This is a genomic window from Azonexus sp., from assembly GCF_041909095.1.
Taxonomy (GTDB): domain Bacteria; phylum Pseudomonadota; class Gammaproteobacteria; order Burkholderiales; family Rhodocyclaceae; genus Azonexus.
In genome coordinates, this window is record NZ_JAYREB010000010.1 from 3,708 (window position 1) to 60,268 (window position 56,561).

Genomic DNA, 56,561 nt, shown 5'->3' on the forward strand with positions numbered 1-56,561 from the left:
GCAGGACAAGGGAGCGCTGACCACAGCGCGCGACGAGCAGAGCAAGCGCGCCCAGCAACTGGCGCAGGAAGTGGAGCAGCTCAAGCAAGGCAAGGCACAGCTGGAGCAGGACAAGGGAGCGCTGACCACAGCGCGCGACGAGCAGAGCAAGCGCGCCCAGCAACTGGCGCAGGAAGTGGAGCAGCTCAAGCAAGGCAAGGCACAGCTGGAGCAGGACAAGGGAGCGCTGACCACAGCGCGCGACGAGCAGAGCAAGCGCGCCCAGCAACTGGCGCAGGAAGTGGAGCAGCTCAAGCAAGGCAAGGCACAGCTGGAGCAGGACAAGGGAGCGCTGACCACAGCGCGCGACGAGCAGAGCAAGCGCGCCCAGCAACTGGTGCAGGAAGTGGAACAACTCAAACAAAGAAACACAACTTTGGAAAAGGAAAAAAACGAATTTGCTCGAAAAAAAGAGGAGCTTGCTAGTTCGGTTGCTCAACTTGAAAATAAACTAAATGTTGCTAGTGACAAATACAAATTAGAGTTGAAAAACTCCGATGATCTAAGGACAAAACAAAAATTGTTGGAAGAGGAGTTGGTTAAGGCGGGAGCTCAAATTGAATTGATTAAAGAAATTATGATGCGAGAGCAGAGTCTATGAATAAGCGGAGGGTTTTGTCGTCAGCTTCTGTTTCAGACCCTGGCGGCAATGAATATGAATCGTTTGATCAGAGCGAAACGGTAGTGCCTTATGATGAAGCTTTGCTTGAAAAGGCTAGAAATCAGTGGTTATTTGGCGACTGGGAAAGCCTCGGGCGTATCACCAAAGATGTCCTAAGGCATCACCCGGATAGAGCTAAACTGGCATTGCTTGCCGCTGCTGGAAAGTTCCAGCTTGGCTTATCCGAAGACGCAAGAGAGTTTATTGCCGTTGCTAGAGATTTTGGCTGCAATGAAAAATTGGTGAATCAGGTTTTGGCTGCTGGTGTTTACAATTCGCTGGCTCGTGCCCAACTACTTAACGGTAGCAATAAAGCATTAGGTTATTTTGAGGTTTCGATATCACTAGTGATGCCTCAAATAGATATTCGATTGGCTACTAGGGCAAGAATGGGTAGCGAGTCGCTGGTTCTTGGAGAGTCAGCGAATTGGAGCATTCTTACAGTATCAGAGGGAGAAAAATCTCTCATTTCTAATGAAGTTGTATCTAGATGGCGCGAACAGGCAATCGAGGTTGGTCGATACAGGGCTTTATTTAACTACATTGCAAGAAAAGATTTCTTGGGTGATGCAGCAGGAAAGCGAAATTTGCCATTCCAAGCTGATGCATTGATTGGTGATGTTAGTAGCTTCTATATAAAGCCCGGCTATCGATGTCGTGGGGAATACAATCATTACGACGACATGGAAGAAGAGGATAAATGGCAGCTAGAGGTTTACTTACATGCATATTCTCTGATGAAAAAGCATGAGCTAAAAAGTGTCGTTGACTATGGTTGTGGTTCTGGATTCAAATTAATTAAATATTTGGGTGAATTTGAAACGACCGGTTATGAATTGCTTGATAATGTAAATAAGCTTAGAGATAAATACCCTGACAGAAATTGGTGCCCTTCGTCTTTTTCTGAAAACGTTTTTTTTTCAACAGACTTGGTAATATGTTCAGATGTTGTTGAGCATTTGGTTGATCCGAACCAGTTGATGTTTTTTCTAGAGCGCCAGGATTTCAAATATTTGGTTTTGTCGACTCCTGACAGGAATCTTGTTCGGGGTTTTGAAGACATGGGGCCACCCGCTAACTTGGCACATGTACGCGAGTGGTCGTATATAGAGTTTCGGCGGTATGTCTCTGATTGGTTTGATATTGTCGATCATAGAATTACGAATATTGGACAAGGGACTCAAATGATTGTGTGTACAAAGCGCCATTAAAAATAATTTTTCTATTCAGGGTGGGGCTTGGAGCTTCGGCTAGTTTAATAATTGTAATGTTATTTTGGTGGTGGCTATGAGATATCTTGCTGCGGCAAATAAGGCTTTTTTGGATGCTAACTATTCTGAGGCTTTGGTTTTATACAACAAAGCAAAAGATTTTGTGGGTGAAAAAGTTGTTGATGCCAACATAAAAATTTGCCAGAAGAAACTCAAAGCAGAAAGTTTTTCTGAATCCTCGCCATTGGCAAAGTATTTCGATAAGATTTATGTTGTGAACTTGAGACATCACACGGAAAAAAAATTTAAGATTACGAAACAACTCCGGGAGTTTGGGATAGGCTTTGAGCTAGTTCAGGCAGTAAATGGTTACGTCGGGGCGCCGAAATTACAGTTTGATGATTATGTAAATAAGCCCCTGGGTAGCATGACTAGATTTGCTGAATGGAATTCGAGAGAGGTTAGAAGAGGTGGGCATTTTATTGAGTCGCCAGGAGCTATTGGGTATATCCATACATATTTGAATATTCTTCGCGATGCAAAAAATAGGGGGTATAAAAAGTTTTTAATATTAGAAGACGATGTAATTCTCTGCCGGGATTTTTTGTCCGCTTTTGATGGGTTTTTGGCGGGGTTGCCTCTGGATTGGAAAGTACTCCAGTTAGGGGCATCTCAATATGGATGGGAGAGTGTTGATTTAGTTGAATCTCAAAAATGTGGCTATTATTATCCAAGACGTTTGGATACATGTGGCTCGTTTGCGATTGCGTTTGATCATTCGATTGTCGATGAATTAATTGAGCTTGAAAGCTACTTTGAGGCTCCTTTCGATCATTTGCCGCTTGGTGAAATTTACGAAAAATATATAGGAAAGTGTTTTGTCAGCTATCCAAATATAGTTATGCCTGATGTTGGCAGCAGCTCGATCCGAGGGGGGAGATGCCAGTACGCTCACGGTTTGAAAATGAAGTGGAATGTTGGTGAGTATAATTATCCATATCCGCGTGTTAGCTTGGCGTTGATCATCAGCTCGAAAACGAATTTGAAATATTTCGAGAGTTTCGATCGAGGTTCGCGTCTCCCTGTTGAGCTCAGGCTTTATTACGCCAGTTCGGATGGTTTTCGACCTTTGCATAATCCGCAAATTCTTCCGGCTGATTATGATATTGATGAATTTGATTATAGTAAAAATATCGTTCCATCCGCTGATTTTGCCGGAATAATAGATGAGTCGATCACCCTGACTGAATCCGACATCGATTCGTACATGTGCTATGTGCTGGGATTAGCTAACAAAAACTCGACAAAAATCAGTCCGATTTCGCTCCCCTCTCGGGAAATTGTATCAGGACGCGTTTCGGTAATTGTGCCGACATACAAGCGTCCGAGCAATCTAGAGCTCGCATTGCGATCTGTTTTTGAGCAAAATTACTCGGATTTTGAAGTTGTTGTTGTAAATGATAACGGTGCCGGATCTGAATATAATGAAGAAACCAAAGCTGTTTTTGAAAGAGTGGCGTCGGATTTCCCTAATGTTGATTCGCAATACATAGAGCATTCGAAAAACAGAAATGGTTCAGCTGCAAGAAATACAGGCATCATCCATTCAACGGGTGAATATGTATGTTTTTTGGATGATGACGATGTTTACCTGCCCGGTAGATTGGAAAAAAGTGTTGAGGTGCTCAAATCTTCAAATGGAAAAGAAGGGGGGGTTTATTGCGGATTCATTGGCTGGAATTCTCCTTCAAACGATTTGAACCGGTATAAATCGGGAGATCTCACCGCGGAAATATTGCTGTTGGACTATAAAAAACATTATCTTCACACTGATACGGCAACTTATAAACGAAAGGCAGTTTTGGCAATTAATGGTTTTGATGAATCTTATAGGCGTCACCAGGATTTGGAATTCAACTTGCGGTTTTTCGAGTTGTTTGATATTGGTATAACGACAGAGTCTGGTGTTCGTTTGAATCCACAACCATCCAGTGTTAGCAATAAGGTTTTTGGTTTTGAAATGTTTGATTTAAAAGTCAGATTTCTGAAACAGTTCAAGCAGTTGATTGATCAACTGGATAATAGCGTTGTTGATGCTATCTATGAAAAGCACTGGCTTGAAGTTGCCAAATACATCAAGAATAAGAATGAATTTTTGAAAATGGCAAATGCTCGTCTCGAAGATGGTCTTTTTCAAGTTATGAGCAAGTTGGAGGTTGGGGGTGATTAATATTGGTGGGTTCGGTCATAGTGGAAATACAGCGCTAGTAGATTTTTTGGCTGATAACAAAGACATCTGTCAAATCGGCTATGATTTTACAGAATCGGCTATTATTCGAAGTAAATGGGGCTTGAGAGCTGTCTTGGGTAATTTTCAGAAAAATAATTTATTTGTTGAATGGGATTTGATACGAGATTGTTTGCTTGGGGTTTCCAGAGACTCTCACAGTCAATTTCAGCCTCCTGTTCATCACGACTTCATTAGAAATGCTAGGGTCAGAGGATATCTTGGCTCTGGCTACAATGAGATTGTTGATTGGTTTATTGAATCTGTGGCAGATTTGTATTTAAAAAGTAATCTTGGTTTTATATCTCTTCGTGTATTGCTCGATGATTTTATAAAGAGAATTTCTGATTTGGCAATATTAAGAAGCGGACGAACTAACGCGTTGCCATTAATGCGCAATGACCCTGCTGCAGCCAACATAGATTTGCTTGGTTTTTTTAAAATTAGTTATCAGTTTGTGACTGTTAGGAATCCTGCGGATATGATGATAGACTGGATTTCATACTACGGTCATAGTAACGATGCTTTGGGGGCTAAAAAATTTTCTAAGCAGTTTGTCAATAAAATTTCACAATTTATAAATAGTTATAATTGCCTCGAAAATGATGTAAAAAATCGCATTAAATTTGTTGATTTTCAACGTCTCGTTAGAAGTGGTGAATATCGATTTGAACTATGTGACCTTTTGGGAATTGATAAGAATTTCCAACTGTCTCGTTTCAATCCTGAAAAATCTCAGTTAAATATTGGAATATCAAAATCTCTATCTAAAGAGGGGGAAAATGAAGTTTCAACATCATGTTTGCCAATGCTGGATAAACTAATCGCTTCTGTTGACTCAAAAAATGTTGTAGGTGGTTATTTTGAGTTTTCCTAATTTTGTTAATTTTGGTGGTGATATGAAAATTACGCATTTAGATTGTACGCTTCGAGATGGTGGTTATTACAATTCTTGGGATTTCTCGCCGTCTCTGATTAATCAATATCTCGTCGCGATGAAAGCTGCCTGCGTTGATGTGGTTGAACTTGGTTTGCGCTCGTTGAAAAATTCTGGGTACGCAGGTCCTTGTGCTTTTACAAGTGATTCTTTTATCGCTACGTTGAATATTCCTGAGGGTATTAAGCTAGGGGTGATGGTTAATGCCAGTGAGTTTTTTGGAGAAAATTCTCTGGTCGAGGTTTTGGAGAATCTGTTCCCCTCTTGCGCAGAAGAATCACCTGTGGCTCTGGTTCGGGTGGCGTGTCATGTTCATGAATTTTCCCGAGCTTTGCCAGCAGCAAAATGGTTAAAAAATAAAGGATACCTCGTTGGGTTTAATCTCATGCAGGTAGCGGATAGATCTGAAAGTGAAATATTAGAACTGGCTGCTTCTGCCAGTAATTACCCATTAGACGTATTGTATTTTGCGGATAGTATGGGCAGCATGGGGCCCGAGAAAGTCTCCGAACTAGTTCAACTGTTACGTTCGAAGTGGGAGGGGCCATTGGGTATTCACACGCACGATAATTTAGGATTGGCACTTTCTAACACGTTAATGGCCTTAAGCGTCGGTGTTAGTTGGGTTGACTCTACCGTTACAGGTATGGGACGAGGGCCGGGTAATGCACGAACCGAAGAATTAGTGATTGAGCTTGGGGAGTTATCATCTAAGCAAGTAAATTTGGTGCCGTTGATGGCTTTGATAAGGGAAAGCTTTAAGCCACTTCAAGAAAAGTGCGGCTGGGGAACTAATCCGTATTACTATCTGGCGGGAAAGTATGGTATTCACCCTACATATGTCCAGGAGATGCTCAGTGATCCTCGGTTTAGTGAGGAGGATATTTTTGCGGTTATTGATTATCTGCGACGGGTTGGTGGTAAGAAATTCAGCTTGAATTTGCTTGATGACGCGCGGGAATTTTATCGCGGTGAGCCAAGTGGGACATGGGCTCCGGATACGGTTTTTAAAGATCGGGATGTTTTGCTTCTTGGTACTGGGCCAGGGGTGGAGAAGCATCGCCTTGCGCTTCAAGATTTTATTAAGAATAATAAACCTATTGTTCTTGCACTTAATACGCAGTCTTCCATTGATTCTGGTTTGATTGATTATCGAATTGCATGTCACCCAATACGCCTTTTGGCTGATTGTCAAACACATGCAGGTTTGCCTCAGCCTTTAATTACACCTTATTCAATGTTACCCGATGAAGTTCGCAATGCACTTCGGAACAAGAAGGTTCTTGATTTCGGAATAGGTCTCGAAAAAGATAAATTTATGTTTGCGAGCACGTTTAGTGTACTGCCGTCATCCTTGGTTGTTGGTTATGCCCTTGCCATCGCTACTAGCGGTAAAGCATCAAGAATTTTTCTGGCTGGTTTTGACGGTTATGACGGTGAAGATCCAAGGAACTACGAAAATAATAACTTATTTAAGGATTATTTAAATAACGTAGGTTCGATACCTTTGTTGAGTATCACGAATACTCGTTATGATATACCCGTTGCAAGTGTTTATGGTTTTGTTAAATGATGGATAAGATCACATGTTTTTTGCCATGTAGGCAAGGTAGTCAAAGGGTTCCAAATAAAAATACTAAACTTTTCGCTGGTTTTGAGTTTGGTTTGATACAGATTAAGCTCAAACAACTGCTTGCCAGCTCTCGAATTGAAAAAATCATACTGAGTACGAATGATAGTATTATTCTGGATTATGCTAATTCTCTCCGTTCCCCAAAAATTCATCTCCATCGGCGGGAGGAGGCGCTTTCGTCAAGTGATACAAGTACTGATGCACTAGTGCATCATGCCTTTGATCTCATATTGGATGGGCATATTCTTTGGACGCATGTTACTTCGCCATTCGTGACGGCAGTTCATTATGATCTAATAATTGATGAATATTTTTCGCAACTTGAAAGAGGTTATGATTCGTTAATGACCGTTTGTCGTTTGCAGTCGTTTTTATGGAGAAGCGACGAGGCGGTAAATTATGATAGAAGTATAGAAAAATGGCCAAGAACTCAGACGCTTAACCCGTTGTTTGAGGTTAATAGTGCCGTTTTTCTTGCTCCTGCCAATGTGTATAAGACTTTTGGGGATCGTATTGGTCTTCGTCCATTTTTATTCGAAATGGATAGATTTGTTGGGTTTGATATTGATTGGCCAGAAGATTTTTTGATCGCTGAAAGCATGGTTGAGAAAGGTATTACTCAAGTATGAAATACGACACTATGGTTTTTGACTGTGATGGTGTGGTTTTGAATTCTAATAGAGTAAAAACTGATGCATTTTATCGTAGTGTTATCGATTATGGCGAAGCTTGTGCTAAGGAGTTCGTGAATTATCACTTGGCAAATGGTGGTGTCTCACGATATAAGAAATTTGAGTATTTTTTAAACAGCATAGTTTGTGGAAGAAAAAAAGGTCCTAGCCTGAGTGTTTTGCTAAAAAAATACTCCGATTACGTTAGTGACGGGTTGGCTTCTTGTGAGGTTGAGCCGGATTTGAGTGCTTTGCGAAATAAATTTGACCGCACGAAATGGCTCCTCGTGTCTGGTGGGGACCAGGAGGAGCTTAGGAGCGTTTTTTCGGCTAGGGGTCTGAGCGGTTTTTTTGATGGAGGTATTTTTGGTAGTCCCGATGATAAGGTGACTATTTTTAGAAGAGAGCGCTCTTGTTTTAATATTTCCGACAATTCTGTTTATTTTGGCGACAGTCGTTATGATCATATTGCAGCTGTGGAAGGAGGATTAGATTTTGTATTTGTCAGTCAGTGGTCTGAGTTTTCGGATTGGAAGAGTTACTGTTTAAAAAATGGTGTTGAAACAATACCATCTCTTCGGCGAGCTTTGGATTTCTAGATCTGGTAATTTACGGAGCTCTTTTGAGCTAGAGTTGATCAATAGCGGTTCGCTGTTGGTTATTTTGAGTGTGCTGTGGATTGGATGTTTATTTCCTATCGATAGTTGGTGGCGGTTAAGGGAACTGGCACGGACGGCTCACGTTAGAAGCCTCTCGGTACTTCGGCAAAATAACTTGTCCAGATATAGGTACGAATCAAGTCCTGTTATCAGGTAATGCCATGATGGTAATTTGTCCAGAGCATTACGAAGCTTGTGAATTTTCAGTCCGGAATGTGAACCGTTGGACGTTGCAACAGTGCGTTTTTCTTGTCTGTGCATTACTTGTACATCCCCTCCGTCTTGGGAATGTTTCCGTGAGAATCAAGTAAATATGGTTAACCTCGTGAAAATTACTGTTGCCGGTACTGGGTACGTTGGCTTGTCCAACTCCGTGTTGCTTGCGCAATATAACGACGTGATTGCGATTGATATCGTCCCAGAAAGAGTGGCAATGCTCAATCGTAGAGAGTCGCCCATTGTGGATGCGGAGATCGAATATTACCTTGCACATAAAAAATTGAATTTTCGCGCTACTTTGGATAAGAAAGACGCGTATACGGATGCTGATTTCGTCATCATTGCTACGCCGACTGATTACGATCCAGAAACAGATTATTTCAATACTGCTTCCGTGGAGGCGGTTGTGCGCGATGTTATGGAGATTGCCCCGCAAGCGGTAATGGTGATCAAATCAACCGTACCTGTTGGTTATACGGATAAACTTCGAAGGGATACGGGTAGTACTAATCTCATTTTTTCGCCGGAATTTTTACGTGAGGGTAAGGCGCTTTACGATAACCTATACCCTTCACGTATAGTTGTCGGAGAGCGTTCGGAGCGGGCTGAGTGCTTCGCAGCTTTGCTCAAACAGGGGGCTATCAAAGAAGATGTGCCTGTTTTGCTCACCGATAGCACCGAAGCAGAGGCGATCAAACTTTTTGCTAACACTTATCTTGCCATGCGGGTAGCCTATTTCAACGAATTGGATACCTATGCCGCCACCCATGGCCTAGATACCAGACAGATCATCGATGGTGTTTGTCTCGATCCGCGTATTGGTGATCACTACAATAATCCTTCATTCGGCTATGGTGGTTATTGTTTGCCCAAAGACACCAAACAATTGCTGGCTAATTACCGTGATGTACCGCAGAACCTCATTCATGCTATCGTCGAGGCAAACTCCACGCGCAAGGATTTCATTGCCGAAGAAATTCTTCGGAGGAAGCCTGCAGTGGTTGGAATTTATCGCCTGATCATGAAGGCTGGGTCAGATAACTTCCGGGCCTCCAGCATTCAGGGGATTATGAAGCGTATCAAGGCCAAGGGTATCAAGGTAATTGTTTATGAGCCAGTACTGAAGGATTCAGAGTTTTATCATTCTGAAGTAGTAAGCGATTTAGAGGTGTTTAAATCGGAAGCGGACATTATCGTTGCTAACCGATGCACTACTGAGTTAGAAGATGTTGTCGACAAGGTTTACACGCGAGATTTATTTGGGGGGGACGCCTAGATTGATTGTAAGTGCGCCATCGGTGGTGCGCTCAGGGCAAAAAATTCTCTTTTTCAACGTCAACGGTTCCGGCCTTGGCCACATGAACCGTTGCCTTTCCTATGCCCGACGTTTGCGTGGGCGGGCGCAGCCGGTGTTTTTCTCGTTGGCATCGGCGATCGAAGTGATCGAGGAGATGGGCTTCGAAGCGGATTATTTCGTTTCGCCTTACTGGTCCGATACCTCAAGTTATGCGTGGAACAGCGAACTGGCGGTGCGTTTCGGGATGATGCTGGAGCGGGTTCGGCCGGCGGCCGTGGTGTTCGACGGGACCTGGCCTTTTCAGGGCTTCCTGGCGGCCTGCCGGGAGTATGGCGGGCCGCTGCGGATCATCTGGTCGAATCGCGGTTTCCTGAAGGCAGATGCGGCAAGGGTGCCGGTGCCGGAAGGGGTTTTCGATCTGGTCATTGTGCCGGGCGAACTGGGTGCGGGTTACGAGGAATCGCTGCAAGCGGGCGTCAGGAAGATCCAGGTGCCGCCGGTCGGGCTGCTCGATGACGACGAGTTGCTGGGGCGGGAGGCGGCCCGGCAGGCGCTCGGCTTGCCGGCCAGCGGACGCCTGGCGCTGTTCTCGTTGGGGCCCGGCAACCTGAAGGATGTATCGGGTATCGGTCATTCCCTGATCCGCGACTTCGAGGCGGAGGGGTTTCAGGTGGTGTGGACTCGCGCGCCGATTTCGGTCCGCGATGTCGAACTGCCGGCCGGGGTTCTGCCGCTCTCCGTCTATCCGTTGGTCCGCTACCTGCGGGCCTTCGACGTGTTTGTCGGGGCTGCCGGTTATAACACCTGTTGCGAGGTTGTGCAGGCCGGGGTGCCGACCTTGCTGGTGCCCAACGATCAACTGGCCGACGATCAGGTGCGGCGCGCCCATCTTGTTGCGCAGCATGCGCCGGCCGTGGTTTCTGCCTGCGAGTCGGAGGCGGAGCGATGCGCTGCGTTGGCGCAGCTTCTCGCCTTGCCACCGCGTTTGTCGGTGCCTTCCGGCATTTCGCTTGATGGCGCGCGTCTGGCCGCCGATGCCATCCTGACGCTGGCGGAGGGCGGGGCGTGATGGAGAAGATAACGAGCTTTCCGGAATGCCGGGAGCGTTGCTCATGAAGCCGCCGCTTTCCTGCGCATTTTTTCAAGCTTGGGTCAGTGGCTTTGCCAATGGTTCGCTGGAACCGGAGTGGCGTCTGCTGGTATCCCATGACCTGTTGCGGGAAAAGGCCGATCTGCCCTGGCGCGACCGTTTATACCGGCGCTGGCGCGCGCTGCTTGCCGTGCTGCGTCTGGCGCCGCCTTACGTTTCCCGCTATGACTGGTCGCCGGCGCTCAAGCATGCGCCCTTGCCCGAGGCACGTGAGGTGCTGTTGATCTGGGCGGTCGGCGTCGGCGATCGGGAGCGTCAGCATGCGGCCTGTCTGGAACTGCGAGAGACCCTGGTGGCGCAGGGAGGCAGCTGCCTGCCCGTGCTGCTTACCGATTGCGCGGATTTCGCCTTTTTCTCGCGCCTTGGCTGGCAGGTGGAGTATTTGCCGTTCCTGAGCGGTGAGGGCGAGGATTATTCAGCCCGCAAATGCCGTTACCTTGCCTGGCGTTATCGCGGGTCCCGGGTGGTGGCTTTGAGCGAGGGGCTGTAGACACCTTGAAAAGTATTTTGATGGCACATATGCTGTCGCTATGGTTTCTTTGGTGATCGACACGAATGTTTTTGTGGCAGCTTTACGTTCGGCTGGTGGGGCCTCGCGTGAAGTGCTGCGGCGTGCGTTGACAGGACGTTACGAGCCCTTGTTTGGTAATGCTCTGTGGCTGGAATATCGTGATCTGCTGGGGCGCCCGGTTTGGGGTGATTCGACTTCGGAATCGGAGCGTATCGAGGTTCTTGCGGCATTGGCACAACGTGGCCGGTGGGTGACGTTGTATTACGGTTGGCGCCCCAACTTGCCGGACGAAGGGGACAATCACTTGATCGAACTGGCTCTGGCAGGAAATGCGGCGGCGATTGTGACGCATAACGTGCGGGATGTGCGTGGAGGCGAATTGAAACTGGGTTCGCTGCAAATCGTGACACCCGCTCAATGTCTGGAGGTATGGTAATGAGCACATTGACAATTCGTTTGCCAGACGATACGGCGCAGCGTCTGAAGGCGTTGGCCAAGAGCCGGGGCTTGAGCACGAATAAGCTGGTCGAGGAGTTGAGTGCGTATGCGCTGGCGGCCTGGGATACCGAAAACCACTTTCGGGCGTTTGCTGTGACGGGTGATGTGAACCGGGCGCTCGATATTCTGGATCGTCTGGATGCTGAAGACGAGCGAAGCGGGGTGTGATATCGCATCGCTCAAGCTCGCAGCGGGTTTACCAGATGATCTTGCCCTGGCTGTCCGGTACCCGTAACTCGGTCAGCGCCAGATCCACCCTGCGCGGCGTCTTGATCTTGTCCCGGGCGTGCAGATCGAGAAATTCGCTGCTGGTGATGATGTCGTAGTCGCGGCTCAGTTTGCGGACCAGCCGGCGGTAGCTTTCGATGCGCCGGTCGTCCTGGTACTGGGCATGATCGTTCTCATCCCAGTAGAGCAGGCTCCAGGAATGCAGCAGCAGGACCAGAAAATCGTCGTCGCCGTTCCAGGTGAATGGATGGAGCGCATGCCAGGGGGCCGAGAAGAAGCGGCCCGAGTGGGGGAAGGAGGCGCGTTGCCAGCCAAGGCGCCGGGAAAAGGGCAGGGTTGAACGCTCGGTGACCGGGATTTCGATGACTCCGTTGGACCAGGCGAAGGGCGAGTTGGTCGGCTCTGCGTGCGGACATACGCCGTCTTCCAGCGCCCGCATCGAATTGTTGAAGGAGAGCGGAATGCCGAGCCCTTCCAGGGCACGCAGCGTGTTCGCGTTCCAGCGGAAGGAGCCGGCACGGAATGCGAGGATCGGCTTGCCGGTGATGTCCGAGATGCGCTTGCCGAAGTGGCGCAGGGTGAATTCTGCCTTGGCGAGGTCGAACTGGTTCATGAAGCGCGGCCGGTATTCGAAGCCGTGTTCCTGCCAGAATTCGGCCGGCAGGTATTCGGGGTGGGCGTGCAACTGGACGTCGTGTCCGGCCTTGTCCAGCCAGCGGATCACTTCGTCCATTTCGCCGCCGTAGGCCTGGGCGGCGCAGACATCGACGAAGAACACGTGAGGGGCAGCGAATTCGTCGCCAATCCGGCACATTTCCCGGATACCGGCAGTGCCACCGACATGCTCGCCCCAGATCAGCCTTTTTACGTGCTCGGCAGCGGCCCGGCGGGGCAAGGCTTCGGTATCGACCGTCAGCATCGCATAGCGGGTTTTACGGCTCATGGCGCTTTGACCAGCACGATGCGGGATTTCATTTCGTCGTACATCCTTTTCTTCCGGAGCAGCGCTGAGGCGCGTTCCTTCCATGATCTTGGGGGTCTTTCGACCCTGGCCTGCGCGCAGTATTCGCCGGCAGTGGCCTGGCTGGTGAATTGTCCGGGTTCTCCGTCCCTGATTTGCAGGGTTTCGATCTCGACACCTTCCCGTAGCAGGCCGACGGTGAGCGTTCCGCCGGCATGTGTGTCGGCAAGGCTGACGCGGACGTGAAAGCCGTTCTGGTCGAAGGTGAGGCTGACCTGGCGAATCGGATTGGTGGTTTGGGCGTGCAGTTCGGGGACGAACTCGGGCAGTTTCTCCCAGCCGTCGGCCTGGGTCAGCTGGTGCAGCAGGGGGTAGACGAAACTGCCGGGGGCTGCGCGGTGCCCTTCGCCCCACCCGTCGCTGCAGATCGATACCTGATGTCCGGAATGGACTTCGATCAGCGCCTTGCCGCGGTCGATGCCGAAATCCTTCAGGAAGGGCTGGAAGTGACGCTCGAGATGTGTTTTGTCAAGGGCATTCTGCAGATACACGATCCGGGTGTCGCCGAGGTGGCTGGCATCGAGCTTGACGGTGGGACGCCAGGGGAGGGGGGCGTCGATGAATGCGGCGGGTGCTCCCTGGTAGCCGTAGGCGGCTTTCAGGTACTTGGAGAGCAGGTGTCTGGAATAGGCGAGCAGATCGATCTGCGGGTTGCAGGGGACGGCAATCGCATTGCGCAGGAAGGGGGCATAGAAAAGCGCGGCGAAGCCGCCGCCGCTGGCGCCATAGAGGATCATGCGTTCGATCGATAGGACTTCCTGGGCGTGGCGCAGCACCCGTCCGAGGTCGCTTTGCAGGGGCATGCCGGCGGCGCCAGCGTACCAGGCGAGGCGGATTTCGCCATCCAGATAGAGGCCGGGGTCGTTGACCATCAGCACGCTGGCGTCGGTCGCTTTCAAGGCCGATGCGCCGGAGAAGACCGGGAGTTTGAGATGCTCATTGCGGGAGGAGAGGGCGGCGCTGAAGAAGATCAGCATAGCCCGCGAGGCGCGGCGATACAGGTTCAACTCGAGGTAGTAGCCGCAGTAGGCAATGGCGTGGATGCCGTCGGCCAGGGTCGATGTCGCGAGGAAGTCCGCCAGGCTGGCGTGCCGGTGTACCGGCCGTTCCCATTTCCCGAGGTCGCGCATGGTTTCGATGTCGACTGCCATGCGTTCGTGCTTCTGTGTCACGCCGGGAAGTTCCCGGCAGAGGGACGCTTGCCGTCTGGCGTAAATTGCGCTGAATCTTGCTTCATCTGGAAGTCGGGTTCCTGCAGTTGCCTGGCGCCGGTCAGGCTGCCAATTTTGTTCGGATCGCGGGCGGGGCGCCATCCTGAGGTGGGGCGCTTGCCAAGGGAGCCTGTTGTCAGAAGGGCGGTATGTTACCTCAAGAGCCTGGCGATGTTGAATGCCATCGTGATCCTGACAATTTTCTGATTTTCGGACAAATCAAGCGCTGGAGATTACAATTGTGGGTAATTACAAGGTGATGTGGCGTCAGCGGCCGGATTTCTTTGGCATGCTGGCCGCCGCGCAGCATGTCCGGTTGCGCACGCGACGCTTTTCTGGCCAATGTGTGTTGTCGGCATTGAAGGGCCACTGAGCGGGTACGGATGGCCAGGAAAGAAACAGTCGATGCAGCGGTTCTACAATTTTTTCGGCGATTGCTGGTTTTTCCTCTACCGCAAGCTGACGTTTTCCGGACTTTCGTTCCTGTTGCGGCGTTACGTTGCCGCCGCCCGGGGCCGACAACTGTCGGTGACGCCAGGGCGGCTGCTTTACGTCGCCGCTTCCTGTCTGCCTTACCATACCAGCGGTTACACGACGCGCACCCATGCGGTGATCCGTGCCTTGATCAAGGCCGGGCTACAGGTCAGGGTGTTGACCCGTACCGGCTATCCCTGGGACAGGCAGGACAGCGCGGGTGCCCCGGAGGGGGGCAGGACGGTGATCGACGAGGTCGAGTACCGGCATCTGGCCGCACCGAACAACCAGCGCCCCTTGTTGCAATTCGTGGTCCAGGCTTCGGCGGCGATCGCCAGGGTGGCGGTCGAGGAGCGGGTGGCGGCGATCCATGCCGCGTCCAATCACGTCAATGCCTTGCCGGCGTTGTATGCGGCGCGTCGTCTGGGGCTTCCCTTTTTTTACGAGATGCGCGGTCTGTGGGAGTTGACCAAGGCCTCGCGCTTTCCGGGTTTCGATCAGCGTGAGGAGTTCAGGCTGGGGCTGGATCTTGAAGGTTTCGTTGCCCGGCAGGCGGATCGGGTGTTCGTGATTTCCGAGCAATTGGCGGCGCATGCGGTCCGGGAATGGGGGATTCCCCGGGAAAAGATTGCCCTGTTGCCCAATTGCGTCGATCCGGCGAATTTCGAAATTGGTGAAATACCGCCAGCCTCACGTCATAAACTGGTCTATGCCGGGTCGCTGATCGGCTACGAAGGTCTCGATACTTTGCTTGAGGCATGTGCCCTTTTGCAGGACAAAGGGGTAAAATTGCAGCTTCAGGTGGTTGGCCACGGCGAAGCGCAGAAGTCGCTGCTGGCGCTGGCCGAACGCCTGGGTTTGGGTGAGACGGTCAGCTTTCTCGGCAGGCTCAAGCCGGAGGAAGCTAGGGCGAAGGTGCTGGAAGCCAGTCTGGTATGCATCCCGAGAAAGCCTTACCGGGTGTGCGAAATCATTCCGCCGATCAAGCTGGTCGAGGCGCTGGCCATGGCGAAGCCGGTTGTTGTTCCGGACCTGCCGGTGTTTCGCGACGAACTGGCTGGCGGCGAGTGTGCATGGTTTTTCCGGGCGGATGATCCGCAGTCTCTCGCCGACACGCTGGCGCAGGCACTGCAGGATCGTGACCGCTTGGTGAAGATGGGCGACAGGGCGCGCGAATACGCAGAGACCAGGCGGAACTGGCAGGCGTTCGCGCGTGGCGTGGCAGAAGCGGTTGATGGCATGAGGAAGGTCGTTTGATAGCAAGGGTTATACGCAAGCTCAGCAATGCGGTTTACAAGCATCCCGCCGTCGATGTTCCGGACGAATTGAACGGGCCTTTCAATCAGCTGAAGATCGCCGTCATCGTCGATCATTTCACCGAGGTCTGCCTGGCTGCCGAATGCCGGATTCGCGCGGTGACGCCGGCGAATTACCGGGAGGTGCTGGAAGACTGGAAACCGGACCTCCTGTTTGTTGAGTCGGTGTTTCATGGTGCCGGCGGTAGCTGGCGCTACGAGCTTGCCAAGCAGCCGCGCTGGTTGCGCCTGACGCGACCGACGGCGATTTTCCGGGTGGTCGATCGGGCACGCGAGCTGAAGATTCCGACGGTGTTCTGGAACAAGGATGACGGGGCCTTCTTCGATGCCTTCATCGACGTTGCCAGCCACTTCGACCATGTGTTCACGAGCGATCTGAACTGTCTGCCCAAGTATCGGGCCCGGGTGTCGCAGACGACGACGGTGAATACCCTGATGATGCCTTATCAACCGGCCTATCACAGTTTCACCGGTTTCGATTTCTCGATCCGGTCGGCCTGCTTCACCGGCAGCTATTACCGGAAGATTCTCGACAATCGGCGCGCCTACCTCGACCAGGTTTTTTCCGCTGCCGGCAAGACCGGCAATCCGGTTCACGTCTTCGATCGCAATCATGACCGGCTGTCGCGTTACTTCGAGTTCCGCTTCCCGTCCGGACCCGGATTGAAATTGCATCCGCGCATCAGCCATCGGGAAACGGCCCGTTTGTACAAGAGCTATGCCTTGTCGATCAACGTCAACTCGGTGACCGATTCGGAGACCATGTGCTCGCGCCGCCTGCTGGAAATCCTGGCCTGTGGCGGGATCGTGATGACCAATCCCGGGCGTTGCGTCGACAAATACTTTGCCGATTTCTGCCACGTTGTCTCCGATGGCGAGGAAATCGCCGCCCTGATGTCGCGCCTGGCCAGCGGCCCGGTAGCTGCTGACCTGGAGCGGGCGGCTGCCGGCGCGCGCTATGTCCGGGAGAACCATACCTGGGGGCATCGTCTGGGAGAAATCTGCGCCGTGGTGGGGATCTGAGTTTCCTGATGCGCGAATTTTTCTCCTATTTCGCCCAGGGCCTGTTCTTTCTGGTCATCGCGTATTTCGCGCTCTACGTGTTGCTCGAACTGCGGGTGCTGCTCATCTCTCGCCGCGTCGAGCGGCGCCGTCTGGCGGAAATTTCGCCGACGGAGAGCGCTGATCCGGCCGATTTTTCCCCGATGGTCAGCGTCCTGTTGCCGATCTGCAACGAGTCCTCGGTGGTGGAGCGGCTGATTGATGCGGCCTGCCGCTTGCGTTACCCGGCGGGGCGGATTGAAATTCTGGTGCTCGATGATTCGTCGGACATCACCTCTTCGATGGCGCTGGTCAAGGTGGCGGAGCACGCCGTGGCCGGCGTCAATATCCACTACATCAGACGGGAAGACCGCAGCGGTTACAAGGCCGGTAACCTGGTCAACGGCATGCGCCAGGCGGCGGGCGAATTTTTTGCGATCTTCGATGCTGATTTCGTGCCGCCGGAAGACTTTCTCCTGCGCACCATCCATTGTTTTCAGGATCCGCAACTAGGTTTCCTGCAGACCGGCATCGATTACGAAAACCGTGACGTTTCCTTCCTGACCCGCTTTCAGGCGATGGAAATGGGGCACCAGCAGTATGTGACGGTCGGTCTCAGCGAAGACGGTGACATCGCCTCGCTGAGCGGGAGTTCCTGTGTCTGGCGGCGATCCTGCATCGAGGCGGTGGGCGGGCTCAACGCCTCGATGGTGACCGAGGATGTCGATCTCGGCTACAAGGCGCAGTTCGGCGACTGGAAGTACGCTTTCATGCGCGACGTGGTATCGATGTCGATCCTGCCGGAAACGATCAGCGCGTTTCGCGTCCAGCGCGAACGTTGGGGGCGCGGCCTGATCCACAGTTCCTTCGTGCATGCCGGGGCGATGCTCAGGCTGCGCATGCCGTTGATGAAGCGCCTGCACGCAATCTCGGTCATGTTCTCATCCTGGCTGCTGGCGGCGATCTATGTGCTGGTCCTGCTCAGTCTGCCGATGGCTTTTCTGGCCGAGTTTGACGATGCCCCCTGGTTCAACTGGGGGCTGCTCGGCTTTTTTGGCCTGGTCACGCTGTGGGCGCTGCAGAATTCGGTCGGTTCCGACGGTGCGGCGGGCGCAGGGCAGCGCAGTCGCGGATGGCTGGTGCATTGGGACAACTATCGCTATGTCGCGATGTTCCTGCCCATGTCCCTCTATTACTTTGCTGGCGGCATTCGCGCCATGTTCGGCGTCTACGGCAGTTTCTACCGGACTCCGAAGGGGACCGACGAACAGTCGTGCCGACGCCCGCGCATCAACAGCGTGCTCATTGCTTCCGAGCTATTCACTTTTTTCTATTCCCTGCTCGCGATTGTGGCGGCAGTATGCGAAAAGAGTTATTTTCTGATTCCGCTTAACGTGACGGTTTGTCTGGGGTTCGGCATGGCACTTTATTGGTCCTGGCAGGAGAGGTTTGTCCGTGAGTGCTGCTGATGGCCCGCTGCGGCGGGTCTTGATTACCGGGGCGACGGGAGCGATCGGCGGCGCGCTGGCACTCGAGTATGCGCAACCGGGAACGATGCTGATCCTGCAGGGGCGCAGGACGGCGCGCCTCGACGAGCTGGCAGCGGAATGTCGGGGACACGGTGCCCTAGTGCTGACCAAGGCGCTCGACGTGCGCGACCGAGATGCCCTGCGTGCCTGGCTGACCGAGCTTTGCGCCAGCGAACCGATCGACCTGCTGATTGTCTGCAATGGCGTCAATATCAACATCGGTGCGGATCGTGCCGGCGAGCCGTGGCCGGACAGCGAGAACCTGATCGAGGTGAATCTGCTGGCGACGATGGCGACCGTCGATGCCGTGCTGCCTTCGATGCGCCGCCGCCAGTCCGGGCAGATTGCCCTGCTCAGTTCGCTGGCCGGCTACTTCGGTCTGCCGGTGACGCCTTCCTACTGCGCCAGCAAGGCGGGAATCAAGGCGTATGGCGAAGCCCTGCGCGGCTGGCTGGCGCCCGAGGGCATCCGCGTCAGCGTGATCATGCCGGGTTACGTCAAATCGCCGATGTGCGATGGCATGCCCGGTCCCAAACCCTTCCTGCGTTTTCCGCCGGCCGCGGCAAGGACGATCCGCGAAGGCCTGACCCGCGATCGGGCACGGATCAGTTTTCCTTTCCCGCTGAACCTTGGCAGCTGGCTGCTGGCGGTCCTGCCGGCTGCGCTTTCGCTTCGCATCGTCGATTGGCTGGGTTACCGGGGGTAGGCCGATGATGGCGTCCGCCGTGGCCGCCTGCGGTCTTCTGCTTTCCTTCCTGCTGCTGACGCTGCTGCGTCCCCGCCTGCCCGCTCCCTGGCGCTGGCACTGGCGTGGGCTGGCCATGCATGCCGGCTTGTGGTGCCTTGCTTATGGCGTTTTGCTGCTGCTGCTGGGACGGCCGTGGTTCTCGCTGGGCCTGGCGCTGGCTTTCGTGATGCTGCTGGTACAGGTCAGCAACGCCAAGCATCTTGCTCTGCGCGAGGCCTTCGTCTTTCAGGATTTCGAGTACTTCACCGATGCCATCCGGCATCCGCGGCTGTACATTCCTTTTCTCGGCTGGGGGAAGTTTGCCGCCATCGTCGTCGTCGTCAGCGCTGCGCTGCTTGCCGGATTGTGGCTGGAACCACTGGCGGCGGAGCGTTTTGCGGCCGCTGGTGCGGGCTGGCCGGCGATCATTCTCGCCCTGCTCGGGGCCAGCCTGTTGTTTGTCGGTCACGGCAAGGTCGAGCCCAGCTTCGATCCGGCAGCCGACCTGGCGCGCTGGGGCTTTTTTGCCTGTCTGTGGTTCTACGGGGTGGCCGAGCGACGGCCCCTGGTCAGCAGCAAGGAAAGGGCTGCCGCCCCTTATCTGGCATCGGGTGGCGACCTGCTGGTCGTGCAGAGCGAATCCTTTTTCGACCCGCGTCCGTTATATGACGGCATCCGGCGCGATGTGCTGGCGACCTTCGATGGCATTTCGCAACAGGCGATGCACTCGGGCCCCCTGAGCGTGCCGGCCTGGGGCGCCAACACGGTACGCAGCGAATTCGCTTTTCTCAGCGGCCTGCCAGCGTCGGCGCTAGGCGTGCATCGCTTCAATCCCTACCGGGGCGCCCTCGCCAGCGATATCCAGACCCTGGCGCAGCAGGCACGGGCCGCGGGTTACCGGACGGTGTGCGTGCATCCTTACCCGGCCTCGTTCTATCGGCGCGACCGGGTTTTCCCGCACTTCGGTTTTGACCAATTCATCGATATCGCTGCCTTCGCCGATGCGCCCCGTTGCGGCCCTTTCGTTGCCGATACGGCGTTGGCGGAGCGGGTCAAGGGCCTCTTCGCGCAGGCCGGCCAGCCCTTGTTCGTGTTCGTCATCACGATGGAGAATCACGGGCCGCTGCATCTGGAAAAATGCACGGCGGCGGATGTTGCTGCCCTCTATGAACCGGCCCCGCCGTCCGGCTGCGAAGACCTGACGGTCTACCTGCGGCATCTGCGCAATGCCGACCGGATGGCCGGCGAACTGCAGGCCTTTCTCGCCGCTCGCGGCAAGCCGGCGCGTTTTTGCTGGTATGGCGATCATGTGCCGATCATGGCCGGCGTCTATCGTCAGCTTGGCGAGCCGGCCGGCGATACCGCCTATTTCATCTGGGATACCCAGGCCGAGGGCGCGCCGCAGCGCACGCGCCGCGCCCTGCATGAACTGGCGGACGCGCTGGTTTCCTGAGCCGGTCGGTCAGCGCAGGTTCAGCTCCTGCAGGATGGTGGCCGAGATTTCCTCGATCGACTTGGTTGACGAATCGAGCCAGCGGATGCCTTCCCGGCGCATCATCTTCTCGGCTTCGGCGATTTCGTAGCGGCAGTTGGGCAGCGCGGCGTACTTGCTGCCGGCGCGGCGTTCCTCGCGGATCTGGTGCAGGCGCTCGGGCTGGATGGTGAGGCCGAACAGCTTGCTGCGGTGCTTTTCCAGCGTGCCGGGCAGGCGGCCGCGGTCGAAGTCTTCCGGAATCAGCGGGAAGTTGGCGGCTTTCAGGCCGAACTGCATGGCCAGGTAGAGCGAGGTCGGCGTCTTGCCGCAGCGCGAGACGGCGACCAGGATGACGTCGGCCTCCTCGAGGTCACGGTCGGTGATGCCGTCGTCGTGCGCCAGCGTGTAGTTGATCGCCTCGATCCGCGTCTTGTATTCCGAGCTTTCCGCCGTGCCGTGCGAGCGGCCGACGGTGTGGCTGGATTTGCGGCCGAGTTCGACTTCCAGTGGCGCGAGGAAGGTCTCGAAATAGGACAGGCAGAAGGCGTCGGCCTGGTGGACGATCGTCGCCAGGTCCTGGTTGACCAGCGTGGTGAAGACGATCGGCCGCATGCCGTCGGCTTCACCCTGGGCGTTGATGCGCAGCAGTGCTTCCTGGGCCTTGTCGATGCTGTCGAGGAAGGGAATGCGGATCTGCCGGAATTCGACCTCCTCGAACTGGGTCAGCAGGCTGTGGCCGAGGGCTTCGGCGGTGAGGCCGGTGCCGTCGGAAACGAAAAAGACGGTGCGTTTGATCGGATTGGGCATGATGGCGGGGAGTTTAACCACTGTTACGCAGGCCGGCGGCGATGCCGTTGATGGTGATGTGGATGCCGCGGGCGACCCGCTCGTCGGTGTCGCCGCCGCGATGGCGCTTGAGCAGTTCGACCTGCAGGTGGTTGAGCGGGTCCATGTAGGGGGCGCGCAGTTGCAGCGAGCGCTTGAGCATCGGGTTGTCGGCGAGGAAATCGTCCTGTTCGAGGATGGCCAGCAGGTGGCGGCGGGTCAGCTGCCACTCGGCGAGGATTTGGCCGAAGATGCGTTCGCGTAGTTCGCCGTCGCCGACCAGTTCGGCATAGCGCGAGGCAATGGCGAGGTCGGTCTTGGCCAGCACCATGTCCATGTTCGAGAGCAGGCTCTGGAAGAAGGGCCAGGATTTGAGCATGCGGCGCAGCGTGGCAAGGCCGTCCGGGTTGGCGGCGAGGTAGCCGTCGACGGCGCTGCCGAAGCCGTACCAGCCGGGCAGCATCAGCCGGCATTGCGCCCACGAGAAAACCCAGGGAATTGCCCGCAGGTCTTCGATGCGCTCGGAAGCCTTGCGCGAGGCAGGGCGGCTGCCGATGTTGAGCGAGGCGATTTCGGAAACCACCGTCGATTGCCGGAAGTAGGTGGTAAAGCCCGGGGTTTCATAGACCAGGCCGCGGTAGGCATTGAAGGCGCGCTGCGACAGTTCGTCCATCACGCCGTGGAACTGGCTGGCCGGCTCGACCCGGTTTTCGTGGTCGGTAAGGCTGGCTTCCAGGGTGGCGGCGAGCAGGACTTCGAGGTTGCGGCGACCGGTGTCGGGGTTGCCGTACTTGGTCGAGATGACTTCGCCCTGTTCGGTCAGGCGGATCTGCCCGGAAACGGCGCCGGCCGGCTGGGCCAGGATGGCGTGGTAGGACGGACCGCCGCCGCGGCCGACCGAGCCGCCGCGGCCATGAAACAGGCGCAGGCGGATGCCGTGTTCGGCGAAGGTTGCGGCGAGCTGGATTTCGGCCTTGTAAAGCTCCCAGCCGGAGGTCAGGAAGCCGCCGTCCTTGTTGCTGTCCGAGTAACCGAGCATGACCTCGTGCTCGTCGCCGCGGGCGCTGACCAGGCGGCGGTAGGCCGGCAGCGCGAACAGCCAGTCCATGATCGCGGCGCTCTTCTGCAAGTCCTCGATGGTTTCGAAGAGCGGGATGATGTTGACGTCGAGCGCCGGTTCCGGGCCCGGCCGCAGCAGGCCGGCTTCCTTGAGCAGCAGCGCCAGTTCGAGCAGGTCGGAGACGCCGTCGGTCTTCGAGATGATGCTGTTGGGCAGGGCGGCGCTGCCGTATTTCTCGCGCAGTTCGCGGGCGGCGAAGAAGATCGCCAGTTCGCCGCGGCTTTCCTCGTCGTAGTTCAGCCAGGGCGAATAAAGCGGGCGCGGCGAGGCAATCTCGGCGCACAGCAGGTCGACCCGCTCGTTTTCGGAAAGCGCCTCGTAGTCCGGGCAGCGGCCGGCGGCGGCGAGCAGGGCGGCGACGGTGCGGGCGTGGACTTCGGAATTCTGGCGCAGGTCGATCGGCGCCAGGTGGAAGCCGAACACCTGCACGGCGCGCAGCAGCCGGCGCAGGCGGCCGCCGGCCAGGCGGGCGCCGCCGTTGAGCTTGAGCGAGATGGCGAGGACCTTCAGTTCGTGGCGCAGTTCGCCCGGGTTGGCATAGGGTTCGGCCTGGCCGATCTCGTGGCGGACCGGTTCGACATGGTCGAGGGTGCGGGCGGTGGCGGCGAGACGGGCGTAGATGCCGGAGAGGGCACGGCGATAGGGTTCGTCGATGCGTTGCGGCGAGCGGTCGGGCGACCGTTCGGCGAGTGCGCGCAGTTCCGGGGTGATGTCGACCAGTAGTTCGGAAAGCGGCAGTTCGCCGCCCAGTTCATGGACTTCGTCGAGGTAATGGTTGATGACGGCGGCCGATTGCAGGCGCAGCGCCTCGCGCAGGATTTCGGCGGTGACGAAGGGGTTGCCGTCGCGGTCGCCGCCGATCCACGAGCCGACGCGGAAGAAGGGCGGCAGTGCCCAGCGCTGTTGCGGGTAGCGTTTCTGCAGTTGTTCGGTGGCCTGAATGTAGAGGCGCGGCAGTTCGCTGAAGAAGGTTTCCCTGAAGTAGCTGATGCCGTTCTTGACCTCGTCGATGACCTTGAGGCGGGTCGGGCGCAGCATGCGCGACTGCCACAGGGTGAGGATGGCGTTGGCCAGCGCCAGTTCGTTGTCGGCTTCCTCTTCCGGCGTCAGCTGCAGGCGTTCGCGCTGCTCGAGCAGGCGGGCGATGTCGCGGTGATTGCGTAGCAGGCTCTGGCGCTGGACTTCGGTCGGGTGCGCGGTGAGCACCGGGGCGACCAGTGCGTGGGCGAAGAAGTCGGCGATCGCCTCGGGCGAGACCCTTGCATCGGCCAGCGCATCGAGCGCGAACGGCAGGCTGCCTGCGCGCGGCGGCGCGGCGACCAGGTCGTGGGCGCGGCGACGGCGGATGTGGTGCTCGTCTTCGGCGATGTTGGCCAGTTGCAGGAAGTAGCTGAAGGCGCGGACGACGGCCTGGGTGGTGTCGCGCGGCAGGGGGTCGAGCAGTGCGGCGAGCTCGGCGCGGCTCGCCGGGTCGCCGTCACGGGCGAACTGAATGGCGGTCTGGCGGACCTTTTCGACGATCGCGAAGATGCTGTCGCCTTCCTGATCGCGGACGGTGTCGCCGAGCAGGCGGCCGAGCAGGCGGATGTCGTTGCGCAGGGGTTCGTCCTTGCGCGGGTCGGACGCGGAATCAGACATGGAAATTCCCGGGAGGATAAAAAAAAGAAACAGCGGCGATTGTAGCCAGTTGTCGGTACTGGCAGGCAGTGAAATCCGCTGCGAAGTCGTCAAGAATCCCGTGGCGGCGACTCCGTTTGCCTTCAGCAGGCCATGATGTCTTCCTTGCGCGAGCAGGCTTCGAGCAGGTAGGCGACCGAGCGGTAGGTGATGCCGCTTTCGGCGGAAAGGCCGATCTCGCAGGTGCGATTGGTGGAAACGCCGCAGGCACAGCCGGCCAGCGCCTTTTCATTGGCGGCGTCGTGCAGGTGGCGCAGCGCATGGCGGTTGAGTTCAGGCACGGCGAAACCGCGGTCGCCGCCGAAACCGCAGCAGGTGATTTCCGACGGTTCGATCACCTGTTCGGCGCAGGCGGCGAGCAGGGCGCGCAGCTTGCCGTCGGCACCGCTGCGTTTGACACTGCAATTGACGTGCAGGGCAACCGGTGCGCTTTGCTTGCGGATGACCAGACGCGGCAGCAGCGCGTCGTGGGCGAATTCGTGGAAATCATGGACCTGCAGCTTGCCGGCGAGATGCGTGCGCATCCGCGCCGAGCAGGCGCTGGCGTCCATCACCACCGGCAGGCGGCCGTTGTCGGAGGCTTGCAGCAACGCGGCGCCGAGCTGCTCGGCCATGGCGTCGGCTTCGGCGGCCATGCCCTTGCTCGCCAGCATCTGGCCGCAGCACAGGTGCTCGAAACCTTGCGGCAGGATCGGCGCGTAGCCGGCGCGCAGTAAGAGTTGCTGGACGACGTCGCCGAGCTGCGCTTCGCCGTCGGCGGTCGGGCCGAAGATGCGGGCGCCGCAGGTCGGGAAATAGACCACCGGATCGCCCGCGCCGTGGCGCACGACCGGCGTCCGGCCGGCGCGCGGCATCGGCGAGCGCCAGGCCGGGCCGGCGATGCGGGCGACGGTGTTTTCCCCGAGGACGGCCGCCGCCGCGTGGCCGGCCTTGAGGCCGAGCCGGGCGAGGCTGCTGAAGGCACCGAAGTGCTCGCCGCTCCAGGCGGCTGCCGCGCGGCCGAGGCTGCCGAGCTGGCGGCCGCGCAGGCGGCGGGTGAGGTCGCCGGTATTGATGCCGACCGGGCAGGCGGTCGAGCAGAGGCCGCAGCCGGCGCAGGTGTCGAGGCCGAAGTAAGGGTAGTCGGCGGCCAGTTCGCCCGGCGCTTCGCCGGCGGCGGCGCGGCGCGCCAGTTCGCGGACGCCGACGATGCGCTGGCGCGGGCTCAGCGTCAGCCGGTGCGACGGGCACAGCGGTTCGCAGAAACCGCACTCGATGCAGCGGTCGACCAGGTCTTCGGCGGCCGGCATCGGCTTCAGGTTGGCGAGGTGGGCGTGCGGGTCGTCGTTGATGATGACGCCCGGGTTGAGGCGGTTTTCCGGGTCGAACAGGGTCTTGATCCGGCGCATCAGGTCGGTCGCCTGCTTGCCCCATTCCAGCTCGACGAAGGGCGCCATGTTGCGGCCGGTGCCGTGTTCGGCCTTCAACGAGCCGTCGTACTTGTGCACCACCAGGGCGCAGACCTCATCCATGAAGCGGGCGTAGCGCTCGATTTCGGCCGGGTCGCCGAAATCCTGGGTGAACACGAAGTGCAGGTTGCCCTCCAGCGCATGGCCGAAGATGATCGCCTCGTGGTAGCCGTGCTTGCCGAGCAGCGCCTGCAGGTCGAGCGTGGCGTCGGCCAGCGCCGGCACCGGGAAGGCGACGTCCTCGATCAGCACCGTCGTGCCTGGCCGGCGCACCGCGCCCACTGCCGGGAAGGTGCCCTTGCGCACCTTCCAGTACATCTCGCAGGTCGCCGGGTCGGTCGAGAAGGCGAGCGGTTCGATTGTGGCAATGTCGGCGAGTGCCGCGCCGACGGCGGCGATGCGTTGCTGCAGCAGGTCGGCGTCGGCGGCGCGGACCTCGATCAGCAGCGCCGCGGCGCCGTCGCCCAGCGTGCGCATCACCGGCGGCAGGCCGGGCTTGTCTTCGACCGAGCGCAGCGCCGGGCGGTCGAGCAGTTCGACGGCGGCGACCGGCTGCGGCTTGAGCCGGATCACCGCTTCGCAGGCGCTGCGGATGTCCGGGAAGAAAACCAGCGCCGAGGCCTTGTACGGGTCTTCGGCGACGGTCTGGTAGGTGACGCGGGAAATGAAGCCGAGCGTGCCTTCGGAGCCGATCATCAGGTGGGCCAGGATGTCGATCGGATCTTCGTAATCGACCAGCGCGTTGAGGCTGTAGCCGGTGGTGTTCTTGATCTTGAACTTGCGCCGGATGCGCTCGGCGAGCGCGACATCGGCGCGCGTCTCGCGGCCGAGCCGCTCGAGCTCGGCGAGCAGCGCGCCGTGCGTGGCGCGGAAGGCGGCGATGCTGGCCGGGTCTTCGCTGTCGAGCAGGCTGCCGTCGGCGAACACGACGCGCAGGCCGGCCAGCGTCTGGTAGCTGTTCTGCGCCGTGCCGCAGCACATGCCGGACGAGTTGTTGGCGGCGATGCCGCCGATCTTGGCGGCGCCGATTGATGCCGGGTCGGGGCCAATCTTTTTGCCCAGCGGCGCCAGTCGGCGATTGACTTCGCCGCCGATCATGCCGGGGCCGACGCGGACCTGGCCGGCGTCGTCGGCCAGTTCGAAGCTGGCGAAACCTTCGCCGATCAGCGCCAGCACGCCATCCGTGATGGCCTGGCCGGAGAGGCTGGTGCCGGCGGCGCGGAAGGTGACCGGTGTGGCGTGCCGGTGGGCGGCGGCGAGCACGGTGCGGACTTCGTCTTCCGATTCGACGATGGCGATCACCTGCGGAATCAGCCGGTAGAAGCTGGCGTCGGTGCCGTAGGCGAGGCGGCGCAGTTCGTCGGTGATGACCTGGTGGGGCGGCAGGCTGGCGGCGAGAGTCTGGATCAGGGCGTTCATTCTCTTCTGTCTTGTAGATGAGTCGGCAAGGTCGGTCCGGGCGTGCCGGGCAGGAGGGGTCAGTTGCGTTCCCTGAGCAGGTCGCGCAGACGCTTGGGGGCGGGCTGCAGCGGCGTGCGGACCGAGGTCCAGGCACCCTGGTGGCGTGGTGTCAGCCAGCGCAAGCGGCTGCCCAGCCAGGAAACGGCCCGGTACAGCGCGGGCGAGCCGTAGACTGTCGCCCAGCCGCGCCAGATTGCCGATTGCAGCGATGAGTGGGCGGCGCCCTGGCCGCGCATCGCCGGCTTGGCGCGCGGTGCCGAAAAGGCTTCGTTGCGCAGTCGGACCAGCAGCTCGGGAATCGGGATCTTCACCGGGCAGACTTCGCCACAGGCGCCACACAAGGACGACGCCGTGGTCAGGCCGGCGGTGGCGTCGAGCCCCAGCATGTGCGGCGAGACGATCTTGCCGATCGGGCCGGGGTAGGTCGTGCCGTAGGCGTGGCCGCCGATGCGGGTATAGACCGGGCAGTGGTTCATGCAGGCGCCGCAGCGGATGCACTGCAGCGTCTTCCTCAACTGCTCGTCGGCGTAGGCCTGGCTGCGGCCGTTGTCGAGCAGCACCAGGTGGACTTCCTCGGGGCCGTCCTTCTCGCCGGGTTTTCTCGGCGAGGAGATCATGTTGAAGTAGGTCGAGATGTTCTGGCCGGTCGCCGAGCGGGTCAGCAGCGAGTAGAGCGGCGGCACGTGTTCCAGTTTCTCGACGATCTTCTCGATGCCGGTGATGGCGATGTGGATGGCCGGTGCCGTCGTGCACATGCGGCCGTTGCCTTCGTTTTCGACCAGGCACAGGGTGCCGGTCTCGGCGACGGCGAAATTGACGCCGGACAGCCCGATTTCGGCTTCCTGGAACTTGCGGCGCAGCACGTTGCGGCCGATCTGGATCAGCGCATCGACGTTGTCGGTGTAATCGACGCCCGGCACCTTTTCGGCGAACAGGCGGGCGATTTCTTCCTTGGTCTTGTGGATCGCCGGCATGATGATGTGCGAGGGTTTTTCGCCCGCTAACTGGACGATGTACTCGCCCATGTCGGACTCCAGCGCCTCGATGCCGGCCGCTTCGGCGGCGTGGTTCAGCTCGATTTCCTCGCTGACCATCGACTTGCCCTTGACCATCCTGGTCGCGCCGTGGCCCTGGATGATGCCGAGGATGATCGCGTTCGCCTCGTCCGGCGTTTCCGCCCAATGCACCTTGACGCCGTTGCGGGTCAGGTTGGCTTCGAGCTGTTCGAGCAGCTCGGGCAGCCTGGCCAAGTTGTACTGGCGGATTGCTTCACCCAGGCTGCGCAGGCTTTCCAGTTCCTCGGCGTCGGGGAACTGGGCGGCGCGCTTGCTCATCAGGAAATCCATCGCGCCACGGAAGCTCTGGCGCAGGAAAGGATTGTCGACGACCGCCTTGGAGCGGGCGCGGAAGCCTTCGGCCGGCTTGAAGTGCAAAGTGTGTTCGCTCATGCCTCGCCCTCCAGCAGCAGGACGATCAGTTCCTTCGGGCCGTGCGCGCCGTAGGCCAGCGTCTGCTGGATGTCGGCGGTTTTCGACGGGCCGGAAATGAGCAGCGAATTGCTCGGCAGGCCGTTCTTCCAGCCTTCCACCGACATCGCCTCGAAGAAGGTGTTGTAGATTTTCGCCGCGTCGAGCAGCACGATGTGCACCGGCGGCACCAGCGACATCAGCCGCGGCTCCAGCGCGTTCGGCCAGAGGATCAGCGTGCCGGTCTCGGCGATGGCGGCGCGGGCGGCGGTCAGGCCGGCCGGCGTTTCGTTGAACATCTCCGACTTCCAGGCCTCGATCGCCATGTCGTAGACGCTGCATTCGATGCCACGCGGCGGCAGGGCGTCGAGCGCCGCGTCGCCGTGCGGCGTGCCTTCGGCGACTAGCAGCTTGTCGATGGCGCGCGCCTTGAGCACGGCGTGCAGCGTCTCCGTCCAGTTGGCGGCGGTCACGGCATGGACTTCGGCGTGCGCCAGTTCGATGAAATGACGGAAACGCTTTGCCTTGTCGGTGGCCGCTTCGAGCGGACGATGCGCGGCGTACCAGCCATCGACGTCGGGCAGCGGCTTGGCGGCTTGCGGCATGTGCTGGCGCAGCTTGCCGAGGATGCGGTCGCGGGCGTTCATTTTCCACCTCCGGTGCGGCGCAGCAGGAAGCTGGCGATGTGTTCGCCGGGCAGACTGGGCTCGCTGCGGCCGGCCTGCTGGTCCTGCCAGGCGGCGTGGCCGAGGATGTTCATCAGGCAGCCGCAGTCGGCGCTGACCACGCGCTCGGCGCCGGTCGCCTTGAGCGCCTTGACCTTGTCTTCGACCATGGCGCCGGAGATTTCCGGCTGCTTGACCGCGAAGGTGCCGCCGAAGCCGCAGCATTCCGATTCATGGTCCTGTTGCGCGACGCTGACCTTCTCCAGTCCGGCCAGCAGCTTGCGGCCGGTGAGATGGACGCCCATCTCGCGGCGCGCCGAGCACGAGGTGTGCAGGACGACCTTGCAGTCGCCGCCGCAATCCTGCGGCTGGAAGTCGAGGACCTCGACGAGGAACTGCGTCAGTTCGTAGACCCGCGCCGACAGGCGTTCGGCAACCGCCTTGCGGGCCGGGTCGGCGGCGAACAGTTTCGGGTAATGGTGCTTCATCATGCCGGCGCAGGAGCCGGACGGCACGACGATAGGCCAGTCGTTGGGAAACAGCGTTAGCTGATGAGCGGCAACGCGCCGGGCTTCTTCCTCGAAGCCGCTGCTGTAGGCCGGTTGGCCGCAGCAGGTCTGGTCTTCCGGGAAGTGTACGCGGATGCCCTGGCGTTCGAGCAGGGTGATGGCGTCGAGGCCGGCGCCGGGAAAGAACTGGTCGACGACGCAGGTGGCAAAGAAATAGACGTCGCTTGGCCGGCTGGTCTGGGTTGTCGGGTTTGTCATCCTCGCTCCGGGTTCTGGTTTATGGGTAAATGGTAAGACCAATAATTCCGCTGTCTGAAAATTTAAGGCAAAACCGCTGCCGGGTCAATCCACGGGGCGATGCGCAAGGGAAAACCCCAGTGCTTGCACTTTGCATTTGAGCTGGTTAGAATTTGTCGGTCTTACCAATCAAGGTGGTCTTACCAATGCCGAACAAGGTGCAGGTTCCGCGGATTTCCGATGCCGTCGCTTCGACGCTGGAGCGCCGCATCCTCGAAGGTTCGTTGAAGCCGGGCGATCGTCTGCCGGCTGAGCGCGAACTGGCGCTTGAGCTTGGCGTGTCGCGGCCGAGCCTGCGCGAGGCGATCCAGAAACTGGCCTCGAAAGGCATGCTGCAGAGCCGCCAGGGCGGCGGTACCTATGTCACGGCGGCACTGGAGAAGAGTTTCTTCGACCCCTGGCAGGAAATGATGGGTTCCTACCCGAACCTGCGCGAGGACATGCTCGAATTCCGCCGCATGATCGAAGGCCAGGCCGCCGAATGGGCCGCCGAGCGCGCTACCGACGCCGACCTGCTGCGTCTCGAGCAGGCTTACGCGGCGCTGCAGGCTTCGTTCAACAACGACGACACCGACAAGCGCTCGGCCGCCGACATTGCCTTTCACCAGGCGATCGGCGACGCCTCGCACAACGTCCTGATCGGCCACCTGTCGGCGGCGCTGCTGCGCCTGATGCACGACAACATCCGCCTCAACCTCGGCGAACTGAAGAGCGTGCCCGCCGCCGGCAAGCTTCTGATGAGCCAGCACACCGCGATCCACACCGCCATTGTCGACAAGAAGCCGCAGGCCGCGCGCGCCGCCGCCGAGACGCACATCGACTTCGTCCGCGAGACGCTGGCGCAGACGCTGCGCTCGGTCGCTCGCCGCGAAACCGCCGAGCGCCGCCTGAACACCGATTTCCTGACCTCCTGATTTTTCAATTTTTCAATTCCCACCGAAAGGACCCACTGATGGAAGCCCTTGTCATCCCCTTCGAAAAACTGCGCATGACCGACGTCGACCAGGTCGGCGGCAAGAACTCGTCGCTTGGCGAAATGATTTCGCAGCTCGCCGATACCGGCGTTCGCGTTCCCGGCGGCTTCGCCACGACGGCGCACGCCTACCGCGAGTTCCTGGCGCAGTCCGGCCTCGACAAGAAGATCAACGACACGCTCGACGCGCTCGATGTCGACGACGTCAACGCCCTGGTCAAGACCGGCGCCGAAATCCGCCAGTGGATTCTCGACACGCCGTTCCCGATGGACCTGACCATCGCCATCACCGAGCAGTACCAGCGCCTGGTCGCCGAATCCAACGCCGACATGTCCTTCGCCGTGCGCTCCTCGGCCACCGCCGAAGACCTGCCGGATGCCTCTTTTGCCGGTCAGCAGGAAACCTTCCTGAACATCGTCGGCCTGGAAAACATCATGCACGCGATCAAGGAAGTGTTCGCGTCGCTGTACAACGACCGCGCCATCTCCTACCGCGTGCACAAGGGCTTCGTGCACGCCGATGTCGCGCTGTCGGCCGGCATTCAGCGCATGGTCCGTTCAGACAAGGGCGCTGCTGGCGTGATGTTCACGCTCGACACCGAATCCGGCTTCCGCGATGCCGTTTTCGTGACGTCCTCTTACGGGCTGGGCGAAACGGTGGTGCAGGGCGCCGTCAATCCGGACGAGTTCTACGTGCACAAGCCGATGCTCGAACAGGGCAAGAAGGCCGTGATCCGCCGCAACCTCGGCTCGAAGATGATCAAGATGACCTTCGCTGCCGAAAAGGTCGCCGGCAAGTCGACGATCACCGAAGAAGTTGAAGAATCGCTGCGCCACCAGTTCTCGATCAACGACGAAGAAGTCATGGAACTGGCCCGCTACGCCCAGATCATCGAAGCCCACTACGGTCGTCCGATGGACATCGAGTGGGGCAAGGACGGCGTCGACGGCAAGCTCTACATCCTGCAGGCCCGTCCGGAGACCGTGCAGTCGCAGGCTTCCGCCGGCAAGCAGCAGAAGTTCAAGCTGAAGTCCTTCTCCAAGGTGCTCGCCTCCGGTCGCGCCATCGGCCAGAAAATCGGCGTCGGTCCGGTGCGCGTGGTCAAGGACCCGAAGGAAATGGATCAGGTCAAGCCGGGTGACGTGCTCGTCGCCGACATGACCGACCCGAACTGGGAGCCGGTGATGAAGCGCGCTTCCGCCATCGTCACCAACCGGGGTGGCCGCACCTGCCACGCCGCGATCATCGCCCGCGAACTGGGCATCCCGGCCATTGTCGGCTGCGGTGACGCGACCGAGACGCTGACCGAAGGCGAAACCGTCACCGTCTCCTGCACGGAAGGTGACACCGGCCACGTCTATCGCGGCCGCCTCGACTTCGAAGTCACTACCCGCGACATCTCGGCCATGCCGGACGTCCCGGTCAAGGTCATGATGAACGTCGGCAACCCGGAACTGGCTTTTGAATTCGCCCAGCTGCCGAACGCCGGCGTCGGTCTGGCGCGCGTCGAGTTCATCATCAACAACGTCATCGGCATTCACCCGAAGGCCATTCTCGACGTCGAGCGTCTGCCGGCTTCCAAGCGCGACGAGATCAAGCGCCGTGCGCGCGGCTACGCCAGCCCGAAGGAATTCTTCGTCGAGAAGCTGGTCGAGGGCGTCGCCACCATCGCCGCCGCCTTCTGGCCGAACCCGGTGATCGTCCGCCTCTCCGACTTCAAGTCGAACGAGTACCGCAAGCTGCTGGGCGGCGAACTGTACGAGCCGGAAGAAGAAAACCCCATGCTCGGCTTCCGTGGCGCCTCGCGCTACATCGCCAAGACCTTCGAGGACTGCTTCGAGATGGAATGCCGCGCCATGAAGAAGGTGCGCGAGGAAATGGGCCTGACCAACGTGCAACTGATGGTGCCGTTTGTTCGCACCGTCGGCGAAGGCCAGGCCGTCGTCGACCTGCTGGCGGGACACGGCCTGAAGCAGGGCGAACATGACCTGAAGCTGATCATGATGTGCGAAATCCCGTCCAACGCGCTGCTTGCCGACGAATTCCTGCAGATTTTCGACGGCTTCTCGATCGGCTCCAATGACCTGACCCAGCTCACCCTCGGCCTCGATCGTGATTCCGGTCTGGTCGCCAACCTGTTCGACGAACGCGACCCTGCGGTCAAGAAGCTGCTGGCCATGGCCATCGCCTCGGCCAACAAGGCCGGCAAATACATCGGCATCTGCGGCCAGGGCCCGTCCGACCACCCGGACCTCGCCGAGTGGTTGATGGATCAGGGCATCAGCTCGATCTCGCTGAATCCGGACACCGTGGTTGATACCTGGACGCGCTTGGCGACGCACAAGAAGGGCTGATTGCCGCGATCAAGCATGGTGTAAAAGAAAGGCCGGGAGCGATCCCGGCCTTTTTTGATTGCATGGTTTTGATTCGGTTTTGCCTGGGCGTACCGCACCAATGGAGAGGGAGCGAAGGGTCGATCTCAAGAAGCTTCGCGTAAAGGGACTGCAAGCCTGATTCCGAAAAGTCCGGAATGCTGACGCATAGCTGATTGGTCATAGGCTTGCCTTTGTTTTCCATTGAGCACAGTGGCGCCAACAACCTTTTTTCCCATACGACATCGCTGTATCCATCCGGGCAAATAGCCGCGATGGATGCGTGCTCAGGGAGGTCGGAAGAGGTGATTTCAAGAATCTGTTTCATGTTTGACTCCAAAAAATTCAACAAATTGTTGAATAAGCCATTGAATATAAAAGATATTGCCAGGCTGAGGTTAGCCGTCTCCGGAAAGGCGCGCAAGCGGTTTTTTGGTGCTTCAGGTGTCTAAAGTGGAAAGGAGCGATGCTCGGTTAGTCGATCAACCACCGCGATCAGCGCTTTAACCAGTTCGCACAACTCAGCGATGGTCGATTCTTCAACCTCAAGAAATCCTTCGTACTCGGCCAAATTCCGCTTCTGATGCGCACTGTCCAGAATGCGCCATTGCACGGCCGACCAGCCGAGCGTGTGGGGCAGGCACTGGAAGACGGTGTAGCGGTTTTCGCTGCGGTAGCCGTGCCAGCGCAACGCGGCCAGGGCGGCGGCGTGGGCGGCGTTGTAGATGGAAGTGAAGCGGCCTTCGGCGGAAATGCTGGCGACTTGTGGGTCCGCGAAGCGGTTCCGGGCCATGCTCAGCAGGCGGGCGATTTCGTGGTCGTTGCGGGCTTCGACCTTGAGTTGGCCGATGCGAACCAGGTTATCCAGCGCCGCTTGCGGCAAGGTTTCCTCCGATCAGGGGCAGGGTCGGCTGGGCGAGGATGCGATTGATGAAGGAATCCGGCTCGGCCAAGCGTTTTGCGTATTCGGATTGAGTATAGCAGTTGGGGTTGATCTTCCGCCCGAGTTGCCCTTCCAGCGGCAGGAGCAGGGTCAGGACTTCGTTCAGCGATAGCTGTTCGCATACCCTTTTTCCTCTCGCAAGAAATTTTCTTCCGGGGCTGCTCGGTACCTGGTTGGCGTAGAGAGTGCTCCATTGTTGCAGTGCAACATAAGCTGGTTTAAACTTCGCTTCATAAGAAAGTTCTGATTTACAGGCCGCCCCGTCGGGGTTGTGCCATTTCCCTCGGAGAAAAGCATGTTTGCCATACACGTCGACGATACGCCGGTGATCACGGTCGCCACCAGTCGTCATCAAGTCCGTTTTGCGATGAACGGGGCGGAGATGAATCCGCTCGAAGGTTTTTATGCCACGCTGGCCGGTTGCGCGGCGGTCTATGCCAAGAAGGCCTGCATGGAAATGGGTGTGTCGGCAGCGGGCATCGAGATCGATTGCAAGCCTTTCGCTGGCGCCAAGGGGCCGATGTCGCTGGCCAGGTTCAAGACGGAAGTCCGTTTTCCCGAACATTTTTCCGCCGAGCAGCGTGCTGCGGTGCTGGAATCGATCGGTCAGTGTGCTGTGAAGAAAATTGTTCAGGTCGGTGGCGAGATCGATTTCGTCGTCAGCGAAGCCTGACTCTTCTCGTTCTTGCCAACAAAAAAGCCGGGAAAATCCCGGCTTTTTTGTTCAACGATCAACTCGGTAGCAGGTTCTTGACCAGGCGTTCGGAAAGCTGGTCATGGGTGAATTGAGCTTCGTTCGGCGGGTAGAGCGAGTCTTCGTCGAATTCGAAGCCGTGCTCGCGGGCGAGGCTACGCAGTTCCTTGAGTTTCTGGCAGGCCTTGAGGGCTGCGCCGAGGGCGGCATCGGCCCGGGCTTTTTCGGAAAATGCCTTGATGTTGGCAACGGACATCGGGTTTTCTCCTGTGCACTTGCAGTGGTGAATGAGGATGTCGCTCGGCCGGTTTATGTCGGGTTGTCGACAGAAATGGCGGCATTGAGCAAACGGAAAACCCGGGAAGCAATTTCCGCGCCGTGTGGCGAGGCGAAGGGCATTCAGGTTGCCGGTGGCAGTTCGCCAAGGCAGGAATGACGTTCGATCCAGGGGCCCAGCAGGCGCTCCTGCTGGGCAAGCACCGCTTCGTTCTGGCCAATGTGGCGGTCGTCGCCGGGCGGCGGCAGGCGGCGGCTGCCGGGCTGATCGAAGCAGCGGTCGTGGATCAGGCAACTGTGCTGGAGATAGCCCCAGACCCGCTCGCCGAGGAACCACTGGTCGATGTTCGGCGTCTCCATGCGCTGCGAATCGTAGTCGGCCAGCATGGCGGAGAGGTCGGGCAGGACGCCGGCGATACCGCCCCAGAGGCCGGCGAGGATCAGGTCGGTATGCGTCCACCAGTCGCGGATCACGTGGAAGCAGTGTTCCGAGGCCAGCCATTCGGCGACGGCGTTGGCTTCGCGCAGGCTGAACACCGAATCGACGTCGCGGACCAAGAAGCGCCCGACCGTCGGGTCGTTGGCAACCTGAAAACGCCAGCACAGCTTCTGGCGCAGGCTCTGGCCGTCCGGCTGGCGGATCGCTTCGCCGCCGAGTTCGCCGATCAGCGCGATGAACTCGGCCGGCACCGTGGCGTCGTGGTAGAAGCGCAGGCGCCAGCCTGGGTAAAGGTCGGCAGCGAGCAGCAGGTTGCGCAGGCCGCCGCGCAGGTAGCGCGGCTGGCTGCCCCACAGCGAGAAGGCGATCACCCGCGACTTGCCCGGCTGGTCGGCCCAGACTGCCGGGCCGCCGGCCGGCAGTCGCCAGTCGCTGGCCGCCGGCCGGGCGGCCGCCGCCTTCAGTTGCAGCGCCCGGGTACCGGCCTGGCGGGCGGCGGTGAGGTCGCCGAGGCCGAAGCTGGCGCTGGCCAGGGTGTCCTGGGCGACGATGTCGTCGGGCTGGCGAGCCAGCGTCCGTTGCGCCATGTCCACGGCGTCTGCAAAGCGACGCAGGCGCAGGTAGCAGACGGCCAGGTTGAGCGTGATGGCGGGATTGGTCGTGTTGGCGAGGCGGGTTTCGAGGACGGTCGCCGCCGAGCGGTAGTCGCCCAGCAGGAAGAGGTAGTAGGCGAGTTGCAGCACCGTCGCTTCCGGCTTTTCCGGGCCGCTGGCGTTGATTTCGCCGACCAGGGTCTGGATCGCGTCGTTGCGTCGGTTCTCTTCCCAGGCCGTCTGGGCGACCGTGTTCCATTGCGGAGGAAGGCGCGGCATGGCAGCATTTCCGGTAGAGGCAATGGCGCGATTATCCCGGATTCGCGGCTGGCCTTGCCATTTCCCGGATGACGAATGACAGGTCCTGCTGATTTTTCCCTGACCCTGCCCAGCGAGCGCCGCGACTTCGTCGAATGGCACCGCGGCCGTTCGCCTTACGTCTTCTGGGCGCTTGATGTCGATCTGCCGGTGGTGCGCGAGCGGCTGGCGGTTGCCGCCGCAAGCCTTGCTGGTCGCCTGCTGCCGGACTATTTCCGCCAGCCGCACGTGACGCTCGACCTGTGCGGTTTTCCCGCCGCAGCTGCCGTCGCCGACGACGAGTTCGATGCCGTTCATTTCGCCGCCTGCCTGCAGCGTCTGCAAGCGGCGGCCGTGCCGCCGCTGACGGTGGATGTCGGCGGTCCGGCGAGCTTTGCCTCGGCCCCCTACCTGACGCTGGGCGACCGCGACGGCGGCATCCGCCAGCTACGCGCCGCGCTCGCCGGCGAGGCCGGTAACCGCCTGCGCGGCGACTATGTGCCGCACGTGACGATCGGCCTCTATGCCGGCGTCTGGCCGGCGGCCGAGGTGCTGGCAGCGATGGCTGGGGTGCCGGCAACGCCGCTGGCGTTGCAGCTCGAACGGCTCGGCCTGATGGCCTACGCGCCGGCGGAAATCGGCGGTGCGCTCGACTATCTGGGCGATTACGACCTGCGCGCCGGGGTTTTCCGCTGGCGGGGCAAGCCGCTGTTCTGATTTAACCTTGAAACCTCAGTTGGGCGGGGCGCGGCCGCGTAGCGCCATCACCCAAAGGGTGAGTCCAATAGCAGACTCAGAGGTCAGCATTCATGCGGCTGCACCAGGAGAGACAAGTGGTCAACTGGGGTTTCAAGGTTCAGTGCGTCGCCTGGCGCACGCTGGCGAGCAGCGCGGCGGCGGCGCCGAAGAGGCCGCCGAAGATGCGGTTGAGCAGGCGTTGCTGCCCCGGCTGGCGCAACAGGCGCAGGACGCGCGCGGCGAGCCCGGTGTAGCCGGCCATCACCACCAGGTCGACGGCGACCATGGTAGCCGCCATGGTCAGATACTGCGGCAGCAGCGGGCGCGTCGATTCGAGGAATTGCGGCAGGACGGCGAGGATGAAGACGATCGCCTTCGGGTTGCTGGCGTTGACGATGAAGCCGCGCAGCACCAGCGCCAGCGGCCGGCCGCGGCGGGCGTCGACGGTTTCGGTGGCAAGATCGCCGGCCGGCGCCATCCATTGCTTCCAGCCCAGGTAGAGCAGGTAGGCGACGCCGAACCACTTGATCAGCGAGAAGGCCAGTTCGGAAGCGGCGAGCAGGGCGCCGACGCCGGCGGCGACGATGGCGATCTGCAGCAGCAGCGCCAGTTGCAGGCCGATCGCGTTCCAGAAGCCGCGGCGGAAGCCGAAGCTGAGGCCGGACGACATCGAGGCGATGGCTCCGGCGCCGGGCGAGAGGCTGATCACCCAGCAGGCGACGAAGAAGGCAAACCAGGTGTGCAGCGTCATGTTCGGTGGGGTTTTTTGCGGAAAGCCTGAGGATAGCTGTTCCTGGTGCTCTGGGCGAGACTCGAACTCGCATGCCTTGCGGCACTACCCCCTCAAGATAGCGTGTCTACCAATTTCACCACCAGAGCTTCGCCGGTTTTGCCGGACAGGACGCGATGCGCCCGATCTTTCGTTGGTGCCCAGGAAGGGACTCGAACCCCCACGGAGTTACCCGCTAGTACCTGAAACTAGTGCGTCTACCAATTCCGCCACCTGGGCAGGCGTCGAAAGGGGGCGAATGATAAGGCAGGAAAGGGAGCTTGCCAAGGGGGAAGGAAAAATTTGTGCGAAATTCAGCGTCCGGGAAGAATTCGCGTCTCGCCCTGGCGCAGCCACCAGACGCGGCTTTCCGGCAACTGCCGGTGCTGCAGCGCGGCGGCGAGGTCGCGCGGTGGCTGGTCGAGGCTTTCCTGCGTCAGCGCGAAGCTGCCCCAGTGCACGCCGACGACATGGCCGGCACCGAGGTCTTCGGCGATCTGCAGGGCGTCGTCCGGGTTGACGTGCTGGCGGCGCATGAATTCACGCGGCTCGTAGGCGCCGATCGGCACCGCCAGCAGGTCGGGGGCGCCGAGGCGGCGGCGGATTTCGCGGAAGTCCGCCGAATAGCCGGTGTCGCCGGTGTACAGGAAGGAGGTCGGCGCGCCGTCGCCCGGAATGTCGAGCCAGAAGCCGCCCCACAGCGTGGCGTTGGTGTCGAGGGGGCCACGCTTGCTCCAGTGCTGGGCGGGCGTGAAATGGATTGTCAGGTCGCCCAGGTCGACACGGTCCCACCAGTCGACCTCGCGCACGCGGTCGATGCCGAGTTCGTCGAACCACGCCTTGACGCCGAGCGGGACGATGAACTGCGGGCGGTCGCCGCGGGCGAGCAGGGCCTGCAGTGTCGCCTGGTCGAGGTGGTCGTAGTGGTTGTGCGAGATCAGCACGAGGTCGATGCGCGGCAGTCCGGCGACGCGCAGCGGCGGCGCCACCAGGCGGCGGGCCGAGAGCCAGGGCGTGGGGCCGGCGTAGTCGCCGAGGTTGGGGTCGATCAGGAGGTTGCGCCCGCCAGCCTGCAGCAGCAGCGTCGCGTGGCCGAGCCAGGTGAGGCGCGGCGGGCCGCCGGGGGCGTCGAGCTGGGCGCGGTCGGGCGCCACCACCCAGCGCGCGGCGAAGGCGGCATAACCGCCTTCGGGTTCGGCGGCCGGCTGGAAATCGCCGCGCCAGCGCCGGAACAGGACTTCGTACCAGGGCGCGCCGCCGACGCCGGCCGTCGCGTCGTTGTTGACGAAGCCGTTCGGCCGGTGATGCGCCTTGTCCGCGTTGTAGTAAGGATTGACCGTGCCGCAGCCGGCCAGCGTTGCCAGCAGCAACAGGCAGGCGAGCCGGCGGAACATGCTCAGAGGTTGCCGCCGCGCACCAGGTTCATCACCTGGCCGGCGTCGAGCGTCTGGGCGCGCTGCTCGATCTGCGGCAGGTACTGGCTCTGCAGCTGTTTGGCCGGGCCGAGCAGGCCCTGGAAGCTTTCCTGCAGCAATTGCGTGCTCATCTGCCGGCCGCCCGCGTAGTAGCGCTTGGCGACCTGGCCGAGGGCGTAGGTGCTGGCGAACGAGAAGGCCATGCCGGTGGCGGCGCGGCCGATTTTGCCCGCGGTCTTGCCGGCCATCTTGCCAAGCAGGCCGCCGAGCAGCTTGCGGCCGAACTGTTCGAGGTACTGCGAGGTCAGGCCGACGCCGACGGTGGCGAGGAATTCCTTGATGTGGCCCTGGTCGAGTTCGACGCCGTAGGCCTTGCCGATGCGGTAAACCATCTTCACCTGTAGCGGGATGATCGCCACCGAGGCCCAGGATTGCGGCAGCAGTTCGAGCGCGCCGTTGAGGATCGAGTAGTTGAGGATGGATTTGTCGAGTTCGGCGTCGTTGACCGTTGCCGTTGTTGCTGCCGGCGCGGCGGCGGGCGGCGGCACGGCAGCAGCGGCCGCCAGCGTGTCGGCCTGGCTGGCGAAGGCGCTGGCCTCGGCGTTGCCGTCAAGGCCGAGGCGGGTTTTCAGGTTGGCGAGGAAGGCCTGTTCGGCGGCCGTTTGCACGCCGTCGGCGTCGCAGACGCAGACCGCCATCTCGTAGGCGAACTGGCGCTGGCCGAGTTCGCCCAGCGTCTGCACGGCGCCGTCCAGCGTCACCCGCTTGAACAGCACGTCCTGGTAGAGCTTCGGCAGTTCGGGCGCGGTGTCGCCCATCGATTCGGCGAAGCGGCGGATGTGTTCGCGTTCGCGGTCATCGTTGCTGCCGTCGGCGAAGGCGGCGAACAGGCTGATCGTCAGGATGGCGTTTTCCGGGGTCATGGCGATGTCTCGTCGTTGGTGATCGACGCATTTTGCCGACGGCCCCGGGGTTTGGACAGTAGCCGTCTGTAACGATCTGTTGCCGGGGTTCAGGCGGCGAAGCTGGGCGGCATCTGGGCGGCGACGATTTCGCCGCGCGCGGTGGCGACGCCGTCGGCGTAGACGGTAGCTTCGACGATCACCTTGCGGCCGCGGATTTCCTTGACCTTGCCGCGGATTTCCAGCTCTGGCCCGAGTGGCGTCGGCTTCAGGTAATCGACGTGCAGCGACGCTGTGACGAAGCGGAAGGGCGGCTCGCTGTCCATCGCCCGGTTTTCCTGGCGGTACATCGCGGCGGCGGCGGTGCCGGTGCCGTGGCAGTCGATCAGCGAGGCGAGCAGGCCGCCATAGACGAAACCGGGAATCGCCGTGTGTTCCGGGCGCGGCGTGTAGCGGGTGACGGTTTCGTCGCCGTCCCAGTAGGTCTTGATCTGGTGGCCGTGTTCGTTGAGCTTGCCGCAGCCGTAGCAGTGGGCGACGTTTTCGGGGTAGTAATCCTGGAAGGCGAGCATGCGTTTCTCCGGGTGTGTTGATCAGGAAACGATGATAGTCCCCGGGCATGCTCCCGGCGATTGCATGGCCGGACAGCTTGCATGCAAATTCCGCCAGAGCCGTGCTTCCTTCGTAAACGCTGACGGGGCGGGGCTTCTCGGGCAAAATGCCGGGAAGGAGGAAAGCACCATGGCTAATGACGGCATCGTTGAGCGCTTGCGCTCGCTGATCGTTCCCGGACAGCGTCGCAGTTCGCTGACCGCGAAAGGGCTCGAACGCCTGCGCGCACAACTGGGTGAATGCGCTGCCGGGCAGGGCGGTGAGGTTTCGGCGCGGACGCGCGCGGCGAAACTGGCGGAAACCTATCTCGGCCTCGACGACGCCGGCCGCCAGCAGTTCCTGAAATTGATCGCCCTCGAATTCGGCCCGACGCCGGAGAAGGTTGCCGCCGCCCACACCGCCTATCAGGCGGCGGTCGGCACGCCCGGCCAGTGGAAGGCGGAAGCGGCGTTGCGTGCGGCGATGCGCTCGTCGCGCATCCGCATCATGACGCAGTTCAACGCGATCCCGCAGGGCGTCAAGTTTCTCGTCGACCTGCGCGCCGACCTGCTGCGCTACCTGCACGACGACCGCGAGCTGGCGGTACTCGACCGCGAACTGGAGTCGCGCTTCAACGCCTGGTTCGACGTCGGCTTCCTCGAATTGCAGCGCCTGACCTGGAACTCGCCGGCGGCCTTGCTCGAAAAGCTGATCGAGTACGAGGCGGTGCACGAGATCAAGTCCTGGGACGACCTGAAGAACCGCCTCGACGCCGATCGCCGGCTCTACGCCTTCTTCCATCCGCGCATGCCGGCCGAGCCGCTGATCTTCGTCGAGGTTGCGCTGACCGACCACCTGGCCGGCAATGTCCAGGAACTGCTCGATGTGCATGCGCCGGTATTCGACAACCGCAAGGCCGACACGGCGATCTTCTACTCGATTTCGAGCACTCAGATCGGCCTGCGCGGCGTTTCCTTCGGCAATTTCCTGCTCAAGCGCGTCATCGACGACCTCAAGCGCGATTTTCCCAAGCTCGACAAGTTCGCCACGCTGTCGCCGATTCCGGCGCTGGCCAGTTGGCTGCGGCACAACCCGCAGGTGCTCGGCGAAGTCGGCATCGATTTCAGCCTCGAACAACTGGCGGCCGGCGCCTGGGCCGAGGACAAGGAAATCGCCCGCCAGTTGCGCGATCCGCTGCAGCGTCTGGCCGCCCGCTACCTGGCGACGGCCAAGCGCGGCGACGGCGACAACGCGCCGCCCTACGATCCGGTATCGCGCTTCCACCTCGGCAACGGCGCCCGCATCGAGCGCCTGAACTACCTGGCCGACACGGCGCCCAAGGGCTTCGCCCAGTCGTTCGGGATGATGGTCAATTACCGCTACGAACTCGACGACATCGAGGGCAACCTGGAAGCCTTCACCGGTAGCGGACGAATTGCCATGTCGTCGTCGATCCGCCGCCTGGCGCGCCCCGATTGAGCGGCATGCGGCCGGAAACGCCGACCCGCCACAGCCTGTTCGAGGACGCCCAGGCGCTGCTGGTGGCGCCGATGTTCGTCGCCTTCGCGGTGATGCTCTTGCAGCAGGCCGGCTTGCTCACCGGCGGTACGGTCGGCGTCGCCTTCCTGGTCCATTACCTGTCCGGCTGGCCGATGGCCTGGGTGTTGTTCGTCGCCAACCTGCCGTTCTACCTGTTCGCCTGGCGGGCGATGGGCATGGTGTTCACGCTCAAGACCTTTTTCTGTGTCGGTCTGCTTTCGCTGTATACCGCGCTGCTGCCGCTGGTCGTCTCGGTAGCCTGGGTCGATCGGCTGTTCGCTGCGGTGATGGGCGGTTTCCTGATCGGCGTCGGCCTGCTGATGATCGTCCGCCACCGGGCCAGCCTCGGCGGCCTCGGCGTGCTCGCGCTGTATCTGCAGCAGCGTCGCGGCTGGTCGGCGGGCAAGGTGCAGATGGCGGCCGATGCGGCGATCCTGCTCGCCGGTCTGGTGATCCGCGATCCCCTGACGGTGGGGCTGTCGATCGTCGGCGCGCTGGCGCTCAACCTGGTGCTGGCGGCCAACCACAAGGCTGGCCGCTACCTCGGAACCTGAGCCGGCGCTAGCAGCCTGTCGGACTTGACCAAGTCGGCTGCAAAAAGCGGGAAGACGGTTCATTTTTCCCCGTGTTTCTGCGCGAATAGAACGACTATTCGCTTGAAACCCGTGAAAAACTGCCCTCGTCTCCCACTTTTTTCGCTGCGACCCATCAAGTCCGAGAGGCTGCTAGGCGGTCAGATGTTTGGCGGCACGATGCATGCCGGCCAGACGGCGCATGCTGCTGATCATGGCGCCGGCGGCGCGGGCAATGCGCTCGCCGGTGCCGGGTTCGAAACGAACGCGGGCGTCGCTGCCGATGCTTTCAATGACGACGCGACCGGCCACCCGCACGCGGTGGCTTTCGCCGGCGGCCAGCACGATGTCGCCGGCTTCGCCGGTGACCGTCATCCAGAGCACGCCGCTGGTGCAGCGGACGACCATGCCGCGCGCCTCGGACAGCCGCAGGGGGCAGTGTTCCCGCAAATAAACCTCACCTTCGCCAAACTTGATCTTCATCTCGCATCTCCTTTCTGAATGCAGGCACAGTTTAGGGGCGGATGAATCAATGATACAGTCACACGGAAACGAAATTGTGACCATCACAGTGCCGGGTGTCGGCAACTGTGCTGGTGTTTTTCAATGACAACTGTAATGGTGTCCCATGGCCGTAGAACCCCTTCGTTACGAGAAACTCGCTGGCGAGCTGGCCGGCATGATCGGCGACGGCATCCTCAAGCACGGCGACCGCCTGCCTTCGGTGCGCCGCCTGTCGCAGGAGCGCCGGCTGTCGGTGTCCACCGTGGTGCAGGCCATGCGCCAGCTCGAGGAACGCGGGCTGGTCGAGGCCCGACCGCAATCCGGGTATTTCGTGCGGCCGCCGGCGATGGCGCGGCGCGAACCGGAAGCGCGGGCGACGCCGGATGGGCCGATGCCGGTCGATATCTCGCAGCGCCTGGTGCACGTCCTGCAGGCCGGCGCCAAGCCCGGCGTGGCGCCGCTCTCCGCCGCGCTGCCGGCCAACGAGCTGCTGCCGATCGCCGCCCTGCATCGCCTTTACGCTGGCGTCGCGCGGCGCCATCCGCAGCTGCTCGAAACCGGCAGCCACGTCCATATGGACCTGCCGCCGCTGGTCCGCCAACTGGTGCGCCGCTCGCTGGCCTGGGGCGGGCCGCTGGCGGCGGAGGAATTCGTCATCACCAACTCCTGCACCGAGGCGCTCAACCTCTGCCTGCGCGCGGTGACCCGGCCGGGCGACACGGTCGCCGTCGAGTCGCCGGCCTATTACCTGATGCTGCAACTGCTCGAGACGCTCGGTCTGAAGGCGCTGGAAATTCCCTGCGACCCGCGCACCGGGATGTCGGTCGAGGCGCTCGAACTCGCCACCCGCAACGGCGGCGTCGCCGCCTGCCTGCTCGTCGCCAACGGCAGCAACCCGCTGGGCAGCGTCATGCCCGACGAGCGCAAGCGGCGCCTGGCGGCGCTCACCGCGGCGCGCGGCATCCCGGTGATCGAGGACGACATCTACGGCGACCTGCATTTCGGCGACGAGCGGCCGTGGCCGGTCAAGGCTTTCGACGACAGCGGCAACGTCATGCTCTGTGCGTCGTTTTCCAAGTGCCTGTCGCCGTCGCTGCGCATCGGCTTCATCGCCGCCGGCCGGCACAAGGCGGCGGTGGCCCTGCAGAAGACGATCACCAGCGGCGGCACCAACCCGCTGACGCAGATGGTGCTCGCCGAATACCTCGAATCGGGCGCCGTCGACCGGCATCTGCACAGCCTGCGCCGGACCTACCGGCGCCAGGTGGAGAGCATGCAGGCGGCGGTTTCCCGCTATTTCCCGGCGAGCACGCGGATTGCCCAGCCGCAGGCCGGCTACGTGCTGTGGGTCGAACTGCCGGAGGGCATCGACACCACCCAGTTGCACGGGCGGGCCTTGCGCGAGCGGCTGTCCTACGTGCCGGGCGAACTGTTCTCGGCCAGCGGCATGTACCGTAACTGTCTGCGCCTGAACTGCGGTAATCCGCATACACCGGAAATCGACGATGCCATCCGTCGCCTCGGGCGCATTTTCGGAGGCGGCGAAAGCGCGGTGAAGGAGGGCAGGGCTTGAGTAACTACGGTATCATTGCCGCTTTTGCGGCGGCAGCCGTGCCGCTGCAGTGAACGTACTCGAAGGATTTTCTGCTCATGTTCGACGCAGTCCGCAACAACAAGAGGATCGTCCAGGGCTTCCTGGTGCTGATCATGCTGCCTTTTGCCTTCTTCGGCCTCGATTCGTATTTCAATGGCGGCGGCGTCGGTGCCGATGTCGCCAAGGTCGGCGATGTCCATATCTCCCAGCAGGAATTCCAGCAGGCGCTGCGCGAACAGCAGGATCGCGTGCGCAGCCAGCTGGGGCAGGTCGATCCCAAGATGTTCGAGAACCCGGAATTCCGCAAGGCGATTCTCGACGACCTGGTCAACCGCCGTCTGCTGCTGATCGAGGCCGGCAAGCGCCGCCTCTTCGTCAGCGACGACGCGGTGCGCAACGCGATCGCCTCGATCGATGCCTTCCACGAAAACGGCAAGTTCTCCAATCAGCGCTACGAAGCCCTGCTCAGTGCCCAGGGCATGTCGCCGCAAGGCTTCGAAGCGCAGGTCCGGCAGGACATGACGCTGCAACGACTGGCCGGTAGCATCGGTCAGTCCGGCGTGCTGTCGAACACCGTCGGCGAACGCATCCTCGCCCTGCAGACCGAGCAGCGTGAGGTCCAGGAAATCCTGCTCGGCCTCGACGCCTATCAGGGCAAGGTGCAGCTGGCCGATGATGCGGTGCGCAAGTATTACGACGAGAACAGCAAGCGCTTCGAGACGCCCGACCAGGCCCGCGCCGAATTCGTCGTCCTGACCCTGGACGGCCTCGAGGTCAAGGTCGGCGACGACGAGATCAAGGCCTGGTACGACGGTCACAAGGACCGCTACCAGCAGCCCGAGGAACGCCGCGCCAGCCACATCCTGATCGCCACCGAAGGCAAGGACAAGGCGCAGGTCCGCGCCAAGGCCGAGCAGGTGCTGAAGGACGTGCAGGCGACGCCGGCCGCCTTCGCCGAGCTGGCGAAGAAGAATTCCGACGATCCGGGTTCCGCTGGCCAGGGTGGTGACCTTGGTTTCTTCGGTCGCGGCATGATGGTCAAGCCCTTCGAGGATGCCGTTTTCGCACTCAAGGAAGGCGAGACCTCTGGCATCGTCGAATCCGATTTCGGCTTCCACATCATCCGTCTGGCAAGCATCCGCGCCGCCCGCGAAAAGCCGCTCGCCGAAGTGCGCGGCGAGATCGAGAAGGAACTGAAAGCCTCCGCTGCCAGCCGCAAGTTCGCCGAAGCTGCCGAAGCGTTCAGCAACGCGGTCTATGAGCAATCCGACAGCCTGCAGCCGGCAGCCGACCAATTCAAGCTGAAGGTCCAGCAGAGCGGCTGGCTCGGTCGTCAGGCCGATCCGGCGAACGGTCCGCTGGCCAACCCCAAGCTGCTGGCGGCACTGTTCTCGGACGACGCGATCAAGAACAAGCGCAATACCGAAGCCGTCGAGATTGCCCCCAACACCCTGGCCGCCGCGCGCATCGTCGACTACAAGCCGGCGGCGCTGCAGCCCTTCGACAGCGTCAAGGCCGAGATTGCAAGCATGCTGCGCAATGAGGAAGCCTTCAAGCTCGCCCTGGCTGATGGTCAGGCCCGCCTCGCCGAACTGAAGAAGGGTGAAGACAAGCAGGCCTGGGGTGCTGCCAAGCGTGTCTCGCGCATGGATTCCAGCCGCCTGCCGCCGCCGGCGGTGCCGGTGGTGTTCCGGATGAATACCGACAAGCTGCCGTCTTACGCCGGCGTCGAAATCCGCGGCACCGGCTACATGCTCTACCGTCTGAACAAGGTCGAAGCCGGCGAGAAGCTCGACGACGTCCGCCGTCAGGGCCTGCTCGGCCAGTTGCGTTCGCTGGCGGCGCAGGAAGACATGCAGATGTACGTCAGTGCGCTGCGCAGCCGCTACAAGGTGGAAATCAACGAGAAGGCGCTGAACAGCAGCGAGCGCTGAACGAACCTTCGAGGAAGCAAGAAAAAGGCGGGGAAACCCGCCTTTTTCTTTGGGCTCAGGCCTGCAGCGCCTCGTAGGCGTCGTTGACCGAGAGGAAGACCCGGCCGGAGAGTTCCCGCAGCAGCGCGGTGTCGCGCAGGCGGTCGTGCACCGGTCCCTTGATCTCGGCGAAGTTGAGACGGATGCCGCGGGCGCCGAGTTCGCGGTCGAGGTCGTGCAGCACTTCCATTGCCGTCGCGTCGACGCGGTTGACCGCGCTCATGATCAGCACCACGTCGCGCAGCCCGCTGTTGCGCTCGATCTCGGCGAGCAGGCGGGCTTCGACGGCGTCCAGGTTGCCGAAGAAGAGGCTTTCGTCGGTGCGCAGGAAGAGGGCGTTGGGCAGGGTCTGCACGGTGTGCCGCTCGACGTTGCGGAAATGCTCGCTGTCGGGAATCCGCCCGAGCACCGCGATGTGCGGCGTGCTGGCGCGGTAGAGCAGGGTGGCGAGCGAGAGCAGGATGCCGAGGCCGATGCCGGCTTCGAGGCCGAGAACGAAGACGCCGGCGCCGGTGCCGAGCGCGGCGATGCCGTCGGCGCGGTCGTAATGCCAGGCCTGGCGCAGGCTGCGCAGGTCGATCATGCTGAGCGCGGCGACGATGATGCTGGCCGCCAGCACGGCCAGCGGCAGGCGGGTGAACAGCGGGGCGGCGCCGATCACCACGACGAGCATGGCGCAAGCGGCGACGATGCCGGCCAGCGGCGTCTGCGCGCCGGCCGCGACATTGACCGCCGAGCGCGAGACGCCGCCGCCGACCGGCATGCCGCCGTGAAAGGCGGCGACCACGTTGGCGGCGCCGAGGCCGACCAGTTCGGCGTTGGCGTCGATACGCTCGCGGCGGCGGATGGCCAGCGCCTGCGCCATCGAAATGTTCTGCACCATGCCGATCAGCGCCATCAAGGCGATCGGCACCGCCAGCCGTTTCAGGTCGCCGGCGTCGGGCAGGAAGAAGACCGGCGCCGGCAGGCCTTCGACGATGCTGCCGACGACGGCGACGCCATATTGCCGGTCGAGATTCCAGCCGACCACGGCGAGCGTCGCCAGCAGCACGACCAGTAGCGGCACCAGGCGGACGACGAAGGCGGCGGCGCCCGGCTTGATGCCGGCCTTGCCGAGCAGGCCGGCGAGGCTAGTGCGGGCGAAGGCGAGCACGGCGATGGCGGTGAGGCCGATGGCGGTGCTGACGTCGATGCGCCCTTCGGTGAACAGGGCACTGAGCACGGTCAATGCGTCGCTCGCCGCCGGGTGGGCGTTGAACAGGTATTTCAGTTGGCTGAAGACGATCAGCACCGCCGAGCCGGAGACGAAGCCGGCGATCACCGGCCGGCTCAACAAGCGGGCCAGGAAACCGAGGCGCAGCAGGCCGCAGCCGAGCAGCACCAGGCCCGAGGCGAGCGCCAGCGTTGCCGCCAGCGCGATGTATTCGGGCGAGCCGGGGGCGGCGATCGGCGTCAGCACCGAGTAGGTCATGATCGAGGTGATCGCCACCGGGCCGACCGCCTGCACCATGCTGCTGCCGAACAGCGCGTAGGCGATCACCGGGAAGATCGCCACGTACAGCCCGGCCTGCGGCGGCAGGCCGGCGAGCAGCGCGTAAGCGAGGCTTTGCGGAATGACCAGGATGGTGACGATGATGCCGGCCAGCAGGTCGCTGGCCAGGTGTTGTCGGGGGTAGGGACTGGCCCAGCGGGGCAGCAGGCGCATCAGCATCTCCTGGCAGCAATGAAAAACGCCGACCAGGCGGAGCCAGGTCGGCGTTGTGTGCGGGGTGACCGCAAGGCCGGTCAGGCCGGCAGCGGGTCGGCGTTGCCCAGGGCGACGGTGTTCATGCCGCCATCAACGTACATGATTTCGCCGGTGACGCCGCTGGCCAGGTCGGAGAGCATGAAGGCGGCGGCGTTGCCGACTTCCTCGATGGTCACGTTGCGGCGCAGCGGGGCGTTGTGCGAGTTGTAAGCGAGCAGCTTGCCGAAGTTGCCGATGCCGGAGGCCGCCAGCGTCTTGATCGGGCCGGCCGAGATGGCGTTGGCGCGGATGCCTTCGGGGCCGAGGCAGAAGGCGAGGTAGCGGGTGGCGGCTTCGAGGCTGGCCTTGGCGACGCCCATCGTGTTGTAGTTGGGCATCGTCCGTTCGGCGCCGAGGTAGGTCAGCGCCAGCGCCGAACTCTTGCGGCCGCGCATCATCGGCCGGGCGGCCTTGACCAGCGCCGGGTAGCTGTAGGCGGAAATTTCGTGGGCGATGCGGAAGGACTCGCGCGAGATGCCGTCGAGGAAGTCGCCTTCGATGGCTTCGGTCGGCGCGTAGGCGATCGAATGGACGAGGCCGTCGAGGCCGTCCCAGCGCTTGCCGAGTTCGGCGAAGACGTTGTCGATCTGTTCGTCGCTGGTGACGTCGAGCGGAATCGTGATGTCGCTGCCGAATTCGGCAGCGAATTTCTTGATGCGGTCTTCGAAGCGTTCGGTCTGGTAGGTGAACGCCAGTTGGGCGCCTTCGCGGTGGCAGGCCTTGGCAATGCCGTAGGCAATGGAATGCTTGGACAGCAGCCCGGTGATCAGAATCTTCTTGTCGGCGAGAAAGCCCATGTGTTTATTCTCCCTAAGGGGTTTAGCCGCGAGATTATAAACCGATAAAAGCCCGGCTATAACGCCTACATGTTCGGGTAGGTCGGCCCTTCGCCACCTTGCGGCACGACCCAGACGATGTTCTGCGTCGGGTCCTTGATGTCGCAGGTCTTGCAATGCACGCAGTTCTGCGCGTTGATCTGCAGATGCGGCGTACCGGCCTCGTCGCGCAGGATCTCGTAAACGCCGGCCGGGCAGTAGCGCTGTTCCGGCGCATCGTAGGTCGCCAGGTTGACGGCGATCGGTACCGATGCATCTTTCAGCGTCAGATGGCAGGGCTGGTCTTCCTCGTGGTTGGTCGATGAGAGGAAGACCGACGACAGGCGGTCGAAGGTGATCACGCCGTCCGGTTTCGGGTAGTTGATCGGCGGGCAGTCGGCGCCCGGTTTCAGCTTGGCGTGGTCGGGCGCCGCATGGTGCAGCGTCCACGGCGCCTTGCCGCGCAGCAGGGTCTGGTCGATGCCGAACATCAGCGAGCCGAGCCACAGGCCCTTGGCCATCCATGGTTTGAAGTTGCGCGCGCGGTGCAGTTCGTCGTACAACCAGCTTTGCCGGAAGCTTTCCGGATAGGCAGCCAGGATGTCGCGCTGGCGACCTTCGCAGAGCGCCGCGAAACAGGCTTCGGCGGCCAGCGCGCCGGTCTTGAGCGCGCAGTGCGAGCCCTTGATGCGGGCGGCATTGAGGAAGCCGGCGTCGTCGCCGACCAGGACGCCGCCAGGAAAGACGGTTTCCGGCAAGGATTGCAGGCCGCCGGCGACCAGCGCCCGGGCGCCGTAGGCGATGCGCTTGCCGCCTTCGAGGAAGGGGCGGATTGCCGGATGCGTCTTGAAGCGCTGGAATTCCTCGTAGGGCGACAGGTGTGGATTCTGGTAGCCGAGGCCGACGACGAAGCCGACGGCGACCTGGTTGTTCTCCAGGTGGTAGAGGAAGCCGCCGCCGTAGGTATCGGGCTGCATCGGCCAGCCGCCGCTGTGGATGACCAGGCCGCTCTGGTGCCTGGCCGGGTCGATTTCCCAGAGTTCCTTGAGGCCGATGCCGTAGGTCTGCGGGTCGGCGTCGCGGTCAAGTTTGAAATGGGCGATCAACTGTTTGCCGAGATGACCCCGGCAGCCTTCGGCGAAGAAGCTGTATTTGCCGTGCAACTCCATTCCCGGCTGGAAATTCGGCCCTTCCGAACCATCATGCAGGCGGCCCATGTCGCCGGTGGCGACGCCCTTGACCGCGCCGTTCTCGTCGAACAACACTTCGGCGCCGGCAAAGCCGGGGTAGATCTCGACGCCGAGCGCTTCGGCCTGCTCGCCCAGCCAGCGGCAGAGGTTGCCGAGCGAGATCACGTAATTGCCTTCGTTATGGAAACAGCCGGGGAGAAAGGCGTTCGGTACCTGCGTCGCGCCGGTTTCCGACAGGATCAGGAAGCGGTCCTCGCTGACCGGGGCGTTGAGCGGCGCGCCGGTCGTCTGCCAGGCGGGCAGCAGCTCGTCGAGGGCGCGCGGGTCGATCACCGCGCCGGACAGTATGTGGGCGCCGATCTCGGCGCCTTTCTCGATCAGGCAGACCGAGAAGTCCTCGCCGTTCTCGCCGGCCAGCTGTTTCAGGCGGATGGCTGCGGCCAGTCCGGCGGGGCCGCCGCCGACGATGACCACGTCGTATTCCATGGCTTCGCGTTCCATGCTTGTCTCCTCGATTATTGTTGGCTTGTTTTCAATACGCTACAGTATGGAAAGCCTTTCTTCAATCCATTTTAAAACGATCGTTTCATGAACCAACGCAAAAAGCTCATTCACACCACAAGCCTGCCTATCCGCTGGGGTGATATGGATGCCTACGGGCACGTCAACAACACGGTCTATTTCCGCTACATGGAGCAGGCGCGGGTCGAGTGGATCGAGGACATGCAGGTGCTGGTCCGCCCGGGCGGTGACGGGCCGGTGATCGTCAATGCCGCGTGTACTTTCCTGCGCCCGATGACTTATCCGGGCACCGTCGAGGTGCGCACCTATGTTGGCGCGATCGGCCGCTCGAGCTGCCAGACGCACGTCGACATGCTGATCGACGGCGAGCTGTACGCCGAGGGCGCCGCCAAGGTGGTGTGGATGAACACGCAGACCGGCAAGTCGGTGCCCTTGCCGGATCACGTGCGGGCCTTGCTCGAAGCGGAGTAAACTCGGCGCCCATCGGATAGCGACGGAATCGGCATGGGCAAGCGAAAAATCTGGGAAAGACTCCTCTCCAGCGAACGGCTGGGGGCTGGCAAGGCGCCGGGAACGGCGGAGCGCACCGCCTTTCAGCAGGATTACGACCGCATCGTGTTCACCTCGGCTTTCCGCCGGATGAAGGACAAGACGCAGGTCTTTCCGTTGTCCAAGAGCGATTACGTGCGTACCCGCCTGACGCACAGCCTGGAAGTCAGTTGCGTCGGCCGTTCGCTGGGTGCCGTCGTCGGCCGCGAGATCATCGCCCGGCATGGCCTGCACGATGTCGAATCGGGCGATTTCGGGGCGATCGTTGCCGCTGCCTGCCTGGCCCACGACATCGGTAATCCGCCCTTCGGTCATGCCGGCGAGGACGCGATCCGCGAGTGGTTCCGCAATTCCGGTTTGTTCGAGCGCCATCAATTCACGCCGGCCCAGCGCGCCGATTTCGAGAGGTACGAGGGCAACGCGCAGGGCTTTCGCATCGTCTCGCGCCTGCAGAGCCCGGCCAATCCTGGCGGCTTGCAACTGACCAGCGCGGTGCTGGCGACTTTCACCAAGTACCCGCGGCCTTCCGCGGTCGATGGTTTGCTGGACGGCAAGAGCGGCAAGAAATTCGGCTTCTTCCAGCAGGATGCCGACAATTTCGCCCGCGTCGCCCAGTCGACCGGGCTGGTCGAGCGCATTCCGGGGCAGGCCTGGCGCCGCCATCCGCTGGCCTTCCTGGTCGAGGTCGCCGACGACACCTGTTACCTGATCGTCGATCTCGAAGACGCGGCGCGCCTCGGCTTCGTGCCCTACAAGGACGCCGAATGCCTGCTCGCCGACCTCGCCGGTTCGACGATCAACGGCAGCCGCCTCGACCGCCTGCACGACCCGAAGGAGCGCCTCGAATACCTGCGCGCCAAGGCCATCGGCCGCCTGCTGGAGGGCGCGGCGGCGGTTTTTCTGGAAAACGAGGCAGCCATCCTCGACGGCAGTTTCGACGAGGAACTGCTCGAACAGTCGCCGGTCAGCGTGCCGCTGCAGGCGGTGCTGCAGGTGGCCAAGGAGACGATCTACACAGCGCGGCCGGCGCTGGAAATCGAAACCGCCGGTTTCGAGGTGCTTGGCGCGCTGCTCGGGCTGTTTACCCACGCCGTCGAGGCGGCGGCGGTGCCCGAACTGCACATGACCAAGCGCGAGGAAATGCTGCTCCGCCTGCTGCCGCCGCAGTTCCTCGGCCACGGCGGCAAGCCCGCTGCCGACCCTTACGTGCGCCTGTTGCAGGTGGCCGATTTCGTCGCCGGGATGACCGACTCCTACGCGGTGGACATGTACCGCAAGCTCAAGGGTTTCGACCTGCCGACCTGATCACTCGAAGATGGCGAGGAATTCCTTCCGCGCTCTGGCCAGTTCGGCCTGCGCGGCCGGGTCGCAGAGGCGTTCGCTGGTCCGGTAGAAACGGTCGAAGGCCGCCAGCACCGCCGCCTTGTTCAGGCGGTCGCGGCCGCCGGCCCGGCTTTCCGGCTGCACCTGGTCGAGCGGCTTGAGCACCGCGTAGCGGGGAATGATCTGCTGCCCGCCCTGATCCGACGAGGCGGTGAGTGGGCCGGTCTTGACGAAGATTTTGCCCTCGTATTCGAAGCGATCGCCGATGGCGAGATGCTGGAGTTTCATGCTGGATCCTGTAGCGCGGAGCGCCGGATATTAGCAAGGCGTGTCGCGTCCGGGCGGGTTTTGGTAGCATCGGCGCCTTCAAGCAGACAGGGAGATGGAATGTTCGGCAACAAGTATCGGCAGCAGATCGGCGAACTCGAAGCGGCATTGGCCGATTGTCACGCCCTGCACGCGGCGCTCCAGCGCTCGATGGCGATCGTCGAACTGATGCCCGACGGCACGGTGATCGACGCCAACGACAATTTCTGCCGGACCCTGGGCTACACGCTGTCCGAACTCAAGGGCCAGCATCACCGCCGCTTCTGCGACCCGGTCTATGCCGGCTCGCCGGAATACGACAGCTTCTGGGCCTCGCTGCGGCGCGGCGAGTTCTTCCGCGGCCCCGTGCACCGCCGTCAGCGCGACGGCCGGGATGTCTGGCTGGAAGCTACCTACAACCCGGTCCTTGGGGCGGATGGTCGGGTGGTCAAGGTGGTCAAGTTCGCCACCGACGTCACGCCGCAGGTGATCGAGGCCGCCAGTCAGCGCGCCATGGTCGACGCCATCGAGCGCTCGATGGCGGTCATCGAATTCGCCACCGACGGCCGCATCCTGCGCGCCAACGACAATTTCTGCCGGGCCATGGGCTATTCGACCCGCGAACTGGCCGGTCAGCATCACCGCATTTTTTGTCCGGAAGATTTCGTGCGCGGGCCGGAGTACGCGCAGTTCTGGGCTCGCCTGGGGCGCGGCGAATTCTGTTCCGGGCAGTACCTGCGGCTCGACCGTCAGCGCCGCGAAGTCTGGCTGGAAGCCAGCTACAACCCGGTGTTCGGGCCGGACGGCCAGGTCGTCAAGGTGGTCAAGTTCGCCACCGACATCAGTGAGCGAATCCGCCGCCACATGGCCGAGCGCGAAGGCGCCGAAACCGCCTACAAGGTGGCGCTGGAAACGCGGGAAATTTCCCAGTCGGGCGAGGGCATCATCCTCGACACCGTGGACAAGATGCAGCACATCGCCGGTATCGTCGACGAATCGGCGGCGCTGGTCGCCGTGCTTGGCGAACAGACGGCCCGCATCTCGTCGATCGTCGGCACCATCCGCGAGATTGCCGACCAGACCAACCTGCTGGCGCTCAACGCGGCGATTGAGGCGGCGCGCGCCGGCGAATCGGGGCGCGGTTTCGCGGTGGTGGCCGACGAGGTGCGCAAGCTGGCCGAGCGGACCGGTAAATCGACCGGCGAAATCGCCGCCATGATCCAGACCATCCAGAAGGAAACCGGTTCGGTGACGGCGAGCATGAATAACGGCCTGGCCGAAGTGCGTGCCGGCGTCGAACTGGCCAACAGCGCCGGCGCGGCGATCAAGCAGATGCGCGACGGGGCGACCCGGGTGGTCGATGTTGTCCAGGCTTTTTCGAGCACGATCCAGGATTGATCGACGTCGGGCTTGCCAATTTCTGATAACTGTACAAAAATACAGTCATCGGAAATTGCCGGAGCCCCGCCATGAAACTCACCCCGCGTCAGCAGGAAATCCTCGACTTCATCCGCAACACCGTCGAAGTCCTCGGGGCGCCGCCGACCCGCGCCGAAATCGCCACCGCCTTCGGTTTCGCCTCGCCGAACGCCGCCGAGGACCATCTCAAGGCGCTGGCCAAGAAGGGCGCAATCAACCTCGAACCCGGCTCGGCGCGTGGTATCCGTCTCGTCGAACAGCTCGGTCTGCCGCTGATCGGCAGCGTCGCCGCCGGCTCGCCCATCCTCGCCGTCGAGAACGTGCAGGGGCGCTACAACTTCGACGCCGGCCTGTTCAACCCGCGCGCCGATTTCCTGTTGAAGGTGCGCGGCCTGTCGATGATCGATGCCGGCATCTTCGACGGCGACCTGCTGGCGGTGCACAAGACCAACCAGGCCCGCGACGGCGAGATCGTCGTCGCCCGCATCGACGAGGAAGTCACCGTCAAGCGCCTGGAGCGCGGCAAGAACCAGATCCGCCTGATCGCCGAAAATCCGGATTTCGAACCCATTGTCATCAACCCCGGCGAAGTCGAATTCGCCATCGAGGGCGTCGCCGTCGGCCTGATCCGCGGAGCCGTCGCCAAGCTGTCATGAGCGCGCAGCCGTCGCCGGTAGATTTGGCGGCGGTCCTGGCGCGCGGCGACATCTGGCGCGGCGATGCCTTGCCCGGCCTGCCGGCGGGCACCGTCGCCAGCGGCTACGCCGAACTCGACGCCGAACTGCCGGGCGGCGGCTGGCCGCGCGGCAATCTCACCGAAATTCTCGTGGATCGCAGCGGCATCGGCGAAATCAGCCTGCTGCTGCCGGCACTGGCCCGGCTGTCGGGTGAGGGCGGTCGCCTGGCTCTGGTTGCGCCGCCCTGGCTGCCGCACGCACCGGCCTGGGCGGCGGCCGGGGTGGCGCCGGAGCGCCTGCTGGTGATCCGTCCGGGCAAACAGGCTGCCTGGTGCGTCGAGCAGTTGCTCAGATGCGGCGGTTTTGCCGGACTGCTCGCCTGGCCGGATGCCGGCATCGACGCCCGGGCACTGCGCCGCCTGCAGGTGGCGGCCGAGGGGCAGACGGTTCTGGCGGTGTTGTGGCGTTCAAGTGCGGACGCCGCAACGCCGTCGCCGGCACCCTTGCGGCTCTCGCTGGCGGCGGGG

The 56,561-nt window shown here is 61.0% G+C and carries 51 protein-coding genes and 2 tRNA genes (1 of these 53 only partly in view); 30 read left to right on the plus strand and 23 right to left on the minus strand.

What is annotated here, in order from left to right; translation table 11 throughout:
- The 12 genes from ACE3OV_RS15465 to ACE3OV_RS15520 form a co-directional block, all read left to right on the plus strand.
- On the plus strand, window positions 1–640 hold a 640-nt coding region (locus ACE3OV_RS15465), incomplete at its 5' end, for a hypothetical protein (protein WP_374328364.1).
- Window positions 637–1,911, plus strand: a complete 1,275-nt coding sequence (locus ACE3OV_RS15470) for a methyltransferase domain-containing protein (RefSeq protein WP_374328365.1) — start codon at window positions 637–639, stop codon at window positions 1,909–1,911. The genes ACE3OV_RS15465 and ACE3OV_RS15470, both read left to right, overlap by 4 nt.
- 76 nt (window positions 1,912–1,987) lie before the next feature.
- On the plus strand, window positions 1,988–4,141 hold the full coding sequence (locus ACE3OV_RS15475) for a glycosyltransferase (protein WP_374328366.1): 2,154 nt from the start codon (window positions 1,988–1,990) through the stop codon (window positions 4,139–4,141).
- Window positions 4,134–5,075: a hypothetical protein gene (locus ACE3OV_RS15480; RefSeq protein WP_374328367.1), complete on the plus strand. Its 942-nt coding sequence runs from the start codon at window positions 4,134–4,136 to the stop codon at window positions 5,073–5,075. Before ACE3OV_RS15475 ends, ACE3OV_RS15480 begins: the two co-directional genes overlap by 8 nt.
- On the plus strand, window positions 5,053–6,708 hold the full coding sequence (locus ACE3OV_RS15485; protein ID WP_374328368.1) for an aldolase catalytic domain-containing protein: 1,656 nt from the start codon (window positions 5,053–5,055) through the stop codon (window positions 6,706–6,708). Before ACE3OV_RS15480 ends, ACE3OV_RS15485 begins: the two co-directional genes overlap by 23 nt.
- Window positions 6,705–7,397: a cytidylyltransferase domain-containing protein gene (locus tag ACE3OV_RS15490; RefSeq protein WP_374328369.1), complete on the plus strand. Its 693-nt coding sequence runs from the start codon at window positions 6,705–6,707 to the stop codon at window positions 7,395–7,397. Before ACE3OV_RS15485 ends, ACE3OV_RS15490 begins: the two co-directional genes overlap by 4 nt.
- Window positions 7,394–8,038, plus strand: coding sequence for an HAD family hydrolase (locus tag ACE3OV_RS15495; RefSeq protein ID WP_374328370.1), 645 nt, complete (start codon window positions 7,394–7,396; stop codon window positions 8,036–8,038). Before ACE3OV_RS15490 ends, ACE3OV_RS15495 begins: the two co-directional genes overlap by 4 nt.
- A gap of 385 nt (window positions 8,039–8,423) precedes the next feature.
- Window positions 8,424–9,593, plus strand: a complete 1,170-nt coding sequence (locus ACE3OV_RS15500) for a nucleotide sugar dehydrogenase (RefSeq protein ID WP_374328371.1) — start codon at window positions 8,424–8,426, stop codon at window positions 9,591–9,593.
- Window positions 9,594–9,615: 22 nt separating this feature from the next.
- Window positions 9,616–10,683, plus strand: coding sequence for a glycosyltransferase (locus tag ACE3OV_RS15505; protein ID WP_374328372.1), 1,068 nt, complete (start codon window positions 9,616–9,618; stop codon window positions 10,681–10,683).
- 43 nt (window positions 10,684–10,726) lie between these two features.
- On the plus strand, window positions 10,727–11,254 hold the full coding sequence (locus ACE3OV_RS15510; protein ID WP_374328373.1) for a hypothetical protein: 528 nt from the start codon (window positions 10,727–10,729) through the stop codon (window positions 11,252–11,254).
- Between the two features lie 52 nt (window positions 11,255–11,306).
- A complete protein-coding gene (locus ACE3OV_RS15515) occupies window positions 11,307–11,711 on the plus strand; it encodes a putative toxin-antitoxin system toxin component, PIN family (protein ID WP_374328374.1) in 405 nt (134 codons plus the stop codon).
- Complete coding sequence (locus ACE3OV_RS15520; RefSeq protein ID WP_374328375.1) at window positions 11,711–11,941, plus strand: ribbon-helix-helix protein, CopG family; 231 nt, start codon at window positions 11,711–11,713, stop codon at window positions 11,939–11,941. The genes ACE3OV_RS15515 and ACE3OV_RS15520 overlap by 1 nt, the downstream gene beginning before the upstream one ends.
- Before the next feature lie 28 nt (window positions 11,942–11,969).
- Here ACE3OV_RS15520 and ACE3OV_RS15525 read toward each other — a convergent pair whose 3' ends face one another.
- Entirely contained in the window at window positions 11,970–12,944 is a 975-nt protein-coding gene (locus ACE3OV_RS15525; RefSeq protein ID WP_374328376.1) for a hypothetical protein, read from the minus strand.
- Entirely contained in the window at window positions 12,941–14,173 is a 1,233-nt protein-coding gene (locus tag ACE3OV_RS15530) for a hypothetical protein (protein ID WP_374328377.1), read from the minus strand. The genes ACE3OV_RS15525 and ACE3OV_RS15530 overlap by 4 nt, the downstream gene beginning before the upstream one ends.
- Before the next feature lie 465 nt (window positions 14,174–14,638).
- Here ACE3OV_RS15530 and ACE3OV_RS15535 point away from each other — a divergent pair, with 465 nt between their 5' ends.
- From ACE3OV_RS15535 to ACE3OV_RS15555, 5 genes are read left to right on the plus strand one after another with little or no spacing between them, the layout of a single operon-like run.
- Window positions 14,639–15,964: a glycosyltransferase family 4 protein gene (locus ACE3OV_RS15535; RefSeq protein ID WP_374328378.1), complete on the plus strand. Its 1,326-nt coding sequence runs from the start codon at window positions 14,639–14,641 to the stop codon at window positions 15,962–15,964.
- Complete coding sequence (locus ACE3OV_RS15540; RefSeq protein ID WP_374328379.1) at window positions 15,961–17,046, plus strand: glycosyltransferase; 1,086 nt, start codon at window positions 15,961–15,963, stop codon at window positions 17,044–17,046. Before ACE3OV_RS15535 ends, ACE3OV_RS15540 begins: the two co-directional genes overlap by 4 nt.
- Before the next feature lie 8 nt (window positions 17,047–17,054).
- On the plus strand, window positions 17,055–18,533 hold the full coding sequence (locus ACE3OV_RS15545) for a glycosyltransferase (RefSeq protein ID WP_374328380.1): 1,479 nt from the start codon (window positions 17,055–17,057) through the stop codon (window positions 18,531–18,533).
- Complete coding sequence (locus ACE3OV_RS15550; protein ID WP_374328381.1) at window positions 18,520–19,299, plus strand: SDR family NAD(P)-dependent oxidoreductase; 780 nt, start codon at window positions 18,520–18,522, stop codon at window positions 19,297–19,299. The genes ACE3OV_RS15545 and ACE3OV_RS15550 overlap by 14 nt, the downstream gene beginning before the upstream one ends.
- A 4-nt stretch (window positions 19,300–19,303) precedes the next feature.
- Entirely contained in the window at window positions 19,304–20,773 is a 1,470-nt protein-coding gene (locus ACE3OV_RS15555) for an LTA synthase family protein (RefSeq protein ID WP_374328382.1), read from the plus strand.
- A gap of 9 nt (window positions 20,774–20,782) precedes the next feature.
- Here ACE3OV_RS15555 and ACE3OV_RS15560 read toward each other — a convergent pair whose 3' ends face one another.
- The 6 genes from ACE3OV_RS15560 to ACE3OV_RS15585 form a co-directional block, all read right to left on the minus strand.
- Window positions 20,783–21,601 carry a pyruvate, water dikinase regulatory protein gene (locus ACE3OV_RS15560; protein ID WP_374328383.1) on the minus strand — a complete coding sequence of 273 codons (819 nt, stop codon included), beginning with the start codon at window positions 21,599–21,601 and terminating at the stop codon, window positions 20,783–20,785.
- 13 nt (window positions 21,602–21,614) lie between these two features.
- A complete protein-coding gene (ppc, locus tag ACE3OV_RS15565) occupies window positions 21,615–24,377 on the minus strand; it encodes a phosphoenolpyruvate carboxylase (RefSeq protein WP_374328384.1) in 2,763 nt (920 codons plus the stop codon).
- A 122-nt stretch (window positions 24,378–24,499) separates the two neighbouring features.
- Window positions 24,500–27,283 carry an FAD-binding and (Fe-S)-binding domain-containing protein gene (locus ACE3OV_RS15570; RefSeq protein ID WP_374328385.1) on the minus strand — a complete coding sequence of 928 codons (2,784 nt, stop codon included), beginning with the start codon at window positions 27,281–27,283 and terminating at the stop codon, window positions 24,500–24,502.
- 59 nt (window positions 27,284–27,342) lie between these two features.
- Window positions 27,343–28,773: a LutB/LldF family L-lactate oxidation iron-sulfur protein gene (locus ACE3OV_RS15575; protein ID WP_374328387.1), complete on the minus strand. Its 1,431-nt coding sequence runs from the start codon at window positions 28,771–28,773 to the stop codon at window positions 27,343–27,345.
- Window positions 28,770–29,438: a lactate utilization protein C gene (locus ACE3OV_RS15580; protein WP_374328388.1), complete on the minus strand. Its 669-nt coding sequence runs from the start codon at window positions 29,436–29,438 to the stop codon at window positions 28,770–28,772. The genes ACE3OV_RS15575 and ACE3OV_RS15580 overlap by 4 nt, the downstream gene beginning before the upstream one ends.
- Window positions 29,435–30,223: a (Fe-S)-binding protein gene (locus ACE3OV_RS15585; RefSeq protein ID WP_374328389.1), complete on the minus strand. Its 789-nt coding sequence runs from the start codon at window positions 30,221–30,223 to the stop codon at window positions 29,435–29,437. Before ACE3OV_RS15585 ends, ACE3OV_RS15580 begins: the two co-directional genes overlap by 4 nt.
- A gap of 185 nt (window positions 30,224–30,408) precedes the next feature.
- On the opposite strand from ACE3OV_RS15585, the gene ACE3OV_RS15590 reads away from it, so the two are divergent.
- Window positions 30,409–31,176 carry an FCD domain-containing protein gene (locus ACE3OV_RS15590; RefSeq protein ID WP_374328390.1) on the plus strand — a complete coding sequence of 256 codons (768 nt, stop codon included), beginning with the start codon at window positions 30,409–30,411 and terminating at the stop codon, window positions 31,174–31,176.
- 38 nt (window positions 31,177–31,214) lie between these two features.
- A complete protein-coding gene (gene ppsA, locus ACE3OV_RS15595; protein ID WP_374328391.1) occupies window positions 31,215–33,590 on the plus strand; it encodes a phosphoenolpyruvate synthase in 2,376 nt (791 codons plus the stop codon).
- Between the two features lie 466 nt (window positions 33,591–34,056).
- On the opposite strand, the gene ACE3OV_RS15600 is transcribed toward ppsA, so the two are convergent.
- Window positions 34,057–34,491, minus strand: a complete 435-nt coding sequence (locus ACE3OV_RS15600; RefSeq protein WP_374328392.1) for a hypothetical protein — start codon at window positions 34,489–34,491, stop codon at window positions 34,057–34,059.
- The gene (locus ACE3OV_RS15605; protein WP_374328393.1) at window positions 34,469–34,861 is read right to left on the minus strand and encodes a hypothetical protein; all 393 of its coding nucleotides are present in this window, start codon (window positions 34,859–34,861) and stop codon (window positions 34,469–34,471) included. The genes ACE3OV_RS15600 and ACE3OV_RS15605 overlap by 23 nt, the downstream gene beginning before the upstream one ends.
- Between ACE3OV_RS15605 and ACE3OV_RS15610 the strand changes: the two genes are divergently transcribed.
- Window positions 34,847–35,224, plus strand: coding sequence for a hypothetical protein (locus ACE3OV_RS15610; protein ID WP_374328394.1), 378 nt, complete (start codon window positions 34,847–34,849; stop codon window positions 35,222–35,224). The genes ACE3OV_RS15605 and ACE3OV_RS15610 overlap by 15 nt on opposite strands.
- Window positions 35,225–35,282: 58 nt before the next feature.
- Here ACE3OV_RS15610 and ACE3OV_RS15615 read toward each other — a convergent pair whose 3' ends face one another.
- Entirely contained in the window at window positions 35,283–35,501 is a 219-nt protein-coding gene (locus ACE3OV_RS15615; RefSeq protein WP_374328395.1) for a Nif11-like leader peptide family RiPP precursor, read from the minus strand.
- 143 nt (window positions 35,502–35,644) lie between these two features.
- The gene (locus tag ACE3OV_RS15620; RefSeq protein ID WP_374328396.1) at window positions 35,645–36,832 is read right to left on the minus strand and encodes a tetratricopeptide repeat protein; all 1,188 of its coding nucleotides are present in this window, start codon (window positions 36,830–36,832) and stop codon (window positions 35,645–35,647) included.
- A 75-nt stretch (window positions 36,833–36,907) separates the two neighbouring features.
- On the opposite strand from ACE3OV_RS15620, the gene ACE3OV_RS15625 reads away from it, so the two are divergent.
- Window positions 36,908–37,567, plus strand: coding sequence for a 2'-5' RNA ligase family protein (locus ACE3OV_RS15625; protein ID WP_374328397.1), 660 nt, complete (start codon window positions 36,908–36,910; stop codon window positions 37,565–37,567).
- Window positions 37,568–37,706: 139 nt separating this feature from the next.
- Here the strand turns inward: ACE3OV_RS15625 and ACE3OV_RS15630 are convergent, their stop codons facing one another.
- The 6 genes from ACE3OV_RS15630 to ACE3OV_RS15655 all read right to left on the minus strand — a co-directional run bounded on the left by ACE3OV_RS15630 (window position 37,707) and on the right by ACE3OV_RS15655 (window position 41,246).
- Window positions 37,707–38,339 carry a LysE family transporter gene (locus ACE3OV_RS15630; RefSeq protein WP_374328398.1) on the minus strand — a complete coding sequence of 211 codons (633 nt, stop codon included), beginning with the start codon at window positions 38,337–38,339 and terminating at the stop codon, window positions 37,707–37,709.
- Between the two features lie 43 nt (window positions 38,340–38,382).
- Window positions 38,383–38,467 (minus strand) — tRNA-Leu (locus ACE3OV_RS15635).
- A 45-nt stretch (window positions 38,468–38,512) separates the two neighbouring features.
- Window positions 38,513–38,597 (minus strand) — tRNA-Leu (locus ACE3OV_RS15640).
- A gap of 74 nt (window positions 38,598–38,671) precedes the next feature.
- Window positions 38,672–39,751 carry an MBL fold metallo-hydrolase gene (locus ACE3OV_RS15645; protein ID WP_374328399.1) on the minus strand — a complete coding sequence of 360 codons (1,080 nt, stop codon included), beginning with the start codon at window positions 39,749–39,751 and terminating at the stop codon, window positions 38,672–38,674.
- A gap of 2 nt (window positions 39,752–39,753) precedes the next feature.
- A complete protein-coding gene (locus ACE3OV_RS15650; protein WP_374328400.1) occupies window positions 39,754–40,695 on the minus strand; it encodes a YcjF family protein in 942 nt (313 codons plus the stop codon).
- A gap of 89 nt (window positions 40,696–40,784) precedes the next feature.
- Window positions 40,785–41,246 (minus strand): PaaI family thioesterase, encoded by a 462-nt coding sequence (locus tag ACE3OV_RS15655; RefSeq protein ID WP_374328401.1) that lies wholly within the window; start codon window positions 41,244–41,246, stop codon window positions 40,785–40,787.
- Between the two features lie 169 nt (window positions 41,247–41,415).
- Between ACE3OV_RS15655 and ACE3OV_RS15660 the strand changes: the two genes are divergently transcribed.
- Both ACE3OV_RS15660 and ACE3OV_RS15665 read left to right on the plus strand, forming a co-directional pair.
- A complete protein-coding gene (locus ACE3OV_RS15660) occupies window positions 41,416–42,744 on the plus strand; it encodes a malonyl-CoA decarboxylase (protein ID WP_374328402.1) in 1,329 nt (442 codons plus the stop codon).
- A gap of 5 nt (window positions 42,745–42,749) precedes the next feature.
- Window positions 42,750–43,358 (plus strand): YitT family protein, encoded by a 609-nt coding sequence (locus tag ACE3OV_RS15665; protein WP_374328403.1) that lies wholly within the window; start codon window positions 42,750–42,752, stop codon window positions 43,356–43,358.
- Window positions 43,359–43,529: 171 nt separating this feature from the next.
- On the opposite strand, the gene ACE3OV_RS15670 is transcribed toward ACE3OV_RS15665, so the two are convergent.
- Window positions 43,530–43,859, minus strand: coding sequence for a DUF2917 domain-containing protein (locus tag ACE3OV_RS15670; protein WP_374328404.1), 330 nt, complete (start codon window positions 43,857–43,859; stop codon window positions 43,530–43,532).
- A 145-nt stretch (window positions 43,860–44,004) separates the two neighbouring features.
- Between ACE3OV_RS15670 and ACE3OV_RS15675 the strand changes: the two genes are divergently transcribed.
- The gene (locus ACE3OV_RS15675; RefSeq protein WP_374328405.1) at window positions 44,005–45,453 is read left to right on the plus strand and encodes a PLP-dependent aminotransferase family protein; all 1,449 of its coding nucleotides are present in this window, start codon (window positions 44,005–44,007) and stop codon (window positions 45,451–45,453) included.
- A 77-nt stretch (window positions 45,454–45,530) separates the two neighbouring features.
- On the plus strand, window positions 45,531–47,408 hold the full coding sequence (locus tag ACE3OV_RS15680) for a SurA N-terminal domain-containing protein (protein WP_374328406.1): 1,878 nt from the start codon (window positions 45,531–45,533) through the stop codon (window positions 47,406–47,408).
- A 55-nt stretch (window positions 47,409–47,463) separates the two neighbouring features.
- Here the strand turns inward: ACE3OV_RS15680 and ACE3OV_RS15685 are convergent, their stop codons facing one another.
- From ACE3OV_RS15685 to ACE3OV_RS15695, 3 genes are all read right to left on the minus strand, one after another.
- A complete protein-coding gene (locus ACE3OV_RS15685; protein WP_374328407.1) occupies window positions 47,464–49,152 on the minus strand; it encodes a SulP family inorganic anion transporter in 1,689 nt (562 codons plus the stop codon).
- A gap of 80 nt (window positions 49,153–49,232) precedes the next feature.
- Window positions 49,233–50,030, minus strand: coding sequence for an enoyl-ACP reductase FabI (gene fabI, locus ACE3OV_RS15690; RefSeq protein WP_374328408.1), 798 nt, complete (start codon window positions 50,028–50,030; stop codon window positions 49,233–49,235).
- 65 nt (window positions 50,031–50,095) lie between these two features.
- Window positions 50,096–51,739: an electron transfer flavoprotein-ubiquinone oxidoreductase gene (locus ACE3OV_RS15695; protein WP_374328409.1), complete on the minus strand. Its 1,644-nt coding sequence runs from the start codon at window positions 51,737–51,739 to the stop codon at window positions 50,096–50,098.
- Window positions 51,740–51,826: 87 nt separating this feature from the next.
- Here ACE3OV_RS15695 and ACE3OV_RS15700 point away from each other — a divergent pair, with 87 nt between their 5' ends.
- Window positions 51,827–52,231, plus strand: a complete 405-nt coding sequence (locus ACE3OV_RS15700; protein ID WP_374328410.1) for an acyl-CoA thioesterase — start codon at window positions 51,827–51,829, stop codon at window positions 52,229–52,231.
- A gap of 33 nt (window positions 52,232–52,264) precedes the next feature.
- Window positions 52,265–53,614 (plus strand): dGTP triphosphohydrolase, encoded by a 1,350-nt coding sequence (dgt, locus tag ACE3OV_RS15705; protein ID WP_374328411.1) that lies wholly within the window; start codon window positions 52,265–52,267, stop codon window positions 53,612–53,614.
- Here the strand turns inward: dgt and ACE3OV_RS15710 are convergent, their stop codons facing one another.
- Window positions 53,615–53,920 carry a hypothetical protein gene (locus ACE3OV_RS15710; protein WP_374328412.1) on the minus strand — a complete coding sequence of 102 codons (306 nt, stop codon included), beginning with the start codon at window positions 53,918–53,920 and terminating at the stop codon, window positions 53,615–53,617.
- A gap of 99 nt (window positions 53,921–54,019) precedes the next feature.
- Between ACE3OV_RS15710 and ACE3OV_RS15715 the strand changes: the two genes are divergently transcribed.
- From ACE3OV_RS15715 to imuA, 3 genes are all read left to right on the plus strand, one after another.
- Window positions 54,020–55,336 carry a methyl-accepting chemotaxis protein gene (locus ACE3OV_RS15715; protein WP_374328413.1) on the plus strand — a complete coding sequence of 439 codons (1,317 nt, stop codon included), beginning with the start codon at window positions 54,020–54,022 and terminating at the stop codon, window positions 55,334–55,336.
- Between the two features lie 71 nt (window positions 55,337–55,407).
- Window positions 55,408–56,013 (plus strand): transcriptional repressor LexA, encoded by a 606-nt coding sequence (lexA, locus tag ACE3OV_RS15720; RefSeq protein WP_374328414.1) that lies wholly within the window; start codon window positions 55,408–55,410, stop codon window positions 56,011–56,013.
- Window positions 56,010–56,561: the 5' portion of a translesion DNA synthesis-associated protein ImuA gene (gene imuA / locus ACE3OV_RS15725; RefSeq protein WP_374328416.1), read on the plus strand. 162 nt of this gene lie beyond the right edge of the window; only the first 552 of its 714 coding nucleotides appear in the window; its start codon is at window positions 56,010–56,012; the stop codon falls past the right edge of the window. Before lexA ends, imuA begins: the two co-directional genes overlap by 4 nt.

Excerpts from the sequence above, each read along its gene's own strand:
- ACE3OV_RS15570 (WP_374328385.1), bottom strand. The coding sequence starts at position 27,283 with ATGAACGCCCTGATCCAGACTCTCGCCGCCAGCCTGCCGCCCCACCAG.
- lexA (WP_374328414.1), top strand. The coding sequence starts at position 55,408 with ATGAAACTCACCCCGCGTCAGCAGGAAATCCTCGACTTCATCCGCAAC.
- ACE3OV_RS15680 (WP_374328406.1), top strand. The coding sequence starts at position 45,531 with ATGTTCGACGCAGTCCGCAACAACAAGAGGATCGTCCAGGGCTTCCTG.
- ACE3OV_RS15495 (WP_374328370.1), top strand. The coding sequence starts at position 7,394 with ATGAAATACGACACTATGGTTTTTGACTGTGATGGTGTGGTTTTGAAT.
- ACE3OV_RS15650 (WP_374328400.1), bottom strand. The coding sequence starts at position 40,695 with ATGACCCCGGAAAACGCCATCCTGACGATCAGCCTGTTCGCCGCCTTC.
- ACE3OV_RS15625 (WP_374328397.1), top strand. The coding sequence starts at position 36,908 with ATGACAGGTCCTGCTGATTTTTCCCTGACCCTGCCCAGCGAGCGCCGC.
- dgt (WP_374328411.1), top strand. The coding sequence starts at position 52,265 with ATGGGCAAGCGAAAAATCTGGGAAAGACTCCTCTCCAGCGAACGGCTG.
- ACE3OV_RS15610 (WP_374328394.1), top strand. The coding sequence starts at position 34,847 with ATGTTTGCCATACACGTCGACGATACGCCGGTGATCACGGTCGCCACC.
- ACE3OV_RS15675 (WP_374328405.1), top strand. The coding sequence starts at position 44,005 with ATGGCCGTAGAACCCCTTCGTTACGAGAAACTCGCTGGCGAGCTGGCC.
- ACE3OV_RS15715 (WP_374328413.1), top strand. The coding sequence starts at position 54,020 with ATGTTCGGCAACAAGTATCGGCAGCAGATCGGCGAACTCGAAGCGGCA.
- ACE3OV_RS15620 (WP_374328396.1), bottom strand. The coding sequence starts at position 36,832 with ATGCCGCGCCTTCCTCCGCAATGGAACACGGTCGCCCAGACGGCCTGG.
- ACE3OV_RS15530 (WP_374328377.1), bottom strand. The coding sequence starts at position 14,173 with ATGGCAGTCGACATCGAAACCATGCGCGACCTCGGGAAATGGGAACGG.
- ppsA (WP_374328391.1), top strand. The coding sequence starts at position 31,215 with ATGGAAGCCCTTGTCATCCCCTTCGAAAAACTGCGCATGACCGACGTC.
- ACE3OV_RS15545 (WP_374328380.1), top strand. The coding sequence starts at position 17,055 with ATGCGCGAATTTTTCTCCTATTTCGCCCAGGGCCTGTTCTTTCTGGTC.
- ACE3OV_RS15510 (WP_374328373.1), top strand. The coding sequence starts at position 10,727 with ATGAAGCCGCCGCTTTCCTGCGCATTTTTTCAAGCTTGGGTCAGTGGC.
- ACE3OV_RS15665 (WP_374328403.1), top strand. The coding sequence starts at position 42,750 with ATGCGGCCGGAAACGCCGACCCGCCACAGCCTGTTCGAGGACGCCCAG.
- ACE3OV_RS15580 (WP_374328388.1), bottom strand. The coding sequence starts at position 29,438 with ATGAACGCCCGCGACCGCATCCTCGGCAAGCTGCGCCAGCACATGCCG.
- ACE3OV_RS15555 (WP_374328382.1), top strand. The coding sequence starts at position 19,304 with ATGATGGCGTCCGCCGTGGCCGCCTGCGGTCTTCTGCTTTCCTTCCTG.
- ACE3OV_RS15655 (WP_374328401.1), bottom strand. The coding sequence starts at position 41,246 with ATGCTCGCCTTCCAGGATTACTACCCCGAAAACGTCGCCCACTGCTAC.
- ACE3OV_RS15470 (WP_374328365.1), top strand. The coding sequence starts at position 637 with ATGAATAAGCGGAGGGTTTTGTCGTCAGCTTCTGTTTCAGACCCTGGC.
- ACE3OV_RS15660 (WP_374328402.1), top strand. The coding sequence starts at position 41,416 with ATGGCTAATGACGGCATCGTTGAGCGCTTGCGCTCGCTGATCGTTCCC.
- ACE3OV_RS15490 (WP_374328369.1), top strand. The coding sequence starts at position 6,705 with ATGATGGATAAGATCACATGTTTTTTGCCATGTAGGCAAGGTAGTCAA.
- ACE3OV_RS15590 (WP_374328390.1), top strand. The coding sequence starts at position 30,409 with ATGCCGAACAAGGTGCAGGTTCCGCGGATTTCCGATGCCGTCGCTTCG.
- ACE3OV_RS15670 (WP_374328404.1), bottom strand. The coding sequence starts at position 43,859 with ATGAAGATCAAGTTTGGCGAAGGTGAGGTTTATTTGCGGGAACACTGC.
- ACE3OV_RS15710 (WP_374328412.1), bottom strand. The coding sequence starts at position 53,920 with ATGAAACTCCAGCATCTCGCCATCGGCGATCGCTTCGAATACGAGGGC.
- ACE3OV_RS15700 (WP_374328410.1), top strand. The coding sequence starts at position 51,827 with ATGAACCAACGCAAAAAGCTCATTCACACCACAAGCCTGCCTATCCGC.
- ppc (WP_374328384.1), bottom strand. The coding sequence starts at position 24,377 with ATGTCTGATTCCGCGTCCGACCCGCGCAAGGACGAACCCCTGCGCAAC.
- ACE3OV_RS15685 (WP_374328407.1), bottom strand. The coding sequence starts at position 49,152 with ATGCGCCTGCTGCCCCGCTGGGCCAGTCCCTACCCCCGACAACACCTG.
- fabI (WP_374328408.1), bottom strand. The coding sequence starts at position 50,030 with ATGGGCTTTCTCGCCGACAAGAAGATTCTGATCACCGGGCTGCTGTCC.
- ACE3OV_RS15645 (WP_374328399.1), bottom strand. The coding sequence starts at position 39,751 with ATGTTCCGCCGGCTCGCCTGCCTGTTGCTGCTGGCAACGCTGGCCGGC.
- ACE3OV_RS15475 (WP_374328366.1), top strand. The coding sequence starts at position 1,988 with ATGAGATATCTTGCTGCGGCAAATAAGGCTTTTTTGGATGCTAACTAT.
- ACE3OV_RS15615 (WP_374328395.1), bottom strand. The coding sequence starts at position 35,501 with ATGTCCGTTGCCAACATCAAGGCATTTTCCGAAAAAGCCCGGGCCGAT.
- ACE3OV_RS15525 (WP_374328376.1), bottom strand. The coding sequence starts at position 12,944 with ATGAGCCGTAAAACCCGCTATGCGATGCTGACGGTCGATACCGAAGCC.
- ACE3OV_RS15695 (WP_374328409.1), bottom strand. The coding sequence starts at position 51,739 with ATGGAACGCGAAGCCATGGAATACGACGTGGTCATCGTCGGCGGCGGC.
- ACE3OV_RS15520 (WP_374328375.1), top strand. The coding sequence starts at position 11,711 with ATGAGCACATTGACAATTCGTTTGCCAGACGATACGGCGCAGCGTCTG.
- ACE3OV_RS15535 (WP_374328378.1), top strand. The coding sequence starts at position 14,639 with ATGCAGCGGTTCTACAATTTTTTCGGCGATTGCTGGTTTTTCCTCTAC.
- ACE3OV_RS15630 (WP_374328398.1), bottom strand. The coding sequence starts at position 38,339 with ATGACGCTGCACACCTGGTTTGCCTTCTTCGTCGCCTGCTGGGTGATC.
- ACE3OV_RS15585 (WP_374328389.1), bottom strand. The coding sequence starts at position 30,223 with ATGACAAACCCGACAACCCAGACCAGCCGGCCAAGCGACGTCTATTTC.
- ACE3OV_RS15575 (WP_374328387.1), bottom strand. The coding sequence starts at position 28,773 with ATGAGCGAACACACTTTGCACTTCAAGCCGGCCGAAGGCTTCCGCGCC.
- ACE3OV_RS15560 (WP_374328383.1), bottom strand. The coding sequence starts at position 21,601 with ATGCCCAATCCGATCAAACGCACCGTCTTTTTCGTTTCCGACGGCACC.